48 protein-coding genes and 2 other annotated features (1 of these 50 running past the window's edge) are annotated in these 57671 nt (G+C 50.7%); of the genes, 3 read left to right on the plus strand and 45 right to left on the minus strand.

Features of this window, described 5'->3' with window-relative positions:
• Nucleotides 1–93: 93 nt before the first annotated feature.
• From smpB to pheS, 9 genes are all read right to left on the minus strand, one after another.
• The gene (gene smpB / locus GPK83_RS08650) at nt 94–564 is read right to left on the minus strand and encodes an SsrA-binding protein SmpB (RefSeq protein WP_015554767.1); all 471 of its coding nucleotides are present in this window, start codon (nt 562–564) and stop codon (nt 94–96) included.
• A gap of 137 nt (nt 565–701) precedes the next feature.
• A complete protein-coding gene (locus GPK83_RS08655; RefSeq protein ID WP_215704565.1) occupies nt 702–3032 on the minus strand; it encodes an RNB domain-containing ribonuclease in 2331 nt (776 codons plus the stop codon).
• A gap of 229 nt (nt 3033–3261) precedes the next feature.
• Nucleotides 3262–3495, minus strand: coding sequence for a preprotein translocase subunit SecG (gene secG, locus GPK83_RS08660; RefSeq protein WP_021906090.1), 234 nt, complete (start codon nt 3493–3495; stop codon nt 3262–3264).
• Between the two features lie 225 nt (nt 3496–3720).
• Nucleotides 3721–4218 (minus strand): hypothetical protein, encoded by a 498-nt coding sequence (locus tag GPK83_RS08665; RefSeq protein ID WP_215704566.1) that lies wholly within the window; start codon nt 4216–4218, stop codon nt 3721–3723.
• A gap of 135 nt (nt 4219–4353) precedes the next feature.
• Entirely contained in the window at nt 4354–4545 is a 192-nt protein-coding gene (locus GPK83_RS08670; RefSeq protein ID WP_015554769.1) for a hypothetical protein, read from the minus strand.
• Between the two features lie 16 nt (nt 4546–4561).
• Complete coding sequence (locus GPK83_RS08675; protein ID WP_215704567.1) at nt 4562–5338, minus strand: A24 family peptidase; 777 nt, start codon at nt 5336–5338, stop codon at nt 4562–4564.
• A 42-nt stretch (nt 5339–5380) separates the two neighbouring features.
• Nucleotides 5381–5716: a GSPII_E N-terminal domain-containing protein gene (locus tag GPK83_RS08680; protein WP_015554771.1), complete on the minus strand. Its 336-nt coding sequence runs from the start codon at nt 5714–5716 to the stop codon at nt 5381–5383.
• A 230-nt stretch (nt 5717–5946) separates the two neighbouring features.
• Nucleotides 5947–8361, minus strand: coding sequence for a phenylalanine--tRNA ligase subunit beta (pheT, locus tag GPK83_RS08685; RefSeq protein ID WP_215704568.1), 2415 nt, complete (start codon nt 8359–8361; stop codon nt 5947–5949).
• An 18-nt stretch (nt 8362–8379) separates the two neighbouring features.
• Nucleotides 8380–9402: a phenylalanine--tRNA ligase subunit alpha gene (gene pheS, locus GPK83_RS08690; protein WP_215704569.1), complete on the minus strand. Its 1023-nt coding sequence runs from the start codon at nt 9400–9402 to the stop codon at nt 8380–8382.
• Between the two features lie 229 nt (nt 9403–9631).
• Nucleotides 9632–9859, minus strand: a binding site (T-box leader).
• Between the two features lie 414 nt (nt 9860–10273).
• On the opposite strand from pheS, the gene GPK83_RS08695 reads away from it, so the two are divergent.
• Nucleotides 10274–10738: a methylglyoxal synthase gene (locus GPK83_RS08695; protein WP_117469810.1), complete on the plus strand. Its 465-nt coding sequence runs from the start codon at nt 10274–10276 to the stop codon at nt 10736–10738.
• A 295-nt stretch (nt 10739–11033) separates the two neighbouring features.
• Here the strand turns inward: GPK83_RS08695 and GPK83_RS08700 are convergent, their stop codons facing one another.
• From GPK83_RS08700 to GPK83_RS08710, 3 genes are all read right to left on the minus strand, one after another.
• Nucleotides 11034–11510, minus strand: a complete 477-nt coding sequence (locus tag GPK83_RS08700) for a DUF523 domain-containing protein (protein ID WP_117515606.1) — start codon at nt 11508–11510, stop codon at nt 11034–11036.
• Between the two features lie 249 nt (nt 11511–11759).
• The gene (typA, locus tag GPK83_RS08705) at nt 11760–13601 is read right to left on the minus strand and encodes a translational GTPase TypA (RefSeq protein WP_015554775.1); all 1842 of its coding nucleotides are present in this window, start codon (nt 13599–13601) and stop codon (nt 11760–11762) included.
• 347 nt (nt 13602–13948) lie between these two features.
• Nucleotides 13949–14602 (minus strand): YigZ family protein, encoded by a 654-nt coding sequence (locus GPK83_RS08710; protein ID WP_215704570.1) that lies wholly within the window; start codon nt 14600–14602, stop codon nt 13949–13951.
• Nucleotides 14603–14905: 303 nt separating this feature from the next.
• Here GPK83_RS08710 and GPK83_RS08715 point away from each other — a divergent pair, with 303 nt between their 5' ends.
• Complete coding sequence (locus GPK83_RS08715) at nt 14906–17599, plus strand: transglycosylase domain-containing protein (RefSeq protein ID WP_215704571.1); 2694 nt, start codon at nt 14906–14908, stop codon at nt 17597–17599.
• A gap of 237 nt (nt 17600–17836) precedes the next feature.
• Here the strand turns inward: GPK83_RS08715 and GPK83_RS08720 are convergent, their stop codons facing one another.
• From GPK83_RS08720 to GPK83_RS08845, 26 genes are all read right to left on the minus strand, one after another.
• Nucleotides 17837–18805 carry an electron transfer flavoprotein subunit alpha/FixB family protein gene (locus GPK83_RS08720; protein ID WP_117469815.1) on the minus strand — a complete coding sequence of 323 codons (969 nt, stop codon included), beginning with the start codon at nt 18803–18805 and terminating at the stop codon, nt 17837–17839.
• An 84-nt stretch (nt 18806–18889) separates the two neighbouring features.
• Nucleotides 18890–19666 carry an electron transfer flavoprotein subunit beta/FixA family protein gene (locus GPK83_RS08725; protein ID WP_117469816.1) on the minus strand — a complete coding sequence of 259 codons (777 nt, stop codon included), beginning with the start codon at nt 19664–19666 and terminating at the stop codon, nt 18890–18892.
• A gap of 137 nt (nt 19667–19803) precedes the next feature.
• A complete protein-coding gene (locus tag GPK83_RS08730; protein WP_015554780.1) occupies nt 19804–20940 on the minus strand; it encodes an acyl-CoA dehydrogenase family protein in 1137 nt (378 codons plus the stop codon).
• A gap of 209 nt (nt 20941–21149) precedes the next feature.
• Entirely contained in the window at nt 21150–22586 is a 1437-nt protein-coding gene (locus tag GPK83_RS08735) for an FAD-binding oxidoreductase (protein WP_015554781.1), read from the minus strand.
• Nucleotides 22587–23001: 415 nt separating this feature from the next.
• Nucleotides 23002–23670, minus strand: a complete 669-nt coding sequence (locus GPK83_RS08740; RefSeq protein ID WP_015554782.1) for a GntR family transcriptional regulator — start codon at nt 23668–23670, stop codon at nt 23002–23004.
• A gap of 241 nt (nt 23671–23911) precedes the next feature.
• Nucleotides 23912–24517 carry a bifunctional phosphoserine phosphatase/homoserine phosphotransferase ThrH gene (thrH, locus tag GPK83_RS08745; protein ID WP_015554783.1) on the minus strand — a complete coding sequence of 202 codons (606 nt, stop codon included), beginning with the start codon at nt 24515–24517 and terminating at the stop codon, nt 23912–23914.
• 176 nt (nt 24518–24693) lie between these two features.
• Nucleotides 24694–25911, minus strand: coding sequence for a hydantoinase/carbamoylase family amidase (locus tag GPK83_RS08750; RefSeq protein WP_015554784.1), 1218 nt, complete (start codon nt 25909–25911; stop codon nt 24694–24696).
• 268 nt (nt 25912–26179) lie between these two features.
• Nucleotides 26180–27352 carry a PucR family transcriptional regulator ligand-binding domain-containing protein gene (locus GPK83_RS08755; RefSeq protein WP_117469818.1) on the minus strand — a complete coding sequence of 391 codons (1173 nt, stop codon included), beginning with the start codon at nt 27350–27352 and terminating at the stop codon, nt 26180–26182.
• A gap of 506 nt (nt 27353–27858) precedes the next feature.
• Entirely contained in the window at nt 27859–28215 is a 357-nt protein-coding gene (locus tag GPK83_RS08760; protein ID WP_015554806.1) for a SpoVA/SpoVAEb family sporulation membrane protein, read from the minus strand.
• Nucleotides 28216–28342: 127 nt separating this feature from the next.
• On the minus strand, nt 28343–29401 hold the full coding sequence (locus tag GPK83_RS08765) for a stage V sporulation protein AD (RefSeq protein ID WP_117469819.1): 1059 nt from the start codon (nt 29399–29401) through the stop codon (nt 28343–28345).
• A gap of 289 nt (nt 29402–29690) precedes the next feature.
• Entirely contained in the window at nt 29691–31097 is a 1407-nt protein-coding gene (locus GPK83_RS08770) for an ATP-binding protein (protein WP_117469820.1), read from the minus strand.
• A 90-nt stretch (nt 31098–31187) separates the two neighbouring features.
• Nucleotides 31188–31631, minus strand: coding sequence for a SpoVA/SpoVAEb family sporulation membrane protein (locus tag GPK83_RS08775; protein WP_015554808.1), 444 nt, complete (start codon nt 31629–31631; stop codon nt 31188–31190).
• 149 nt (nt 31632–31780) lie between these two features.
• Nucleotides 31781–32203, minus strand: a complete 423-nt coding sequence (locus GPK83_RS08780) for a stage V sporulation protein AB (RefSeq protein ID WP_015554809.1) — start codon at nt 32201–32203, stop codon at nt 31781–31783.
• Nucleotides 32193–32825 (minus strand): stage V sporulation protein AA, encoded by a 633-nt coding sequence (locus GPK83_RS08785; protein ID WP_117469821.1) that lies wholly within the window; start codon nt 32823–32825, stop codon nt 32193–32195. The genes GPK83_RS08780 and GPK83_RS08785 overlap by 11 nt, the downstream gene beginning before the upstream one ends.
• Nucleotides 32822–33046 (minus strand): hypothetical protein, encoded by a 225-nt coding sequence (locus GPK83_RS08790; RefSeq protein WP_015554811.1) that lies wholly within the window; start codon nt 33044–33046, stop codon nt 32822–32824. Before GPK83_RS08790 ends, GPK83_RS08785 begins: the two co-directional genes overlap by 4 nt.
• A 104-nt stretch (nt 33047–33150) precedes the next feature.
• On the minus strand, nt 33151–33870 hold the full coding sequence (locus tag GPK83_RS08795) for a SigB/SigF/SigG family RNA polymerase sigma factor (protein ID WP_117469822.1): 720 nt from the start codon (nt 33868–33870) through the stop codon (nt 33151–33153).
• Nucleotides 33871–33874: 4 nt separating this feature from the next.
• Nucleotides 33875–34387: an anti-sigma F factor gene (gene spoIIAB / locus GPK83_RS08800; protein WP_345941790.1), complete on the minus strand. Its 513-nt coding sequence runs from the start codon at nt 34385–34387 to the stop codon at nt 33875–33877.
• 2 nt (nt 34388–34389) lie between these two features.
• Nucleotides 34390–34731 (minus strand): anti-sigma factor antagonist, encoded by a 342-nt coding sequence (locus GPK83_RS08805; RefSeq protein WP_117469823.1) that lies wholly within the window; start codon nt 34729–34731, stop codon nt 34390–34392.
• Between the two features lie 259 nt (nt 34732–34990).
• A complete protein-coding gene (locus GPK83_RS08810) occupies nt 34991–36295 on the minus strand; it encodes a tetratricopeptide repeat protein (protein WP_117469824.1) in 1305 nt (434 codons plus the stop codon).
• 3 nt (nt 36296–36298) lie between these two features.
• Nucleotides 36299–36442 (minus strand): hypothetical protein, encoded by a 144-nt coding sequence (locus GPK83_RS08815; RefSeq protein ID WP_015554816.1) that lies wholly within the window; start codon nt 36440–36442, stop codon nt 36299–36301.
• Between the two features lie 141 nt (nt 36443–36583).
• Nucleotides 36584–37939, minus strand: coding sequence for a folylpolyglutamate synthase/dihydrofolate synthase family protein (locus GPK83_RS08820; RefSeq protein WP_117552179.1), 1356 nt, complete (start codon nt 37937–37939; stop codon nt 36584–36586).
• A gap of 352 nt (nt 37940–38291) precedes the next feature.
• Entirely contained in the window at nt 38292–40943 is a 2652-nt protein-coding gene (locus GPK83_RS08825) for a valine--tRNA ligase (RefSeq protein WP_015554817.1), read from the minus strand.
• A 128-nt stretch (nt 40944–41071) separates the two neighbouring features.
• Nucleotides 41072–41281: a DUF6472 family protein gene (locus GPK83_RS08830; protein WP_117471860.1), complete on the minus strand. Its 210-nt coding sequence runs from the start codon at nt 41279–41281 to the stop codon at nt 41072–41074.
• A gap of 124 nt (nt 41282–41405) precedes the next feature.
• Nucleotides 41406–41640, minus strand: a binding site (T-box leader).
• Between the two features lie 114 nt (nt 41641–41754).
• Entirely contained in the window at nt 41755–42564 is an 810-nt protein-coding gene (locus GPK83_RS08835) for a hypothetical protein (protein WP_015554821.1), read from the minus strand.
• Complete coding sequence (locus GPK83_RS08840; protein WP_215704572.1) at nt 42561–43787, minus strand: DUF5716 family protein; 1227 nt, start codon at nt 43785–43787, stop codon at nt 42561–42563. Before GPK83_RS08840 ends, GPK83_RS08835 begins: the two co-directional genes overlap by 4 nt.
• A 13-nt stretch (nt 43788–43800) precedes the next feature.
• Entirely contained in the window at nt 43801–47373 is a 3573-nt protein-coding gene (locus tag GPK83_RS08845; protein WP_215704573.1) for a DUF5717 family protein, read from the minus strand.
• 388 nt (nt 47374–47761) lie between these two features.
• On the opposite strand from GPK83_RS08845, the gene GPK83_RS08850 reads away from it, so the two are divergent.
• Nucleotides 47762–48283 carry a DUF4364 family protein gene (locus GPK83_RS08850; RefSeq protein ID WP_015554826.1) on the plus strand — a complete coding sequence of 174 codons (522 nt, stop codon included), beginning with the start codon at nt 47762–47764 and terminating at the stop codon, nt 48281–48283.
• A 111-nt stretch (nt 48284–48394) separates the two neighbouring features.
• On the opposite strand, the gene yihA is transcribed toward GPK83_RS08850, so the two are convergent.
• The 7 genes from yihA to GPK83_RS08885 all read right to left on the minus strand — a co-directional run.
• On the minus strand, nt 48395–49075 hold the full coding sequence (yihA, locus tag GPK83_RS08855) for a ribosome biogenesis GTP-binding protein YihA/YsxC (RefSeq protein ID WP_117469830.1): 681 nt from the start codon (nt 49073–49075) through the stop codon (nt 48395–48397).
• Between the two features lie 229 nt (nt 49076–49304).
• On the minus strand, nt 49305–51617 hold the full coding sequence (lon, locus tag GPK83_RS08860; RefSeq protein ID WP_215704574.1) for an endopeptidase La: 2313 nt from the start codon (nt 51615–51617) through the stop codon (nt 49305–49307).
• Nucleotides 51618–51790: 173 nt separating this feature from the next.
• Nucleotides 51791–53092, minus strand: coding sequence for an ATP-dependent Clp protease ATP-binding subunit ClpX (gene clpX, locus GPK83_RS08865; RefSeq protein ID WP_117469831.1), 1302 nt, complete (start codon nt 53090–53092; stop codon nt 51791–51793).
• A gap of 75 nt (nt 53093–53167) precedes the next feature.
• On the minus strand, nt 53168–53749 hold the full coding sequence (clpP, locus tag GPK83_RS08870) for an ATP-dependent Clp endopeptidase proteolytic subunit ClpP (RefSeq protein WP_015554830.1): 582 nt from the start codon (nt 53747–53749) through the stop codon (nt 53168–53170).
• Nucleotides 53750–54159: 410 nt separating this feature from the next.
• A complete protein-coding gene (gene tig / locus GPK83_RS08875) occupies nt 54160–55449 on the minus strand; it encodes a trigger factor (RefSeq protein ID WP_117469832.1) in 1290 nt (429 codons plus the stop codon).
• A gap of 404 nt (nt 55450–55853) precedes the next feature.
• Nucleotides 55854–56402: a DJ-1 family glyoxalase III gene (locus GPK83_RS08880; protein ID WP_215704575.1), complete on the minus strand. Its 549-nt coding sequence runs from the start codon at nt 56400–56402 to the stop codon at nt 55854–55856.
• Between the two features lie 52 nt (nt 56403–56454).
• Nucleotides 56455–57671 carry the 3' portion of a DUF975 family protein gene (locus tag GPK83_RS08885; RefSeq protein ID WP_117471850.1) on the minus strand. Its footprint extends 76 nt past the window's final position, so 1217 of the gene's 1293 nt are visible here — the last part of the coding sequence; its start codon lies off the right edge, out of view; its stop codon occupies nt 56455–56457.

Below are 57671 nucleotides of genomic sequence, written 5' to 3' on the forward strand. Positions count from 1 at the left end.
CATATACCAACGCCCCTTTTCTTTTAATTTTACCAGAAAAGGGGCATGTTCACAATTTATTTACTCATGCGTTTTTCGTGGTATAGATCCGCTCTAGTACAGGTTTTTCACCTTGAATTCCTTCTCCAGCTCTCTTCTCTGATCCTTCTTTGCGATATCAGCGCGCTTATCGTAGAGCTTCTTACCTCTTGCGAGACCAATCTCCACTTTTACGAGACTTCCCTTAAAGTATACCTGGAGCGGCACTAAGGTATAACCTTTTTCCTGGATCTTTCCCTTTAATTTGTTGATCTCGTAGCGGTGCATCAGGAGTTTTCTCTCGCGGAGCGGGTCCTTGTTGAAGATATTTCCCTTCTCATACGGGCTGATGTGCATGCCGTAGATCATGACCTCGTCGTTTGTGATCCGCACGAAGGATTCCTTGATGCTGCACTTGCCCATACGCATAGACTTTACTTCCGTTCCCGCAAGGGCAATACCGCACTCGAACTTATCGTCGATAAAGAAGTCGAAATACGCTTTTTTATTGTTCGCGATCAGCTTAAAGCCGCTGCTCTTTGCCATAATCCTATCCTCTTTTCTGTTCCAGCCGGGAACTCATCCGACCGGAACTTATCTCTATATTATAATACCATTTCACTGCAAAGCAATGTTTTCCGGGAAATTTTCGCCGCCACTCCGTCGTGTCCGAATCATTTCGCCTAATCAAATTTTCTTACCGGCAGAAAATCTATGGTCTTCAAATATCTGTCCACAGAGACCACCTGGATCTTCACCGTCTGTCCCAGCTTATATTTCTTTCTCGTCCGCTCTCCCACTAACTCATAGTGTTCCTCATCGAACACATAGTAATCGCCATCCAGGTTCGCAAGGCGTACCATGCCTTCCACAGTGTTCGGGAGTTCCACGTAGAAACCGTAGTTGCTGATTCCAGAGATCACACCGGTGAATTCCTCGCCGATATGGTGTTCCATGAACTGGACCTTCTTCGCCTTGTCGGTCTCCCGCTCCGCCTCGTCCGCAAGGCGTTCCCTGGATGATGTCCAGACCGCAACCTCCGGCAGGATCTTCTCGTAGTGGGCCACGCGCTTCTTCGTGAGCTCACCGTGAAGGTTCTCCTTGATGATCCGGTGGATCTGAAGATCCGGGTATCTGCGGATTGGGGAGGTGAAGTGGGTATAATAGTTCGCCGCAAGACCGAAATGTCCCATGCAGTCCGTCGTGTACTTCGCCTGTTTCATGGAGCGGAGCGCCAGTCTCGCGAGAAGCGCCTCCTCCGGGGATCCGGCTGCCTTTGCAAGAAGCTTCTGCATCTCCTTCGGGTGAAGCTCTCCGTTCTGGAGACGGATCGAGTAACCGAAATTGTTGATCAGGATTCCGAAGCGCTTGATCTTCTCCCCATCCGGCTTCTCATGGCTGCGGTACAGGAACGGCGCCTGCTGCCAGTAATAATCTTCCGCCACGGTCTCGTTGGCCGCCAGCATGCAGTCCTCGATCAGCATCGTCGCCGCGTTCCGCTCGTATGGCTTGATCTCCACCGGGCGTCCCTTTGCGTCCAGGATGATCTTGCACTCCGGGAAATCGAAGTCCACAGCACCTCTCGCCATGCGCTTTTCTCTTAAGACGCGAGCGGTCTCGTCCAGAAGCAGGAACATCGGGACGAAATCCTCGTACTCTTCCAGGCACTTTTTCGCGAATTCAGCTTTCTCTTTCGCTGCGTCTTTCTTTTTCTCGAGATCATCTGCCTGTACATTTTTCAGACTCCGTTTCGATTTTTTCTGTTCATCATTCTCAAAACGCTCGTCCTGGTTCCGTCCATTTGTCTCTTCTAACTCAGCGTCCTCCCCGCTATTCTTTCCATTCTTCGCTTCCAGGATCGCATTCACCGCCGTGTACGTCATTCTCCGGTCAATGTTCACCACAGACTCGCAGATCTTATGCCCCACAATAATACCCTTTTCATCGATATCCATAAGACAGCTCATCGCCAGCCTGTCACATCCTGCATTCAGGGAACAGATTCCGTTGGAAAGTCTGTGGGGCAGCATCGGGATCACGCGGTCCACAAGGTACACGCTGGTTCCCCGCTTGTACGCCTCCTCATCAAGAGGACTCTTCTCCTTTACATAATGGCTCACATCCGCGATGTGAACGCCGAGATGGTAGATCGTCTCCCCGTTTATCGTCTCCTTCGACACGCTGACTGCATCGTCCAGATCCTTCGCATCCTCTCCGTCGATGGTCACCATCGGCACATTTCGAAGATCCACTCTTCCGTTCTTCTCGATCTCCTCCGCTACATATTCTGGCGAGAGCGCCTCCGGAACATGGGAGACCTCCTCCATCACCTCTTCCGGGAACTCCTCCGGCAGCCTGTAGGCCCGGACGATGGACAGGATATCCACTCCTGGATCATTGATATGACCCAGAATTTCCTTTACATGGCCTTCCGGATTTTTATTTTTCGCCGCGTAAGTATCCAGCTTTACCACAACTTTGTGCCCGGATACCGCGCCATTTTCCTTTCCCTGGGGGATAAAGATATCCATGGTGATCCGCGGGTTGTCCGGGATCACGAAACCGAAATTCTTGTTTTTCTCGAAGGTTCCGATCAGGGTCTCGTTGGCATGCTTCAATACCTTTAAGACTCTCGCCTCCGTCCGGCCGCCTCTTCCGTTCTCATTGATGACGACCTGGACCGTATCCCCGTCCATGGCATCCCCGGTATCATCCGGCGGGATAAAGAGATCATCCTCCCTGCCCTCGATAGTCACAAAGCCGAAGCCCCGGTGATGAGCCGCAAAAACTCCCGTCTGGGCGAAGACCTCGGATCTCGCATATTTTCCCTTTTTCGAGATTCCAACCTTTCCAGACGCCACCAACTCATTTAAAACTTCTTCCAGCTCGCCGCGCTGCTCCTTTGTGACACCAAGAAGCATCGCCAGCTCTTTTAATTTCATCGGAACATATGTCGCGTCCTTCATCAGGTCCAGCAGCATATTTTTCCGCTCTTCCATTAACTTTTCTTCCATTCTTCTCCTTAAATAATATCCGGTAAAATCCAAACAATCTAAAAGTTCCCAGCGCAGTATTCACACCGGGCAGCCGCAAATGATCAAATTAATAAGATTCTGCAGACCATATTATAAATAATAAAGAGCGCGCCCTTTTGTCACCCGGAATCTTCATCGAAATTTCCTGTTAAACAAAAAACACTCCTGCACGGAAGTTATCGCTGCAAGAGTGTTCGTCATCTTAGAATTAAATTACCTTTAAATTTAATACCAGGGCAAGTACAAAAATCAGGATTGCCGCAATTTTTGTAAACTTTTCAAGGTTGCCTTCCATAGAACGGCCTTTATTTTTTCCCCAGTAGCTCTCAGCTACACCACTGATCGCGCCAAGTCCGGAAGTCTTTCCTTCCTGCATTAACACGATCACTGTCATTGCGATACATAAGATAACGAATACGATCGTCAGAATAATTCTAATCACCGACTACACCTCCTGTCCACAGATAAAGTCATCATAACATAAAAACTCAGGGCTGTCAATCTCCAGCTTGCGGCGCTGAAATCTCAGACAGCACGCGGGCAGTTACTGACATTGCCCGTGTACAGTAACTACGGACTTACTGTCTGCCGCGCTCGAAAGCGCATGGGGACGGTACGAAGCAGGCAGGCAGAAGAATGCCTGCCTGCTTCAGAAGTTTTTTACGGATCACTGGAGCTTTTTCCAGTCGATCCAGTCGCCGTAATAGACGGTCTGGTCTTCCCCGTTTTTCGTCCATATCTTGTATGGGTAGGAGCTCCCCGATAAGTCTGCGCTGAAACTGAGCGTTTTATCCGCATTGTTTTCGTTTCCGGAAGATAGGATATTAGACATGGACTCCTCTCCCGGCACTGCCGCCAGATTTACAGCAGGCACACTCCTGTTTCCGGCCATGATCCCGGTATTTCCCAGCCAGTCCCTGCTGATCGTCGGACCGCCGTCCTGTTTTTCCGTCTTTCCGCGGCGGTCAATATTTCCCACAAAGTAACAATCCTGAAATTCCAGTTTCTTGTTTCCTGTGACACATCCGATCAGACCGCCGTTCACCCCGTCCTCTGTTTCGATCCGGATCCCGTCGATAGAAAAGGTATTTCCGTGGTAATCCAACGCAAACTGTGGATCCACCGGCACAAAACAGCCAGCTTTCGCACTTTTCTGCTCTTCCATAATATCAAAAAATGTATTGAGATAAAAAATGAGTGATGCTCGGTCTTTCAACCTGGCATCACTCGTTTTTCGTTGTTTCTTACCAACCCCGTTTGACAGATACCGTAAAATAGTTAAGTTTTTGGTTTAACTGTTTTACGAACACCCGGCATTGCAACGGATCATTTTTTGAGCCAGAAGATCCCGGATCGTCTCCGCGCAGAGTCTGGCATCCGGTTTCGCTCCTTCTTCGATCCGTTCTGAAATACACTCCTTCAGCACGCCTTTTTCCATATACGCGATCTTGATCCGGTAATTTCCAATCTCAATTCCCAAACAATTTTTCATCTTGAAGTTCTCCATTTCAGAACAGGCCAGTATACCAGCCGGTCAATTTTTCTCCGTATAATATCATTATAAAACAGGCCGCCGCGATCGCAGGGCCAAAAGGAACACGTTTTTCTTTCCGGAAAGACGCGAACACCAGACCGAAGAGACAGCTTAAGATCAGGTAAAACAGGATCTCCCAGGCCGAGCTCAGGTAAAGTCCTGTCATAAAAAACAATTTGATATCGCCCCCGCCAAGGCTTTCCTTCCCTGTGAGCTTGTCAAAGACCAGAGATACGAGAAGCATCCCCCCGCCGAGGATCAATCCAAGGAAGAGACCTCCAAAGATTCTCTGGATCGGGTCCGGGAGAAACAGGGCGGTCGCTAAAAATATCACACAGCCCGCAATCTGCAGGCGGTCGGGGATGATCCATCCATGAAGATCGGTCAGGCTGAGGATCATAAGGACTACTGTCAGAAGAATTCCCCTGAGACTCATCACAGACATGTCATAGCGATACACGATCATACAACAGGCAATTCCCGATACCAGTTCCACAAAAAAGGCTTCTGCCGGTATCTTTGCCCTGCAGTAGCGGCAGTGTCCTTTTAAAAGGAGCCAGGAAAACAGCGGGATCAAGTCCAGCACTCCCAGGACATGCCCGCAGTGGTCACAGTGGGACCGCCCGGCAACCACTGACTCTCCGGAAAGAAGCCGTCCCGCCGCGCAGTCCGCAAAGCTTCCGAGACAGCAGCCCAGGATGAATGTGATCGTTAGGATGTATATTGTAATTTCCGGGCTGATGTGCAGCATATTGATACTCCTTTATCTTTTTGCTAAGGATCCTTTGTAGTCCTATTTTCGAGGGCCGAATGGGTTCTGTCCCTGGATCTTTCCTACGTTTCCATCCTCGTCGTAGTACGGGGCTGTCTGGATAATATTTTCGCCAGGCTTTGGTACATATCTGGACATTTCCGGCGTGATATCCACCTTCGAGAGATCGATATATTCGATGCCAAGCTGGATCCGCAGTGTATCGATCAGCTGTTTTTCCGTTATATAGTTATGTTTGACCAGAGTCGTTCCCAGTCGTTCTTTTTCCTGTGCCTGATATTTTAATGCCTCGCCGAGCTGCTCCTCCGTGATCAGCCCAGCCTCAAGAAGCATATCCCCTAAACGTTTTGTATGCATAATTTGTCACCTCTGCAAGGATTCGGTCATATCTGACTGCCAATTTTCTGAACAGACATGTTCTTTTGTATTGTACCATAGGGAAACGTTCTTTTGTAATTTTTCTGGCGAACGTCTGATTTTTATCTTCCAGCCTTTTTGTTTAAGCGAAAAAAGCAGTCATCCGGTGCAGGTTCATGCCTGCATCAGATGACCGTTTTTTCAAACATTTGATCAATATTCCATTGATCCTACCGGATATCAGCGCCAAGACGGAACTTCAGATTTCCGAGGATCTTCTTAACGAATCTCTCAATATCCTTCGGGTCAAGCGCCTTGTCCTCCGGAACAAAGGTAATCTTGAATGCCATGCTCTTCTTGCCCTTGCCGAGCTGTTCGCCGCGATAGATATCGAAGAGTTCCACCTCGCCGACCTGCTTGCAGGCCTTTTTGATCTCATCGATCAGGCTGCCGCAGCTTGTCTCCTCATCAACAACCATGGCAAGGTCACGGGTGACCTCATCGTACTCGGAGATCGGTTTGTAGCGGAGACCTTCCGGCATGTGCGCGGAAAGCGCAGCGAAGTCGATCTCACCGAGATAGATCTGGTTGTTTGCCTTGCTGTCCTTCGGGAGCTTTAACTCTCCTGCGACACTGTTTGCAAGTTTACCGAAGGAGCCGACGCGCTCACCATCGCAGAGAACATATGCGGAGATTCCCGGATGGAGATACGGGACATCCTCCGCTCTCTCATAGTCGAAGCTTACACCGAAGGAAGCCGCAAGCTCTTCCATCGTCCCCTTCAGGGTAAAGAAGTCTTCTGCCTCACCGAATGCCGCGAATCCAACATGCGGGATCTCGTTCGGGAGTTCTGTGAGCGGAAGTGCCTTCGGATAGTATACATTCGCGTACTCGAAGAATCGTCCGGCTGCATTGCCCTTCTTCACATTCTCAACCACCGTATTCAACATGGACGGAGCCAGTGTTGTGCGCATGATGGAAAGGTTTGTGGTGATCGGGTTCAACAGGCGGATCACATTGCGTTCTTTCGCATCCCCGGCGATATGAAGCGCGTCAAGATCAGCGTCAGAATAGAATGCCAGTGTGGACACCTCAAAGTAACCCTGAGATACCATTACCTGTTTTAATTTTGTTCTTCTCTTCTGTACAGGGTTTAATCCGCCGTTTGTAACTGCGGAATCCTTTAAGAATGTCGGAACAATGTGCTCGTAGCCGTACTCACGGATCACTTCTTCGGCGAGATCCGGCTCACCGACTTCGATATCTTCACGATAGCGCGGCGCTGTCACTGTGAGGACATCACCGTCACGCTCAACCTCAAAGCAGAGTCTGCGGAGAATATCAAGAACATTCTCTGACGGGACCTCAATTCCGAGGATCTTATTGATGCCGCTTAAGGTTGCGGTAAATTTCTTTCCTTCTCTCGGTGCGCCTGCGCTCACATCGAAGGCACTTGCTGTGATCTCGCCGCAACCGAGTTCCTCGATCAGGTGAAGGGCACGTGCCATACCGATCTCAACGGTATACTCTGCGATACCTTTCTCGTAATGGCTGGACGCATCCGTGTTCTGTCCGAGGCTTCTCGCGGTCTTACGGATGTTGTCACGCATGAATTTTGCGGACTCAAAGAGAAGCTGTGTGGTGTTCTCTGTGATCTCACTGTTCATGCCGCCCATGATACCCGCAAGGGCTACCGGTTTGCTGCCGTCGCAGATCACAAGGTTGTTCTCGTTTAACTTAAACTCTTTTCCATCAAGTGTCTGGATCATCTCGCCGTTCTCCGCGCGGCGGACGATGATCTGGCTGCTCTCCAATGTGTTCATATCAAAGGCATGCATCGGCTGTCCGATCTCAAGCATAACATAGTTTGTGATATCGACCACGTTGCTGATGCTTCTTAAACCGCAGAGAGCCAGCTGACGACGCATCCATCTCGGGGACTGGCCCGGAGTAATGTTTCTGACACCATGGCCCAAGTAGCGCGGGCAGAGATCCTGTGCTTCTACTTTGATGTCAAGGTTTTCATATTTATAATCGCTCTCCTTGTAGTCCAGAGCCGGCATCTTAAGCGGCTTGTCCAGTACCGCAGCGACCTCTCGTGCGATACCTAATACTGACTGGCAGTCCGCGCGGTTTGCTGTTACAGAGATGTCAAAGATATAATCGTCTAATCCGACCACCTTCGCAATATCTGTTCCCGGAACCGTATCCTTCGGAAGATCTAAGAGACCATAAACCTCAGAGCCCGGATACAGGTCATCGTTCAGGCCAAGTTCCTCGCCGGAGCAGAGCATACCGTTGGACTCAATGCCGCGCATCGGTTTTGCCTTGATCCTGATACCGCCCGGAAGAGAGGAATTGTCAAGAGCCGCCGGTGTGTGCATGCCTGCGTAGACATTTGGAGCGCCTGTGACGATCTGAATGTCGTTTCCATACTCGCCGCAGTCTACTTTACATGTGTAAAGATGTGTTCCCTCCACCGGGGTACATTCTTTTACAACACCGACAACGACACGGTCGATCTCAGCGGAGAGATCGATCAGTTCCTCTACCTCAAATCCACAGCCAAAAAGCTTATCCTCTAACTCCTGTGCTGTCACATCAATGTCAACATATTCTTTCAGCCAACTAAATGGTACTTTCATGATCTTCTCCCTCCCTTATTAGCCTTTGAACTGCTTCAGGAAACGAAGATCATTCTCATAAAGCAGGTTGATGTTGTTAATACCGTATTTTAACATGGCAATACGCTCGATACCGATACCAAAAGCAAGACCGGAATACTCATTCGGGTCGATTCCGCAGTTTTCTAGTACCTTATGGTGTACGATACCGCCGCCGAGAACCTCGATCCAGCCGGTGTGCTTGCAGAGCGGGCAGCCTTTTCCGCCGCACTCGAAGCAGCTGACATCGACCTCAACACTCGGCTCCGTGAATGGGAAATAGCTCGGACGGAGACGTGTCTTAACTTCGCTTCCGAAGATCGCCTGTACAAACTTGTCCAGCATACCCTGAAGGTCGCAGAGGGTGATCTTTTTATCCACAACAAGACCTTCCATCTGATGGAACATCGGGGAGTGAGTCGCGTCGCTGTCGGAACGGAATACGCGTCCCGGTGCCAGCATCTTGATCGGCGGCTTCTTCGCATCCATGACACGGATCTGTCCCGGACTTGTATGTGTGCGGAGTAAAATATCCTCAGCCACATAGAAGGTATCCTGCATGTCTCTCGCCGGATGGTTCTTAGCTACATTCAATCTTGTAAAGTTGTGATCATCATCCTCGATCTCCGGACCGTCATAGATCTCAAAGCCCATTCCTGCAAAGACATCAATCATCTCGTTCTCTGTAACGGTAAGCGGATGAAGTCCTCCTGCCGGGCGCATCTTTGCCGGCATGGTGATGTCGACCTGCTCGCTCTTATTGCGGGCCGCAAGTTCTAACTCATCCATCCTGTTTTTCATTTCCTGATAGCGCGCTTCTACCTGATTCTTAAATTCGTTGATCGTCTTTCCAACATTCGGGCGCTCCTCCTTCGGAACACTTCCAAGACCTTTCATCAGGTCCGCGATACTGCCTTTCTTTCCAAGGAAATTCTGCCAGAACTCAGCAAGCTGTTCCTTGGAGTCTACATGGCCGAGAGCAGCTTCCATCTGCTCTTTCAGTGCCTTGATCTTCTCTTCCATAGTCCACCTCATTCTTTCGGTATGGTTTGATTTCTCTATCAGTGCGGCGGTCAGGCTTTTCTACATATCCATATCTTCTTGTTTTCACTTTCACGAAAACAAGAAGCACGGGGCGTTCCCCGTATGATGATTTTCCCTGAAAAAGGCTTATGCAAGCAAGCTTGCAACACCTTTCCCAGGAAAAATCATCGCATGACTGAACTGTTTACATAAAAAAAGCCCCGTCCCGCCTTGGGACGAAGCTGACTCTCCGTGGTACCACCCAGATTCCGCATGATTTATATGCGGCACTCTAACGTCTGTAACGGGACTTCCCGTCCTGCACTACTGGAATTACTTTCGCACAGGCTGCTCAAGAGTGAATTTACAAAAGTTTCCTTCGGAAGGTCTTTCAGCCGGTGAACCTTCTCTCTGTCATACCGGAATTTCCTTGTACTGTCTCTGTCATTGCGTTTTACACATTGACGATGGTAGCACAATCCGTAATATTTGTCAAGTACGGGCAGTCCGTCGGAATGGGATCCATGTTTTAACCGTTACTGTTTACGCCTTGCGCAAACAGTAACTGATTTTGCCGATGCTTCGCATTCCAAATCGGCAAAATCCACTACCACCACTGTACTGTACGGAATTTTCAGTTCAGAAAATTCCTACCCGTGTACAGTAACTTTTAACCTTCCTTATTAATTTTCCGTTTATATCTGTGAATTTATTTCGAAACATTGCCCGCATTTCTTGACACAATTCCCGTTTTATGGCATTATCACCTTGTGGCAGCAAATTATCTGCATATTATCTTTTATTTCATCCATTCGCATTCGCAATATGCAGGTCTTTTCGAGACAACACCTGTCAAAAAGGAGGAATTTCTATGGATTTTCTGACACTGACCATCGGTAAACAGAAAAACATCGCTCTGATCGCCCATGACAGTAAGAAGCATGAGATGATCGAATGGTGCGAGGCAAATAAAGAGATCTTAAAGGGACATTTCCTGTGCGGCACAGGAACTACCGCGAGAATGATCACCGAAGCCACCGGTCTCCCGGTAAAGGGCTATAACAGCGGTCCTCTCGGCGGTGACCAGCAGATCGGCGCGAAGATCGTGGAGGGGCGCATCGACTTCGTTGTTTTCTTCTCCGATCCCCTGACTGCCCAGCCCCACGATCCGGACGTGAAGGCGCTTCTTCGTATCGCCCAGGTCTACGACATCCCGATCGCAAATAATAAGGCAACGGCAGATTTCATGATCTCCTCCCCGCTTATGAACGAGACATATGACCACCGGGTCATTAATTTCCATGAGGCGATCGCGGACAGGGCGAAGACGCTGTAAGATTATTGATTTCAACCAGGCGGCACAGATATCAGAAAAAGCAGAAAAACATTCAATGTGGATGTTCTTCTGCTTTTCTTACTTGCCAGTATTTAAATATACACAGATCTAAGAAATAATTCTATATTTGTAACTGTTCAGTACCTTCACAGTTACATGCAAAAATCCATTCCAAATCGGCTACGCCGATGGGATTTTTGCCTTTTAGCCTAGGTTTTCTTACGGTCAGCGCAGCAAGTGCGCAGAGCTACTGAACAGTTACCTATATTTTTCTTATTTTTAAACCTCTAAACCATCAAGTGAGCTCTCCGCTGTTGATCACTGCTTCCAGTTCTTTCAGACGGCTCTCCCCGTACACTTTCAGTCCATACCCGGCAAGCAGGGCCGCAGTCTTTCCCATTCCCTCGCGGAGTTTATGGGAAAAGGTTCCGTCATAGATGCCGTTTGAGCCGCATGACGGGCTTCTTTCTTTTAAAATCGCGATGGTGCAGTCATATTTTTTCGCCTCCCGGAGCGCGAAGTCGGCGCCGAGGAGGAATTCTGCCGTGACGTCCTCGCCTTCCGTGTTCATGACCGCTTCGTCCGGCATATGGATCTCGGAGGCCGCCCGCGGGGTCGGAAGTCCGCCCGCCTGTTCCGGGCAGACCGGATGGAACTTTGCCTTTCCTTCCATTTTTTTCATAAAATTGAGCACATCCTGATTGCGGTTGTTCGAGCCGTCCCACTTGCAGTTTTCGCCGATGAGACAGGCACTGATCAATATCTGAAGCATAATTCTCCCTCTTTCAATGCACGCCGGACAGAGTTCCAGGCTCCTGCATCAACACATTCTGTTGCTCAGATGGCAGGAATCATCACACAGGTTTCTTATTTCTCTCAATCCGGCTGTATGATAAAAGCAGGATCGTCCCACACTTTTTCATGCGGAAGCGATCCTGCTTTCTTTCTATCCTTTCATAAGATCACGCTGCGTCTTCGTGATCCTATCTTCGTACGTTTCCGCGCAGATGGTGATCAATGATTACATCTGGCTCTTCTTGCTGATCATTGCTCTCTTTCTGAGAGTCGGATCAAGGATCTTCTTTCTGATACGGAGGCTTGTCGGTGTGATCTCAAGAAGCTCGTCTGTATCGATGAAGTCCAGGCACTGCTCCAGGCTCATGATCTTCGGCGGAACGAGCTTTAATGCCTCATCGGCACTGGAGGAACGTGTATTTGTTAACTTCTTTGTCTTGCAGACATTGATCTCGATATCCTCCGCCTTCGGGCTCTGTCCGACGATCATACCGGAGTAAACCTTTACGCCCGGTCCGATGAACAGGGTACCTCTCTCCTGGGCGTTGAACAGACCGTAGGTGATGGACTCACCGGCCTCGAACGCGATCAGGGATCCTGTCTTTCTGTAGCTTAACTCACCCTTGAACGGAGCGTATCCGTCAAAACTTGTGTTCAAGATACCGTTACCCTTTGTATCTGTCATGAACTCACCGCGGTAACCGATGAGACCTCTGGACGGGATGGAGAACTCAAGTCTTGTGTAGCCGCCGTTTGTCGGACTCATTCCCTGAAGTTCACCCTTTCTGCTTGTAAGCTTCTGGATGACAGCTCCGGTAAACTCATCCGGAACATCAACGTAAGCGAGCTCCATCGGCTCTAACTTTCTGTTTCTCTCGTCGTATTTGTAGATAACCTCTGCCTTGCTGACTGCGAACTCAAAACCCTCACGGCGCATATTCTCGATCAGGACGGACAGGTGAAGCTCACCACGGCCGGATACCTTGAAGCAGTCTGCGGACTCTGTCTCTTCTACACGGAGGCTGACGTCTGTGTTTAATTCACGGAACAGGCGGTCGCGGAGGTGACGGGAAGTGATGAACTTACCTTCCTGGCCTGCCAGCGGGCTGTCGTTTACCATGAAGTTCATGGAGATCGTCGGCTCGGAGATCTTCTGGAACGGAATCGCCTCCGGCTTTTCCGGGGAGCAGAGAGTATCACCGATATGGATATCCGGGATACCGGAGATCGCTACGATCTCACCGATGGTCGCGTTCTGTACTTCGACTCTCTTTAAGCCGTCGAATACATAGAGCTTACCGATCTTAACCTTCTTCATCTTGTCCGGATCATGATGGTTTACGATCACGCAGTCCTGATTTAACTTTAAGGAACCGCTGTCGATCTTACCGATACCGATACGGCCTACGAACTCGTTGTAGTCGATGGTGCTGATAAGGACCTGGGTCTCAGCCTCCGGATCACCTTCCGGCTCCGGGATATAGTTGATAATGGTTTCGAATAACGGACTCATATCCACTTCAGGATCATCTAATTCTTTCTTTGCGAAACCTGCACGGGCAGACGCGTAAACGAACGGACAGTCAAGCTGCTCATCAGATGCGTCGAGATCCATGAATAATTCAAGAGTCTCGTCGATCACTGCATCCGGTCTTGCCTCCGGGCGGTCGATCTTGTTGATGCAGACGATAACTCTTAAGTCAAGGTCAAGTGCTTTCTGGAGAACGAACTTCGTCTGCGGCATCGGTCCCTCGAAAGCGTCGACAACAAGGACAACACCGTCTACCATCTTAAGGACACGCTCAACCTCGCCGCCAAAGTCCGCATGACCTGGGGTGTCGATGATATTGATCTTCACACCCTTGTAGAATACGGCTGTATTCTTGGAGAGGATTGTGATTCCTCTTTCTCTCTCGATGTCATTGGAGTCCATGACACGCTCTTCTACTTCCTGGTTTGCACGGAATACGCCGCTCTGCTTTAATAACTGGTCTACCAGGGTCGTTTTACCGTGGTCAACGTGGGCGATGATCGCAATATTTCTGATATCTTCGCGTTTGATCTTCATAATCAATCCTCTTTCTTCATCTATAACTGTCCTCTCACCGATCATTTCCCGACCCGTTTTGCACAGTCATCTTACATTGTATACACTACATTTCCTAATTTTTGCATTACCGACTCAAAATTATAGCATTCATGAAATCAAAATGCAATATATAATCTTTCAAAATTCGGGGCAGATCTGCCTTTTCTGTGTGTTTTTTTCTGTCCAATCGGCAGTTAGTTTTCTCTCACCCATTCGAAATGTCAGAACCCCCGTTTATACTGGCTTGCTGCGGCATTCAAGGATCAGCCTGATATCCCCTTCAAGACATAACTTCTGTATGTGCAGACTGATGCCCCGGCCGGCAGTTAAAACAGAATCACTTCCTTATTAAGTGTGCCGTACCACACCTCATCGCCCTTCCCGATCTTCGCGCCGCCGCTTGTCCCCTCGGTGATCTTCTTTTCCAGGCCATCGTACTCTGCCACCGGGACGAGAACGGAAAACTCCACCTTATCCGTGTACACGCTGTCCAACACCGTCATATTTTCCTGTCCCAAAATGTACTGGATCTTTCCGATACCTGTGTAGTCCGTCATGATCTTCATCTCAAAGGCGCGCTTCTTCTCAACGATCTCGGAAGCCGCAAGTCCCTCCTTCACAGCTCCGGAATAAGCCCGCACAAGACCGCCTGTTCCAAGCAGGGTCCCGCCGAAATATCTCGTCACGACGACACAGACGTTGTGGACATCCTCGCCTAAAAGCACGTCAAGCATCGGCCGTCCCGCCGTCTGGGCCGGTTCCCCATCATCGCTGCATCTTGTGAGCTCGTGGTTCATGCCGATGGTAAAGGCCTGGCAGTTGTGGCGGGCGTCCCAGTATTTCTTTTTGATCTCGGCGATAAACGCCGCTGCCTCCTCCTCGGACTCCACCGATTTCAGGTTCGCGATAAAGCGGGATTTCTTCACTTCGATCTCCGCTGTGCCGCCTTTGTATAAAATTTTCACGCTGTTAAGAGCCATATCTTCTCTCCTTCATATCCCGTCCAAACCTGCTGTCCGTCCCGTATATTTTTCCGTTATTTCCGGTTTCCGGGCAGAACCGAACAGGCAGCCCTCATAATTCCGCATTGCGGAAAGTTATCCCTGTCATTCATATTTTTGTCATGTTTTTGACGAGTCCGACCACAAAATGTAATTTTTCCTTCATATTTTCCCACTTTGCGGTCAAAAATATCATAATACAAACCAAACTTTTCCACAATAACTATTTATAAATGAATGAAACTTTGCTATAATTAGGGAATGATAAAGGAGGCATCCTGAATGAATTATGGAAAAAACGAGGTGGAAAAGACACTCCGCAAGACAAATTCCAGATCACAGAAGATCACCTCACATCTGGTGCTTCTTCTCACAAAGATCATCCTGATCCTGGTTCTGTTTGCAGCGGTGCTTGGAATCAGCTTCGGCTACGGAATCTTCAAGGGCGTTATCGACGCGGCCCCGGAGATCGATGTAGCGAGCATCGAGCCAAGCGGTTATGCCACCATGGTCTATGACAGTAAGGGAAACCTCACGGAAACGCTCGTAAAATCAGGAGCGAACCGTCTTGAGGCATCCTACGAGGAACTTCCCCAGTGCCTGATCGACGCTTTCGTCGCGATTGAGGATTCCAGGTTCTGGTCCCACAAAGGCGTTGATGTCCGTTCCATGGTCCGTGCGGCCGTCGGAATCATTACCGGTGACTCCAGTGCCGGCGGCGGAAGTACCCTGACCCAGCAGCTCATTAAAAACAATATCTTTGAAGGCGGCAATGAGGACACCTTCGGGGAGAAACTTGAGCGAAAGATCCAGGAGCAGTATCTGGCGATCCGGTTAGAGAAGATCATGGATAAAAAGATCATCCTCAAAAACTACTTAAACACCATTAACCTCGGAAACAACACTCTGGGCGTAAAGGCGGCGGCTCTCCGTTACTTTGATAAGGATGTTTCGGACCTTACACTCTCCGAAGCGACCGTCATCGCCGGAATCACCCAGAACCCGTCGAGATTCAACCCGCTCTCCGAAAACGGAAGAAAGCGCAACGAAGAAAAGCGCCGCGTTATTCTCCAATATATGTACGAGCAGGGAATGATCTCGAAGGACGATCAGGAAGAGGCTCTCGCTGATGACGTTTACTCCCGGATCAAAAACGTGGATATCGTCACAAAAGAGACCCAGACGCCGTACTCCTACTTTACCGACGAGCTGATCGATCAGGTATTAAAAGCCCTGCAGGACAAGAAAGGCTACACGGAGACGCAGGCCTACAATCTCCTCTTCTCCGGCGGTCTTGAGATCCACACCACCCAGGATCCGGATATCCAGTCCGTGGTGGATGAAGAGATCAGCAGACCGGAAAACTACGACGTTGTCTACTACTCGATCGACTACCGTCTGTCGATCCAGCATCCGGACCAGACAACGACGAACTATTCCGATGAGACATTAAAAACATATTTCCGCAAGGAACTCGGCGAGACAAACTTCGACGGTCTCTTCTCCTCAAAGGAGAAGGCGGATGAGGCCATCGCGAAATACAAAGCTGCAGTGACAAAAGACGGGGATACGGTTCTCGGCGAATCTGTCCACTATGTACTTCAGCCTCAGGCGTCCTTCGTCCTCATCGACCAGTCCAGCGGCTATGTGAAGGCGCTCAGCGGCGGCCGCGGCCAGAAAGAGGTCAGCCGTTCCTTAAACCGTGCCACAAACACCCTGCGCCAGCCTGGTTCCACCTTCAAGGTCATCACATCCTTCGCCCCGGCGATCGATACCTGCGGTGCTACCCTGGGAAGTGTCTACTACGACGGCCCGTACACCATGGACACAAAGACGTTCCGGAACTGGTACAGCAGCAAGGGCTACATGGGCTACAGCACGATCCGTGACGGTATCGTCTACTCCATGAACATTGTTGCCGTCCGCTGCATGATCGAGACTGTGACACCGCAGCTCGGCGTGGAATACGCGAGAAACTTAGGGATCACTTCCTTAACAGATACGGACTACAACGCTTCCACCGCTCTCGGCGGTATCACAAAGGGCGTTTCAAACCTGGAGCTCACCAATGCCTTTGCGGCCATCGCAAACGGCGGTATCTACACGAAACCAGTGTTCTTCACCCAGATCCTGGACCACAACGGAAAAGTGCTTCTGGAAAATGCGCCGGAGACAAAGCGCGTACTTAAGGACTCCACCGCATTCCTTCTCACGGACGCGATGTCCCAGTCCATGGAAAGCAGCCGCATGTTCGCGTCCTCCGGAGTCAGCTTGAACTCCACAAGTGCAGTGGCAAATATTCCGGGAATGTCCAACGCCGGTAAGTCCGGTACCACAACAAACAATAACGATATCTGGTTTGTCGGATTTACCCCGTACTACACGGCGGGAATCTGGTCCGGATGTGACGATAACCAGAAGATCTCAGCCATCGGAAGCAGTACTTCCTACCACAAGAAGATCTGGAAAGCAATCATGACAAAGATCCATGAGGGGCTTGCGGACACCGGTTTCCCGGTTCCGTCCTCCGTCACAACTGCCCAGATCTGCCGGAAATCCGGAAAGCTTGCGATCCCTGGTGTCTGCGAGAATGATCCAAGAGGAAACGCCGTTTACACCGAGTACTTCGCAAAGGGAACTGTTCCAACAGAGGTCTGCGACCATCATGTACAGCTGACCGTGTGCAGCGAGTCCGGCGGACTTGCAACAGAATACTGCCCGGAGAAGAATACAAGGACCTTCATGGTGATTCCGGACGGCGAATCCGGCGGAACGGATGATTCTAAGTACCGTTCTCCGGGAACCTGCACGATCCACAGCTCGACCTCCGTTGTTCTTCCGAGCGAAGAAGACACTGAGAACATGGGTTCCACAAAGGTCGAGACTATTCCGGAAACCGTTCCGGAGACCACAAAAGCAGCGCCGAAATCGCCGCTTGACCAGGTATATATTCCTGTGGGACCTGGATATAACTAATCCTAAGTAAAGCAATACGCCGGATAGATTGAGTTCTATCTGGCGTATTGTTATAGAATTTTATAAGATTCCAGACACTGCCTGCGGCGAATTTATAGTCGATAAAATTCTCTGTTGATTCGCAAATAGTAGTAAGCTGCCAAGCACCGCTCAGAAAGTTATACTGCTGAAAAATCCCCCAGCTTTAATACCGGGGGACTCTCTCTATTTACATCATGGCTTTTGTAAATACGACCTTTATTCCGCTTTTCTTTTCTTCATCTCTTCGATCATCACCGGAAGAATCTTTGTGACATCCCCGACGATTCCCGCATCTGCCACATCAAAGATGGACGCATCCTCATCCTTATTGATGGCTACGATATAGCCGGAACCGATCATGCCGGATACATGCTGGGTGGCGCCGGAGATTCCACATGCGATGTAGAGCTTCGGAGCGACGATCTTGCCGGACTGCCCGACCTGGTGGGCTCTGGATACCCAGCCTTCCTCGATTGCAGGTCTGGTGGCTCCCACAACACCTCCCATGACCTCCGCGAGCTCTTCCACAAGGGCAAAATTCTCCTTGTTGCCCATTCCTCTTCCGCCGGATACGATGATCTGTGCTTCCTCGAGGTTGACGGTCTCTGCGATCTCTTTTACTGTCTCAACGACCTTTGTGCGGACTGTGTCTGCGGAGGCGTCCTCAGCGATGACTTCGCCGGTTCTGCTCTCGTCTAATTTTTTTGCGAAAGAACCGGAACGTACGGTCGCAACATGCGGAAGGTTCTCTCCCATCTTCATGTCATTCAGTACATTTCCGTTGTAAGAAAGGGATGTGTAAACGCCGTCTGCAGTGATCCCTGTCACATCTGTCACACAGCCGGACTCAAAGACTGCGGAGACTGCCGGGGCGATCATCTTTCCCTCCGGGGTTCCTGCCATATAGACTGCCTTCGGCTGATATTTCTCCGCAAGTTTTACGAGGATCTGTGCCTTCTCCTCAGCCTGAAGTCCTTCCTCACCTGCCACGAGGACCTTGGAAGCTCCTGCTGTGATCACGGTCTTTGTATCAGTGTCCTTTCCAAATACAACAGCGATCACTTCCTCGCCGTTTGCCTTTGCAAGCTCTGCGGCCTTGCTGACTGTCTCAAGTGCTGCACCGACCGGTGCACCGTCTGCGCTCTGGGCGTAGACCATGATATTCTTTCCATCTGTATATTTCATCGTCTCAATTTCCTTCCATGCTTAATTCCGGCTGACATTCACGTTTTGTGCGGGCCAAAGCCGGTTCTGCCGATCCAGCATTCATCAGATTGCTTTTGCTTCGCTCATCATGGCGAGCGCCTGGCTTACCGCCTCCGCCGGATCTTCTGCCTTGATCTTCACACCTGCGGCTCTCTTTGCCGGTGCGTAGACCCTGAGGACCTCGACCTGTGCAGCTCCTGCCTCTTCTGCGGCGAGCTCCTCGATCGGTTTCTTTCTCGCTGCCATCTTGCTCTTGATCGTCGGATAGCGCGGGTCATACTCCGGCTTATTGACAGCCACAACGCACGGAAGCCCTGACTCGATCATGCAGTAACCTTCCTCCGTCTCCTGCTTTACTGTCACTTTTCCCTCTCCTGCTGTGATATCAACGGCATCTGCTGTTACCGGAGCGGAAAGCTCCTTCGCCAGGATCGTTCCCACCTGTCCGGAAGCGAAATCTGTGGTCTCTTTGCCGCAGAACACGATGTCAAATTTCTTTCCTGTCCTCTCCTCGATGGCTTCCTTCGCAGCCTTCAGTTCCTTTGCGATGATCTCCGGATCAGCGCTCTGGTAAGCGTCATTTGCCGCAAGGTACGCGTAGTCAGCGCCCACTGCCAGGCAGTTCTTTAAGGAGTTCTTAACGCTCTCATCGCCGATGGAAAGAACGGTCACCTCTCCTCCTGCCGCCTCTTTTAAGCGGACTGCCATCTCCAGCGCATATGTATCAAATGCGTTTACTACCGGTGTCACACCGTCAAGAGCCGGTGCCCCTGTCTTCGGATCCAGGGAGATCTCAACGGAATCGTCCGGAACCTGCTTTACACATACTAAAATTTCCATGTTTTCCTCCAAAATTCGTCCGGTTCCGGCAGAACCAGTTCTTCACGGATACTGCCGGACCGGTGTAATATCTCGAAATTTTGCGGCTTTCACAGCCGTTTCTCCGCCATTCATTTGCCTTTACGCGCAAATTGCTTTTACTTTCCTATCACGTTGTTTGCCACAACAATTCTCTGTACCTCATTGGTTCCCTCAAAGATCTGGAAGATCTTCGCATCTCTAAGAAGCTTCTCGACCGGGTACTCTCTGCTGTAGCCGTAACCGCCGAACATCTGGATCGCCTCAGAAGCAACCTCCATTGCGATATCGGACGCATAGCATTTCGCGATAGCGGATTCCTTCGTGTACGGAAGTCCCATATCCATCTTTGTTAAAGCATGGGCAACCATCTGACGGGCCGTCTCTGTCTTGATCTCCATGTCGGCTACCTTGAACTGTAATGCCTGGTTCTTGATGATCGGTTTGCCGAACTGGATCCTCTCCTTGCCGTATGCGACTGCCTCGTTGATGCCTCTCTGGGCGATACCTGTGGCAACGCAGCCCATCCATGCGCGGGCCTGGTCGAGAGTCTTCATGGCGATTCCGAAGCCCTTTCCTTCCTCTCCGATGAGGTTCGCTGCCGGGATCCTGCAGTCCTCGAATACAACGTCACAGGTATTGGAGGTACGGATACCCATCTTGTTTTCCTCATGTCCTGTGGAGAGACCCGGAGTTCCGGCATCTACCAGGAACATGGAGATTCCCTTTACCCCTTTGGATTTATCGGTCATGGCTGTCACGCAGTAGAAGGAAGCGACACCGCCGTTCGTGATGAAGCATTTTCTGCCGTTTAATACATACTCATCTCCGTCTTTCACCGCTGTGGTCTTGCCTGCGCTGGCATCGGAGCCTGCACCCGGCTCTGTCAGACAGAACGCACCGAAGCCTCCGTCGAGGATCAGATCGCAGACATGCTGCTTCTGCTCGTCGCTGCCCGCGATGAGGACCGGCTTCATGCCGAGGCCGCTGGCGGAGATCGTTGTGGCAAAGCCTGCGTCCGCGATCGCCATCTGCTCGATAAGGGCAGCTACATCCACACGGGAAAGGCCCGGGCCGCCGAACTCTTCCGGAACCTCGAGAGCCTGATAGCCCTGCTCGACCGCTTTATCATAAATTGCCTTCGGCCATTCGCCGGAAACATCGTATTCCTTGCACTGCTCTGCAACTTCTTTGTCACAGAAATTTTTAACGTCCTGCAGGAGATCCTGCGCCTCTTCAGAAATTAAGTATGCCATAATGAAATTCCTTTGCTGCTATGTCTTCTGCGGCCGCCCTGGAAAATATGCGGGCTTGCCGGACAGCAGCTTTCCTTTCTTTTTTATTTGCGCCGGCCGGTTCACGGGGGAAATTGCCGGCCGGCAGACAGTGTCAACAAATATATTGGTGTACGGCAGCCGTCTCACGGGGGAGAAAAGGGACTGCTGCCGGGGCTAAACAGAATACTTTACGCCTCTTCCTTCGGATCATAGCAGATCTTGCCCGGGTTTAAGATCATCTTCGGGTCGAAGGTCTCCTTGATGCCGCGCATCAGGCGCATGTTCACCGGACCTGCGAACTCTGCAAGATAGCCTTTCTTTCCAAAGCCGATTCCGTGCTCACCGGAGATCAGACCGCCCAGCTCTGCTGCCTTCCTATAGATGTCTGCCATGAACTCGGAAACCTGTTTCTTGAAGGTCTCCTCGTCCATATCGTTCGCGCATGTATAGATATGTAAGTTACCGTCACCCGCATGTCCGAAGCTCTTGACCTCGAAGTCATATTTCTCGGACGCTCCCTTGACGTATGTCAGGTATTTCGCGATCTGGTTGACCGGAACGACGACGTCGCACTCATCGAGGAGCTTTGTCTCCGCCTCGATGGCCTCAAGGAAGGAGCTTCTCGCTGCCCATGCGTCTTTCTTCTTCGCCGGGGTATCAGCAACGAGAACATCCACAGCGCCCGCGTCGAGAACAACCTCAGCCGCCTGCTCTGTGAGCTCCTCCAGCTGTTCCATGTTGTCGCCGTCGAATGTCACAAGAAGGTAAGCGCCGATGTCAACACCCTCGACCTGCTTCGGGAATACGCTCTTTCCAAGGTAGCGCTCGGAAGCGAGAACGATCTCTTTCTCCATGAATTCCAGTGCCTGCGGCTGGAAGTGGTTCATGAAGAATTTCGGAACCGTCGCAATACAGTCTTCCAGGTTCTCATACGGGATGATCAGGCTGATGGTCTCCTTCGGTGCCGGGATGAGCTTTAAGGTGAGCTCTGTGATGATACCTAAGGTCCCCTCGGAACCGATCATTAAGTTTAATAGGCTGTATCCGGTGCTTGTTTTGGAGACTGTAGCGCCCAGCTTAACGATCTCGCCGGTCGGAAGGACAACGGTCATGGCGCGCACATAATCTCTTGTGCATCCATATTTGACGGCGCGCATGCCGCCTGCGTTCGTGGAAACATTTCCGCCGAGAGTCGCAAACTTTTCACCCGGATCCGGCGGATATAAGAGACCCTGCTTCTGTGCGTCCTCAGCGAGGTCATTTAACAGAACGCCCGGCTCCAAGCGGACTACGAAGTTCTCGAGATCATAGTCCAGGATCTTGTTCATCTTGCTCATGTCGATCATGACACCGCCGTCTACTGCAACAGCCGCGCCTGTAAGACCGGTTCCTGCTCCCCTCGGGATCACCGGGATGGAATTCTCATAACAGACCTTTACGATGGCCGCGATATCCTCTGTGGTCGTCGCCTCGATCACGACCTCCGGCGCGCCCTTTCCGTAGATCGGCATCTCGTCGTGGAAATAGTCACTGTTGATCTCTTCGCCCGCGTATACTTTTCCCGGAACGATCGCTTTGAACTGCTCCAGGATCTCAGGCGTTACCTCATTATACTTCTTTGCCATGTTTGCTTTCTCCTATTCTCATATATTGCCGCCACCCATATGACACATGTGCGGTTTTGTGTGATGCAATTGATTCTCTTTTATATTGGTAGTACCAATTATGATATATTTTAAACACCATGCACATTTGTTTGTTTATTGCGCACAATATTGATTGTTTTCTCTTTATTGGTAGAACCAATTCGTTCTAAAAAATAACTGCTATCAATAAGCAGTGTATTTTTTCCAATACAAGGATATCGCTGTCCCGGAATTTTGTCAAGACTTTTTGTTTTTCTTTGCGCAAATTTCGCACAGATTGTCTGATTTTTGTCAGGCTTGTTAGAATTATATCATAGTCATGGTTCCCGCTCTTTTCCCTGACTCTCAAAGCACTGGCTTATCGAAATAATCAGTCGGAACTCTGTCATGATTTTTATAAGTACTGGTAAATATAGTGGAAATGAAGCTTCAGTCCCTCTCTCGCCTTCTCGATATTTCCCTCCGCGAAACCTTCTGCCAGTGTCCTGTGGGCGCGGCTTAAGAACTGCTCGCTGTGCATACCCTCGATGATCTTTCCACGCATCTTCGGGATATACTCGTCCATGATCTTGTTGAGGGCCTTATAGTTTGCCAGCATACAGAAGTTTCCGGATGCCTCGATGAGAAGGTAGTGGATCGCCTTATCCCAGCGGACACGCTCCTCCTCCGTCTCCGCCCGCTCCAGATTGTCGAGATAGGACATCATCTTCTGGCGCTGCTCCTCCGTCGCCTGTTTCACCCCTGTCTCAATGGCCCCCCACTCCAGGGTAGAACGGAATTCCGTGATCTTATTCACGTCGATCTTCTTTAAAATATACATGAACGACAACATCTCCGCCAGAATCTCGTCAAAATTTCCGGAGACATAGTTTCCCGCACCTTGCTGGCTCTCCAGAACTCCCATGTTTTCCAGGATCCGGAGTCCCTCTCTCGCGGAATTCCGGCTGATCTCCAGCTTCTGGGCAAGTTCCCGCTCCGGGAGAAGCTTCTCACCCGCCTGGATCTCCCCGCTTCCGATTCCATGTTTTACATATTCAATGACTTTCTCGTAGGATTTCTCCATTTTTGATTCAGCAGTCCTTTCTTTTAACCAGAACTCCTGTACTTTCTACCCTGTTAGACTGATACACCGTTCAAACAGATCTAGCATCTCTCAGCAGACCGTACATTCATTCAAATAGAAAAGCACAGCCGCTGCCCCTTGAAACAGAGCTGACGTTCCATCTCCGCATCCATAACAAACTGCAGTCCGGCTGTGTTCTTAAATGTCTTTTTTGTGCGGAATCTTTTCCATAAGATTCCTGCTATTCTTCCATTGCCTTTTTGATCGCCTCAAAGAGCTCATCATACGTCTCGAACGCTGTGATCTCCGGATGATCTTTCTTGATCTGCTCCGTGCTGCGGAACAGGAATCCCGCCTTGCTCGCCTCTATCATTCCGAGATCATTGTAGCTGTCCCCGCTGGCGATCGTCTCAAAGCCGATGGACTGAAGTGCCTTCACCGTCGTATACTTGGACTTCTCGATCCGCATCTTAAATCCCGTGATCTCCCCGTCCGGAGCGACCTCCAGGGAATTGCAGAAGATCGTCGGCCAGCCAAGCTTCTTCATCAGAGGCTTCGCAAACTGCGTAAACGTATCACTGATAATGATGACCTGACCAAGCTCACGAAGCTTATCCAGGAACTCCTTCGCACCCGGAAGCGGATCGATCTTCTCGATGGTCTCCTGGATCTCCTTCAGTCCCAGTCCATGTTCCTTCAGGATCCCGATTCTCCAACGCATCAGCTTATCATAATCCGGCTCGTCCCTTGTCGTCCTCTTAAGCTCCGGAATCCCGCTGGCCTCCGCAAACGCGATCCAGATCTCCGGCACTAAAACTCCCTCTAAGTCAAGGCATGTGATATACATAACGGTTTCCTCCTCATTCCCGTGCTTTATTGTCATAATGAAAATATTATAACATTATCAACCTGAAAAATCTATAAATGCTTTAATTGCCCATAAAAATATGCTGCCCGCTGAATTTCCCAGCCAGACAGCATATCATTAAATTTATAGTCTTTTCAAAAAGATATTCCTGCCGGTTATTTCGCCGTCTCTTCCTTCAAATACTCATACATCACCCGCGCCCCATCACAGATACTCGTAATCTCCGCATGCTCCGAAGGATTGTGAGACACACCGCCCCGGCACGGAATAAATACCATACCGGAATCACAAATCTCCGCAAAAGACATGGCATCATGCCCCGCACCGCTGGGCATTCTCCGGCTGGAGATTCCAAGCCGCTTCGCCGCCTGCTCCAGACCGTCTTCCACTGACTCACTCATACTGATCGGAGGAATGCTGTTGATTTTCTCCGCCACATACTCGACACCGCGCTTCTTGCAGCTCTCCCGCACCGCTGCCTTAAACGCCCGCTCCATACGGTCGAGACTATCCTGATCGATTCCGCGCATATCCACGCCGAGCTCCACCCGGCCCGGAATCACATTCAGGACATTCGGATGATTCTGCACAACGCCCACCGTCGCCACCGACTGGTACGCGGATTCCCACTTTCCGATCTTCTCCATCTCCAGAATGATCTCCGCGGCCGCACAGAGCGCGTCGCTTCTCATATCCATCGGCGTCGCACCAGAATGCTCTGCCATACCACGAAGATACACCCGATACCTCACCGGCCCCGCGATCGTCCCGACAATACCGACCTGCGTCTTACATTCCTCAAGCACCTTTCCCTGCTCAATATGTAACTCCAGATATCTCCGAAGTCCCGATATCTTCTTCGGATGAAGCGTCAACCCCCGGCGCTCAAAAATACTCTCCAAAGACTCCCCGTCCTTCGACATCAGATGTCCGATATCCTGCTTATAGACCTCATGTGTAATTAGTCCACTACCGATCGTACAGCACCCAAAATTACTGGACTCCTCACACCGGAACGCCCCGACCCGAAGCGGGATCCTGATTCCATCCTCCTTCGCCCAGCGCATCACCATAAGCCCAGCCATCACGCCAGCCACACCATCATACCGTCCACCCTCGATCACAGAATCCAGATGCGACCCGATCAGCGTATACCCGTCCTCGTCTGTATTCGTCACATAAGTATTCCCAACCTCGTCCGTAATCACAGAAGCCCCGAGCTCCCTTCCAAGCCCCTTAAAGACCTCATGCATCGTGTCCTCCGTTTCCGAATACCCCAGCCGCGTCACGCCGCCCTGCGACGTACTTCCGATATCATAAAAACTCTGAAATAACCTTTCACAATACTGAACATCCTCGATCCGACGCTCCATAACAAGTACCTCCTGAGTTCCCCTAAGTATTTTCCAATCTATCTCATCTTCATTGCATATTTACTTTATCTCTATTTCGCAACAAGAAATAATTCTGACAATACCATTATAATCCATAAGAACTCAGAATTATATGTTCTCCCAGCCAAACTGAAACGCGCCTTTTTGTACGTACGGACAAAAACAGTCTCCCTGGCATGCCAGTACACAGCGGGGGTGAGGCTTCGGGCACGGATGCGCCTGAAGCCTCACCCCCGCGTACCCCTCGTCACTCCTTCATCCGCCAAGCCAAAACTCCCATATACAACTTAAAACCATCCTCCGGCCTTTTAATATCCAACCCCGTAACCGCCTGAATCCTCCCCAGCCGATACTTCACCGTATTCCTATGCGTATGCAGCACCCCAGCCGTCTCATCCAGACTCCCCGAACACATAAAATACGTCCACAGAGTCTCTAAAAACTCCCGACTCTCCACCGGTGCCAAAATCCTCTCAAATACATCCCTTTTCCCCGCTGAAAAAAGATCCTGCAACACACAGTACATCTCAACCTTTTCATATACGCAGACACAATTCTCAGGCTGAAGCTTTCTCATGACCCTAATTGCCTTAAACGCATCACTGTATGTATCGCGAATCCCGGCGAGTCCAGTCCGGACCGGACCGACAGAACAGACAAACTTATCCGTTCCCGCATTCCACAGAGAACATATTCTCTCCTCTTCAAAAAAATCCACAAGCGTCTCCCGAAGCCTGCACTCATCCTCTCCCTCAGTCAGAATCAGATACCCCTTCTCCAACGGAACCATCACACACTCCCTGATCCCAGCAGTCTCTCTCATCCTCTCCAACAAAGTCCGCCCCAGAAACCTGATCCCCTTCCAATCCTGCTCATCCGGCACATACCGCTTTCTGAAATTGATCACCACCGCCGAAAACCAGTCATGCTCCACGTCCATCCCAAAAAGCCGTCCCCGTTCCTCCATCAGGATCTCATCACTGTAATTCTCGTAAAGAATATCCTTCACATACTTCTCCAGAATCTCCGAGTTTCCCTCCTCCTCAAAGATCAGATTCATCACATTCACAATAATATCAATATAAGCCAGCTCCCCCGGAATCTCCAAAACCGGCAGTCCCACCTCATCCGCCGCTCTCTTCACACTCTCCGCGACAGTCTTCACATACTGCCCCGTCTTCACCGCAATACAGCAGCACGTATCCGCCAGATCCCGGATCAAGGCACACTGATCTTCCTCACTCTTCCGCACCGAATAAAAACTCGTGATCAGAAAATCATTTCCCTTGAGCCACCTCTTGATCTCCGGGACCTCCATCACCGTCACATGCTCCACTTTCCTAAAAAGTCCCTCTTCCCCCGCCACCACGCGGACACCCCGCATAACCGAAAGCTTCAGGACATCACTTACCTTTGCCACAAAAGTCCTTATCTCCTTTACAAATCATTACACTTTTCCATTCAAGGAACAATTGTTAATTACGTTATCTCCTAAGCGGAAATCATAACTTACGTTATAGACCCTAATACACATAACTATTTTACCACATTCTACGATTATTCTCAATCTATCCTTGCCTTAATGCCACTCCACTCCACAAGCCCCGTCATACTGTCTATCTCGTTGCCTCTCGTCTTCCTGTTCCATCACCTTACAAATAATCGTATCAATCTGCACCGAATCAGCATGTTTTTTACACCCTTCAAATTTAATCATCCCTATTTTTCAAATAATGTTTTTACATATAAATTCTCACCATAACAATACCGTTTAAAAAATTCCAAATATTTTTTACTCTTCCACAAACTCCCGCGTCTTTTTGTCCCTCCGAGACAAAAACAGCCCACACAGGCATGCCAGTACACAGCGGGGGTGAGGCTTCGGGCACGGGCGCGCGCCCGAAGCCTCACCCCCGCGTACTCCTGTCACTCCTTCATCCCCGGCCTGAAGATAATCGCACCCAGATATCCAAACACCAACGCCCCACTGATCCCCACAGCACTGGCTGTAAATCCCCCTTTAAAGATTCCAAGCACTCCATCCTCCGCCATCGCCTTCACAACCCCTTTCCAAAGTGTATTTCCAAATCCAAGCAGCGGCACAGTCGCTCCTGCCCCGGCCCACTCGGCAAACGGCTCATACACTCCCAAAAATCCAAGGACACTCCCGCTGACCACTAACAGCACCATGATCCTCCCCGGCATCATCTTTGTCTTATCCATCAGGATCTGCACCAGCATGCAGATCAGACCACCCACAAGAAAAGCTCTGATATATTCCATAGCCATACTCACTCCACTTCTCATTCCTAAGATTTATATTTTCACACTCTGTATGATCCACGTCCGTCTTCCCTTAACATTTTTTTCCAACAGATTGTTCCTCCTTCGAAAATCCCCGGCTAAGTTCTTACAGAAAATCCGGCGTCTCCAGCACCACCCCATGCGCGATCCCCGGCACACTCTTCCCCTCATTAAAGCTCACCGTAGAAAGCAGAGCCCCCGTCGGCAGAAACAGCACCCTTTTCCACTCCCCATTCCTGATCTTCGGCAAAACAAACCCGCAAAGCACCGCCGCTGAACACCCGCATCCGCTTCCCCCGGCATGGGTATCCTGCTCCTCCGGCGAAAACATCTCGATCCCGCAGTCCATATACCGGCTCTCGATCCGGTATCCTGCCTTCATAAGATAATCCAGCAGAAGTCTCCGTCCCACTGTCCCCAGATCCCCGGTGATGATCTTATCATAATGTGTCTCGTCCACCCCGAGATCCCTGAAATTTTGCAGGATCGTATCAAGCGCCGCCATCGCCATCGCAGCCCCCATATTCATGGAGTCATGAAAATCCATATCCACGATCTTTCCCGTCGTCACCGCCGTGATCTTCGCAAGCGGCGCTTCCTTCCCCCGGCAATCCCCGGAGGACACGATCACCGCTCCGCACCCAGTCACCGTCCATGTAGCCGAATACGGCCTCTGATTCCCATATTCCAACGGAAAACGGAACTGCTTCTCCGCCGAAGCGAAATGGCTGGAAGCGCCTACAAGAACATGATCCGCAAATCCACCCTCCACGCACATGGCGCCCAGCCCCAGACCTTCCCCCATGGTGGAGCATGCTCCGTAAAGCCCGAACATTGGGATCTCCAGATTTATATTTCCAAAAGAAGTGGCGATGAGCTGTGCCAGAAGATCCCCCGCAAACGAATACCTGATTTCTTCCTTCGAAAGCCCGCTCTTCTCGATCACAAGACCTGCAGTCCTGCTCTGAAGCTCACTCTCCGCCTCCTCCCAGCTTTTCTTTCCCAGCATGGGATCCAGCTCCACCCGGTCAAAAAAAACGCCAAGAGGCCCGTCTCCTTCCTTCTTTCCCACCGTCGACGCAGCCGCCATGATCAGCGGCGGATTTTCAAACACCACACTGGCACGCCCGCGCTGCTTTCTTAACGTTCCTGTTTTCTCATCCATTTTTCTATCCACTCCCATCTTTATTTTGGTCTCAATTCACCTATCAGTTACATCCATACATATCGTACTTTTTGAACAAAAACGACTCCAATCGTACTAAATAAATATACCTTAACACTCCAGTACCCCGTGCAGTCATTCGCAACAGGCTTCATCCTCACATAGGTACACCAAAATAAGGTCTCCATGCAAATAGAATCCCCAAAATAAACAAAAAGATGCAGGAATCCGAAGTTCACCTCGAATTTCCGCATCTTTTCCCACGACACACATTCTATAAATTTTTCACTCACATCGCCTGAAGCAGCCCCAAAATCACCGAGTACACCGCCTCATTCTTTTTCACCACAAATGCCAGCTCCTCCTTTGCCTGGTTCAGCCGGTGAAACAGCCGCCTTACACTCCGGTTCCCAGACCGCAGATATCCCGTCTCATCATAAAAATATCTCTCATCCAGCAAAACGACCAGCCGCTCCACATCCTCGCTGCTCCCGGCATTCTCCTCAAAATACCGATATCCCAGCGCCAGATACCCTTTTAAAAGCTTCTCTGCTTCCTCCTCATCATTCCCGTACCCAGCCGAGACATGGGGATACATCCGTCTCCCCTTTCCTCTGGTCAGGCGCATCATATTCTGGATAAAAACAGACAGCTCTGCGTTCGTCCGGATCCGGTTCGTCATCCGGAATGTCTGCACACCCGGCACAGATTTCCACACCATCTCAGCGCTCTCCCCCAGCTCATCCGGCGAGATCACATCCTCGCAGTCCCCGGAAAAGATCACCGGCCGCCGGGTACTGATCCCAGCCAGCAGTTCCCTCGCCCCAGGCTCAAGAAGATGTGCCTCATCCACCAGAACCGCGGAACACTCTTCCAGACCGCACTCCGCCCCAATTTCGGAATCTGGCAGATACTCCACCCGCCGAAGTCTCTCATGAAGCCGCTTCCAGTCCTTCTTGCTCTCCCCGCAGTGGATCATGCAGACCCTCTGCTTCCCGGAAAGCTTCATAGCGATATCGTAGAGCAGCAGCGTCTTTCCCGTCCCCGGAAGTCCCGTAAACCAGTACGCCCCGGTCCGCTCCGCCCGGATTTTCTTTAAGATCTGGCGTTCAATATCCCGCTGCTGGGCAGTCAGGAAATATTCCTTGTTCAGGAATCGCTCCGGCTCTGTGAGAGGCGAGATCAGATACAGTTCCGCCTGAAACAGCTCCTCCACATCGCCCTCATAGTCCTTTCCGCCATCCCTCAGATCCGCGCAGAGCTGTTCCCAGTCCGCGTCCACGATCCGGTCGTGGTTCGTAAGGCGGACAAGCCGGTTCTGGCTGCTGATATATGTATAGGACCGGATCGTCTTTCCCTGCACCGCGAGATAATATCGGTTCTGTATCAACTGTTTCCGCAGTGCCTCATCGGAGACTGCTCCGCTCTTCAGCTCCACATTCACGATCTGGTCCTCCCTGATCTGCAGAAGGTCAAACTCCTTTCCCAGTCTCGGAATCTGAAACGAGTAAAAGAACCAAAGCGCATACACCTCGTCCATATGCGTCTCCAATTCCCTCACAAAGGCCTTCATGCTGTCAAGCTCCCACTCCCGCATCTTCAAAAAGTACCCGCGCCCCGACATCTGTCTCTCCAGCTTCTGGACGCAGGAAATATTCTGATTTCTTGTGAGCGTATAGATCGATACTGATTTCACGTTTTCCTCCGCTTATTCCATGCTGACGCTGTTCATATGCTCCACAGCCGCCGCATCTTCTCTCTCCATTATACGTTCCTGCCGGTTCGTTTACAAGTATCTCCAGAAATACTTCACCATCCCCAGCACCCAGCTCGCAAGGATCCCGTAGAGGATCACCGGTCCCGCGATCGTAAAGATCTTGCAGCCGATCCCGAAGACATGGCCCTCCGCCTTGTACTCGATTGCCGGGGACACCACGGAATTCGCAAATCCTGTGATGGGAACCAGGGCCCCGGCTCCACCGAATTTTACGATCTTCTGGTACACATGAAACCCCGTCAGGATCACGCTGAGGCCGATGAGACTCAATGTCGTCCACGCCGCCGCGCTCTCCTTCTCGATCCCGAAGGACATGTAGACGGATGTGAATACCTGTCCCAGCATGCAGATCAGTCCGCCAACGAGAAACGCCCGCCAGAGGTTCTTCCAGGTGTTGTGGACCGGTGTCACCTGCTTCACATATTTTCCGTACTCTTTCTTATCGATCTCCATAAATTCCTCCATGTATACTTTCAAATTGAACGTTCGTGAGACTTGGCGCGTGATTCTGGTCAGCGAAGCTGACAGATTCCTATCAGAATCACTGCGCATCCTCGCGGAGCGTTTATCTCAGTCGGAGATCAGACTCCCACTGAGATAAATCATCCGAATCCCCGCAGAAAATACACTGCCGATCCAAATGCCTTTCCCGCAGCCACCGCCAGGATCACATACTGCAGCCCCACCGCCAGCCCGATCCGGCGGTTCAGGATCGGCAGTGCCTTTAGCGTTTCCGCCAAAGACATCACAAGGCATCCCACGAAAATTCCGACAGCCGTCCCACACACTGCGAGCACAAACTTTCCAGGGAACGGAAACGCCACGCTGTAGAAGTCCGCCAGATTCCCCCATGTTCCCCCGAGGATCAGAAGCGTCTCATAGAGGATCACATGCTCCGCTGTGTGGGTCACACCGATGAGTCTCGGAAACACGCCGATGATGGCGAGGAAGGCAAAGATTCCGGCAGCGATCACTGCCCCGGCACCGAGGCCTGCAAAGGCCAGAATCCCAAGCTTAAGATACATCGACCCCTGACTCCTTTCTCCCGCCATTTTTGATCAACGTCTTATTTAAGTTCTCCTCGTAGAGCCGCATCTCCACCTCTATGGGCGTAGGGTCCACCGTGATCTTCCAGGAGGCGAAATGGTTGAAGAACAATAAAATCCCCAGGGCCAGTCCCACGGAGTAGGACGCCTCCAGGATCGTCGGTCCGTCCGCCCGGGTCCCGATGATCATCTCATAGAACTTCGCGAACACATCCGTCACGTTTGCGTCGTTGTTGAATGTCATGATGGCAAACGCCGCCCCGAAAAACGCCACCGCGGACACCATGGCCGTCTTCATCCACTCCCATACCAGACTTTCCTTCTTCCCTGCCCGGTATGTGACCACGAAATCCGATTCCCCGAGATTGTCCACCTGGATATTCTGGCCGGTCTTCTCGATCTTTTCCACGAGTTCCATGACATTTCCAACAAACGCTGCCTCTTTTCCCTTCCCGGAAAATGAGGTGATTTTCACGGCTTTCGCCTTCGCCTCCGCAGCCCTGTCGCTGCTGTGGACATCGGCGATCATTCCGAGGTACACTTCCGGCTCATAAACTTCCTTCACCTGGGGAAGCTTTAAGTAGATCGTCGTGCTGCTCATGCGCTCCACGGCTTTCTGTCCATATCCCCAATGGTCTTTAAAACCCCTGTGACAGTGCCTCGGCAGACTTCCATTTCCGTCCCCGGCACCATCACGAATGTCCCCGACTGCTCCGCTTTCTTTGCCGGGACCGCCACGAGAAAATACCAGAACACAAACACCAGTACTGCCAGCGCCAGCACCGCAAAAATGATCTCCACGTAGTCCTTTAACGGTTTCATAATATTCCACCTTCTCATCCTGTTTATCGCATTGCTTTACGCAAATAGGATGTTCCGAATCAATGGACATTATACATAACCATGGGCAGAATCATTTTCATCTTTTATGAAGTCAGTCTCTCCCTCATCTCCCTCAAGATCTTCTTCTCCAGCCGCGACACCTGCACCTGGGAGATTCCAAGCCGCCCTGCGATCACGGTCTGGGTCATATTTTCAAAATACCGCATTTTTATGATCTGCTGTTCCTTCTCCCCGAGACCGGATAAAAGCTCCGCCAGCACGATCCGGTCCAGGACCCTGTCATTCTCCGATGTCTTTTCCGCGATCTTATCCGCCAGACAGCCTCCGGATTCATCCCCGGCATCGAAGGGCTCGTAGATGGATCCGACTCTCGCCCCAGCTTCCATGGATGCCGCAACCTCCTCACGGCTGGCTCCCACCGACCTTGCAAGCTCCTCCACTGTCGGCTCCCGCCCGAGGTCCGCCTCCAGCTTTTCTCTCGCCGCCCCGACTTTTCCCGCCAGTTCCTTTAGCGGCCTGCTGACCTTGATCATCCCGTCATCCCGGAGAAATCTCCTGATCTCCCCGGTGATCATGGGAACGGCATAGGTGGAAAACCGGACGCCCAATTCTGTGTCGAAATGGTCGATGGCCTTTATAAGACCGATGTTCCCGATCTGGAACAGGTCATCCGGTTCCGGTCCTCTCCCGATAAATCTCCGGACGATACTCCAGACAAGGCCCGCGTTCTCCATGACGAGGCGGTCCCTCGCCTCTTTATCCCCTGCGTGTGAACGTTTTAAGAGTTCCGCAGTGTCCGCCATCCCGTCACCTGCCGATCTTCTTTTTCATGGTGACGGAGGTTCCCTTTCCCGGTGCGGAGACCACCTCCACCCGGTCCATGAAGGCCTCCATGAAGGAGAATCCCATGCCGGACCTCCCGTCCTCCGGACATGTGGTGAACATGGGTTCCATGGCCTGCTCCACGTCGCGGATCCCGACGCCCTCATCCCGCACCGTCACAGAAAGCAGCTGTTCCTTTTCCCATGCCGTCGCCGAAAGATAGATCTTTCCTTCCTGTCCCCGGTATCCGTGGATCACCGCGTTCGTCACTGCCTCCGACACGGCGGTCTTGATATCGTCCAGTTCCTCCAGCGTCGGGTCCAGACGGCTCGCGAAAACGGCTGCCACGACTCTCGCGAACTCCTCGTTCTCTGACCGGCTCTCCATAATAAGTTCCATAGTCTCACACTCCGGCATTCCTACATTTTTCCCGTTCTCTCCAGTCTGCTCTGCCTGTACTTTCTGCGTTTCCTGTACGGTCTGTCCTGTCTCTTCCATCCCTATACCTCCCTGCTGTAGATTGCTTCTTCTTTTGACTCATACTGATGCATCAGCCCCAGAATTCCCGCAACCTTTAAAACCCGCATCACCTGCGGGCAGGCACCGTAAAAACCGGTATGGCCTGCTTTCATCTGCTTGTAGCGGTTTAAGAGGACGCCGATGCCGGAGCTGTCCATGAACCGGGTACGCGTAAAATCGAAAATGATTCTGGAGACATAATTTTCCGCCATCAGAAGGTCCGTCTCATATCTCAGATTCCGGCAGTTGTGATGGTCGAACTCCTTCGGCAGGTGAATGATGAGTGTGGGGCCTTTTGCCTCGTATACGAATGAATCTTCCATAAATTTTTCCTCCCATTTCAAAATTTTGCAGCCAAATTCAGCCCACAGCCTGTATCCCAATGCGAGGCTGATTTTCACAAATTTTTCTTACCTCAAAACAGCTTTCTAAATCCATTCTCCTGTAGTTTTCTAGTCTGAAACAACAAAAAAGAGACCTCACAGTATTTTCTTCTGTAAAGTCTCTTTTAAGTTTTTTTGAAGTAAGTTTTATCAACGAACCTCTATACACTCTCTGTGAAACAGAAACCAGAATTGCTCCTTAGTATCCTCTCTCTTCCTTCGCCTTCTCCGCAAACTCCGAATCCGCAAAGTTCATGATGACCTGTCCGAACATCTGGTTCGCGTTGTCGGTATCGCCCTTTGCCTTGTATACCATTCCCATGTTGTAGATGACTTCCGGGTTCTTATCGTTGAATTCCATATATCTCTCATAATAGCGGAGCGCTGAGTCGTAGTCCCCGACAGAGTTTGACTGGGCTGCTGCCGCCATAAGGACTGTCGGGGCGTTGGCATCCATGTCCGCCTTGATTTCATTTAAGATCGCCACAGAGCTGTCATCCGTGATCTTCGACTGATCCATATCCACATAAGTCAGAACCGCCGTGTTCGTATCCCCTTTGCGGTACGCGTCCAGGATCTTTGCGAGCGCCGCGTACTGGTTCACCGTGCTTCCGGAATCGCCCTTTAAGTCATTTAACTGGCCTTCCGCGTCCTCCTTCTGCTTCTGGTAATCCTCAACCTGGAGCTTCAACTTGTCCGTCTCCTGGTTCGCGATATTTAACTTATCCGTGTAGGACTGCATCTCCTGATTATGTTCATAGTTTAACGTTCGCTCCCTCGCCGGCATGATGAGGAACACGACCATGACCGCACCCAGGACAAGACCAATACCGATGTTGATGATGGACTGCCAGCCCGTGTTCTCCTTGTAGGTCGGAGGCAGAATAACGTCATCGTCCTGCATCTCCCTGTGGGAAAACGCGTTCTTCATCTTCCGTTTCTCGACCTCCGCCTTGCCGGTCCGGCTCTTTACGTATTCCATGTACCGGGTGGCTTTCTCGTTATTGTTATCGATCTGAAGTACCTTGAACAGGGATTTTCCGGCTTTCGTGTAGTCCCCGTGCTCCATGTAGAGAAGCGCCAGAAGCAGATGCGCTTTCACGAAATTCGGCTTCTCGTCGACAATCCTCTTAAGCTGCAGGACCGCCAGATCATCACTGTCATTCTGGGCATAGAATAATGCCTGATTGAACTTCTTTACCATCTGGCTTGCGATCTCAAGCTGTCCCGGCTTTCTCTGGACCTCATCGAGGTAATAGTCTGCCCGGTTTCCGTCCGGCTGGAGATTGATGCTGATGACCCACTGGATCAGCGCATCTGACGTCTCACCCATCTCGTAAAAGATCAGTCCAAGAAGGTTTCTGGCATCTGTGTGGTATTTATTAAACTGCAGGGCGCGTTTTAAGAATCTCGCCGCCCCGGAAAGGTTTCTCTCCTTTGCCATTTCCAGACCGCGGTTGTAGTAGCTGTTGGCCGCGTACTGGATCTTCTGCATCTCATCCATATATTACTTTTCCTTTTTGATATCCTTCATGATGTCCATCATAATATCTGCCATATCTGTGAGATCGCTTTTTACGATGGCGTCGCTGACCGCCTCCACCTCAAGACTCGGCTTGAAGCGCTCGATCTCTTCCTCAAAGTTGATCATTTTTCTTCCTCCTTTGGTGTCCCGGCAGCAGCATACTGTCACCGGAACTCACCGCATGTCAATCTGCACCTGAAAATGCTCTGTTGATCAGTTCTGCGGTTCCCTGTTCTGCTTTATTTGCCGCATACCGGAACGGTCCGGTTAACTTGTGCTTTTGCTGATCTGTTCCTTTACTTCCCCCGCAAGATACAGTGACCCCGCGATAAGCGAAAGATCCCGTTCCCCATGCAGGCCAAGCAATTCCTTCACGGCATGTTTCACATCCCGGCTCACCCGGTACTCCGTCTCTTCTCCATATTCCGCCCGCAACTTTTCTGCCGCCGCTTCCAAATCCTCCACGGAGAGGGTCCGGTGTGACTCCATTTTCGATAAGATCCACAGATCCGGTTTCAGCCGCTCTGCAATCTCACGCAGCATCCGTTGATGATCCTTGTCCGCGGAGACCGCAAACAGGATCCGCACATGATCCGGCTTCCGAAGTTCCTTTAATCTGCAGGCCGCGTCGAGAAATGCCCGGATCCCATCCGCATTGTGGGCCCCGTCGAGGTAGACACCAGTGCTGATCTCCTCCATTCTTGCAGGCCATTTTGCCTTTTTTACTCCCTCTGCCGCCTGTCCAGGCGCCACCGGAAGTCCGGAAACCTCCAATGCCCGGATCGCCAGAGCTGCGTTCATGAGCTGGTAGGGAGCTGCAAATGGGATCTCAAACAAAATCTCTTCACCACGATAGGAAAAGCTCATTTCCTGATGTCCTGCCACGCCCGGATCCGGAGATTTTACGAGACAAGGCCGGATCCCGCGACAGACTTCATCCGGCGTCACTGGAAATCCTTCAGATTTCATCTCCTTTGCTTTCGCAAAGATCACCGCCGCTGCTTCCGATGAACTGTCATCATACACCACAGGACGCCGGGACTTTATGATCCCCGCTTTATGTGCCGCGATCTCCGGGATCGTGGATCCTAAAAACGCTGTATGATCGATGCTGATGGACGTGATGACGGAGACAAGCGGATTTTCCACAACATTCGTCACATCGTAAGTTCCGCCCATTCCTGTCTCTAACACGAGCACCCTCACACCCGCGTTCCGGAATATGCAGAGTCCCATGTAAAATAAAAATTCAAAATAGGTGGGATGGGGCTCTCCTCTCCTTTCCCATATCCTGCAGGCATGCTGTACCTCCAGGAATGCCCTGATAAATTCCGGCTCCGGGACCATCTCCCCATTTATAAGGAACCGCTCCCGGATATCCACAAGATGGGGGGACAAGAATGACCCACAGGGAATTTTTGCTTCCCGGATCATGGAAGTAAGGAATGCGCAGACGGAACCTTTTCCGTTGGTTCCCGCCACATGGATCACTTGAAATTTCCGGTCCGGTTCTCCAAGAATACCAAGAAATTCCCGTACTTTTAAAAGACTGCTCTTTTTTCTCGCATATCCCGGGATCGCCTCGATCTGATCCCAGACTTCCTGCATCGTTATGTACTCCAAGAAATCGCCTCCTGTTGTGACCTGCAATCGGAACGCTGTCTGGCGTTATTCTCGGTACAGAAAATATATGCCGTAAACGGCAGCGTTTCTTTCACTTATGATACCTGTTTATGGTATTTTTTGCAACCAGAACATGTCGGAAAGATTCGACAGGATTGCTGTATCCTACGGTATTTTGTGAACGAAAAAATGCTGTATGATACAGTGGCGGCAGCAGTCTGCTCCTCCCATAAAATGAACAGCCACAGGCCATAAAACCTGCGGCTGCCCTGACAGCAGGTCATGTTCCACCCGCTGTCCTTTCCTGCTGAAACCATTCAGCACTTTCATGCCATGGTCATATTTTCATCGATTACTTACCAAGCTGAGCCAGACGAGTCTTTACCTGCTCCATCATCTCGGTGTACTTCTGGAGTTTTGCCTTCTCCTCATCGATCTTCGCCTGCGGTGCCTTGCTTACGAACTTTTCGTTTGCAAGCATTCCGTTTACGCGGGCAAGCTCTTTTGTGAGGCGCTCTTCTTCCTTCTTTAAGCGCTCGGTCTCCTTCTCGATGTCGACAAGCTCAGCGAACGGCATATAGATCGCTGCCTTCGGGATCACTGCGGATACAGCGTCCTCACCGATTCCTGTCTTATCCTTCTGGATCACTACCTCACTGGCGGAAGCAAGGGTACTGAAGAATACACGGCTGTTCTCGAAGATATCCGTGAGATCGGCATCCTCAGTCACAACAAATACTTTTGCCTTTCTGCTCGGCGGAACGTTCATGGATGTGCGCACATTACGGATCGCGCGGACAGCCTCTTTGATGACCTCTACCGCGTGCTCGTCTGCCGCGAAGTTCCACTCTTCCTTATATACCGGCCAGGAGGAGATCATGATGGACGGCTCCTCATCCTGTAAATTGCAGAAGATCTCTTCTGTGATAAACGGCATGAACGGATGTAAGAGCTTTAAGGAATTGATCAGAACCGTCTTTAAGGTCCAGATCGCAGCCGCCTTCGTCCGGTCCTCATCGTTCCAGAGACGCGGTTTTACCATCTCGATATACCAGTCACAGAATTCCTCCCATACGAAGTCGTAGACCTTCTGGAGAGCGATTCCAAGCTCGTACTTGTCCATGTTTTCCGTTACTTCCTTCGCGAGGTCATTGACCTTGGAGAGGATCCATTTATCTGCTGCCGTGAGGTCTGTAAGCTTTGCCTCGCCTGCCGGCGCTTTCTCGATATTCATCATGATGAAACGGCTCGCGTTCCATACCTTGTTTGCGAAGTTTCTGCTGGCCTCGACTCTCTCCCAGTAGAAACGCATATCGTTGCCCGGTGCATTTCCTGTCATAAGTGTCATACGGAGAGCATCCGCGCCGTACTTGTCGATCACCTCTAACGGATCAATACCGTTTCCTAAGGACTTACTCATCTTGCGTCCCTGAGAATCGCGGACAAGACCATGGATCAGGACAGTGTTGAACGGGCACTCGCCTGTCTGCTCAAGTCCCGAGAATACCATACGGATAACCCAGAAGAAGATGATATCGTATCCGGTAACGAGAACGTCGGTCGGATAGAAGTACTTCATCTCATCGGTTTCCTTCGGCCAGCCCAGTGTAGAGAACGGCCATAACGCGGAGGAGAACCAGGTATCAAGGGTGTCCTCATCCTGCTTTAAATGTGTGCAGCCGCACTTCGGGCACTTCTCCGGCATCATCTTCGCAACCGTCATCTCACCGCACTCTTCACAGTAGTAAGCCGGGATCCTGTGTCCCCACCAGAGCTGTCTGGAGATACACCAGTCGCGGATCCCCTCAAGCCAGTGGAGATATGTCTTACCGAAGCTCTCCGGAACGAATCTTAATTTGCCGCTCTTTAATGCCTCGATGGCCGGTTTTGCCATCTCATCCATCTTTACGAACCACTGCGGTTTTACCATCGGCTCTACGGTTGTGCCGCAGCGGTCATGGGTACCAACGTTGTGGCTGTGCGGAACGATTTTCACGAGAAGGCCCATTTCCTTTAAGTCCTCGACCATGGCTTTTCTCGCCTCGTAGCGGTCCATGCCGAAGTACTTGCCCGGAACATTGATGGTCGCGTCATCGTTCATGATGCAGATCTCTTCCAGATTGTGGCGTTTTCCGACCTCGAAGTCGTTCGGGTCGTGGGCCGGTGTGATCTTTACGCAGCCGGTTCCGAATTCCTTGTCAACATACTCGTCGGCGATCACCGGGATCTCGCGGTCTGTGAGTGGAAGCTTTAACATCTTTCCGATGATGTCTTTGTAACGCTCGTCCTCCGGGTTTACAGCAACGGCTGTATCGCCGAGCAGTGTCTCCGGTCTCGTTGTGGCGATCTCGACAAATCTTCCCTCTTCGCCCACGATCGGGTAGTTGATGTGCCAGAAGAAGCCGTCCTGCTCCTTGTGCTCTACCTCAGCATCGGAGATGGATGTCTTGCAGACCGGACACCAGTTGATGATCCTGGATCCCTTGTAGATATATCCTTTTTCATAAAGGCGTGTAAATACTTCTAAAACAGCCTCAGAACAGCCTGCGTCCATGGTGAAACGCTCTCTGTCCCAGTCAGCGGAGGAGCCGAGCTTGTGGAGCTGTTTGATGATCCTTGTGCCGTACTCATCTTTCCATTTCCAGGCCTCTTTTAAAAATCCCTCACGTCCAAGGTCATTCTTGTTGATGCCCTCTTTTTTTAACTTGTCGATGACCTTGACCTCGGTAGCGATCGCCGCATGGTCTGTTCCCGGCTGCCAGAGTGCCTCATAACCCTGCATTCTCTTGTAACGGATCAGGATATCCTGCATCGTATTGTCGAGGGCATGTCCCATATGGAGCTGTCCTGTAATATTCGGCGGCGGCATTACGATCGTAAACGGCTTTTTGCCCTCGCGTCTTCCTCTCTCCGCGTCAGCGTGGAAATATTTGTTGTCCAGCCATTTCTGGTACAGACGGTCCTCAATGTCCGCCGGATTGTAGGTCTTTTCCAGTTCTTTCATGGTCTTCTCCTTAAAACTTTATCAACATGTTTCTTTTTTGTAACTGCAAAAATGTGGAGCAGTTACTGCTTTTCAATTTACTTTTTTATTATCAGCGCAAAATGCGCAGACTCACAAAATCATCTCGTTTACATCTGTTTTCTTACAACAGCGTACTCATCATCTGCCTGGTAAAAACCGCAGGAAAAGTCACTTCCGCGGAGGAACGCGGACATCTCGTCCTCGTCGAGATCTGCCTCACAGACATAATATCCATACTCGTCATCATATGTGTAAAAGGCGCAGGTCTCGCAGTTCGTGATCCGTACTTTTTTCTGTTTTGCATCTTTTTTTACCATCATGTACTCCTCTCGAAAGGCTGCTGCTGTGCGCCTGCCGGGCACTCCCTCAGCTGCTGCCAACATTCGTAATCCGGGCTATCGCCCTGCTTACTCATATAAGAAAAGCCCTCTGCACTCTCATGCAAAGGGCGAATCACCGCGTTACCACCTTTATTTACTGTCCGGATCCAGAACGATCCTCCAAACAGCATCTCTTCGTTCTTAACGAGGTCTCTCCCCGGGAACAGCTACTTTTTATTTCACCATTCCGGCTCCGAAGCTACCTTCCATTTTTGCATTTCCGGACCGACTTCCAGCCTATGATCAGTCCTCTCTGAAGGTGCAGAAAATGTACTCCTCTTCTTCCCAGCCTTTCTTATATTCCATGGAGCAGGTCTCTTTATCAGCCGCCTGTTCCATATCACGGTCATTTGATTTTTCCGGCCGCTCTTACATAATATAGTAGAATCCTGATAAAATGTCAAGGGAAACTACAGCATTCTCCTGTATTCCATCTTCCACTGATTCAGGATATCCCCCGCCGCTGCGATCCGGCCAGCCGGGTCTTTCTCGAATACGGCGGCAAGCTTCAGCGTCTCCGGCGCCTTCTCTGACTCTTCTCTCGCCTCTTCCACTTCTTTATTCCAGACTTCCTTATCATCCTCCCCGATCATCTCCCGGAATTTATCCTTAAGCGAAAGCTCCGGATTCAGTATCGTGAGGAAGTACATGCGTTTCACATACTCCGCCTCCGGCTTCGCATTCCAGGCATTCTCGTAGGCGTGCATAGCTTTCTGGTAACAGAAGAGTTTCGCGTAGCAGGCCGCGATATTGTTCCAGACTTTTCCCCGGAAATCCCCGGAGAGATGGCGTCCGGCCCCATCTAAGATCTGCTCGTAGATCGTGACCGCTTTTCCGAAAAGATCCAGACCATAGAAATAATCTGCGCGGCGCTTCTCGTACTCTTCCTCTGAGAGTTTTTTCAGTCCGTTCACGGTCTGTCGGTAAGCCGCCTGCTCCTTTGGGGTATAGTAATTACATTCCTTGAGGATCAGGTACAGAATCTCCTCCGTCGCCCCGTGGCTGTCCAACCATTTTTCCACCCGTTCCGCGAGAAACGGCATCCGAAGCTCACTTCTTAAAAACTCAGTCAGGCGTTTATCAATAAATCCCTCCAGCACCAGCAGCGGATTGTTGTAGATCACATAGCAGAGCTCCTGGGAGGAGTAGAGATGGATCCCAAGATCCTCGATATAAAGCGGAACCGTTACCGGTTCCTGTCTGCAGAGAATCAGGCTCATAATGTCACCTCCTGACGGACCACCGCGTCCGTTTTCGGGAACAGTTCCCCAAATCCCTGGTCCGTGAGCTTGACCACCATGGTCTTCTCATCTAAAAATCCCACAGCCACCCGGATCTTCGTCGTTTTGTTCGGGCGGTCCGGAAATCCCTCCAGGGGGATCTTCACGGTCCGTTTTTTCTTCGGCTCCTGCTGCGGTGTGATCGTAAAGCAGATCTCCTTCTCCCCGTCCGGGATCACTTCCACCACACTTCTCGCCTCGTACCAGCTCTCACCGGCGGATGCCAGACTGATCTCCGTCTTTGTATCCCGCTTCATAACCTCCAGAGAGACCGTGGACTTTAATTTTCCCTCGCAGAGACATACAAAGGATCCGGAACCGCTCTCGTTTAAGTAATCCTCAGCCTTCATGGCCGCACCTTTTGCGAAGATAGCTGTCTCCACGAAGACTCTTCTCCGGTTACAGATCTGCTTCATAAATTCCGGCGCCCAGTCGGTTCTCGCGAAACCTTTTCCCGTCAGGAAGATCGAGGAAAAGATCTTTTTCTGTAAAAACCGCTCTCCGCAGGCGCACAGGATCTTGTCTGCCATCTTTGCCCCGGAGCCTGTATCGAGAACGCTGAGGCTGAAACCCTCTTCCAGCTCCTCATGCTCCGCGATGGCTGTCATCTGGCGCGGTCCTCTCGTGACCTTCAGTTCATAGTAACGCAGGTCCTCATCGGATAAGGAAAACATGCCAACCTGACCGCCCCAGACATCTCTTCTCTGGTTCAGCACATAGTAGACGAAGCATTCCGTGTGGCTTGCGATATGGACATTTCCTCTCGGGATCCCAAGAGCTTCCACGCTGGCCGTAAGTCCCTCCAAAAGCTTCATCTCCAAATTTTTGAGGCTGATGACCAGCTCATCGATCCTCTGTCCTGCATACTCCGCACGCACCATGGCGAGGATGCTGCCTAAAAATCTCTGCAGCAGTTCCATTCCACCGTACTTTACGCCTCCAATGGTGGATGTTCCTTCTTTTGCTGCCAGGCTTAGGAGCTTATCAACGATGACGCCCTCGCCCACCAGCGTATATTTATATGCATCTTCCCCCACATACCACTCTTCCGCGGATTTTTTTCTGCAGATGACGGTCGGGAGCATCCACGCCTCCTCACGGCCCAGAACAGCCGCCTGAGTGTAGGTATCACAGAGGTCGATGCCAACGATCAGTTTCTCCATTTATTTGTCCTCATTATGCCAGACGGAACAGCTTTTTCGCGATCTGACTGTCCGTCACGTATTCTGTCATGCTTTCTTTTAATTTCCGGTCATCCTTCATTCCGAGATAGAGGTTCATGGCATTTAAAGCCGTGAAGCGGTTTCCTTTATCCCCCGTTGCCGGTTCGCTGCAGGTCACTTCGCCCTCCGCCTTTTTCACCAGTCTTCCGTCCTCATTCTCCCAGATCTCGTACTCCATGATCTCACCGTCAAACAGGAGTTTCTGGCGCACATAGATCCCTTTATAGACCATGTTCATCTCTTCCTCATGGAACTCTTCTTCGTCCGGCAGGATCCGGATCTTTAAGATCGGTCTTCCGTCCGGTCGTCCATGGTACTCGATGATCTCCTTATCCATGACCTCGCCCGGCATATCCACATATTTTGCAAGATCCTTGTACCACGCGAATACCATACCTCTGGCGGAAAGGATATCCATCATCCGGGATAGCAGGGCCTTCTGCTCCTCAGTGATCTGTGCCAGAGTCGAATAAAATTTCGCCAGCGCCAGAAGATAGATCTCCGGCACCTTCCGAAGCTCCATACCGTGGATCGCGCCTTCCAGATACGCGAATACCTTATCCCCCGGGACTGTGTCACGCAGGAAGTATTCCGTACACTTCACTGTAAAGTACGCCTTCACGATCACATCACTGGTCTCTTTTCTCGACGCGTAAAGGTCAAATACCGTGTCCATATGCTTCTCACAGCCGGAGAAAAGGCACTGGGCCAGCAGGCGCTCCTCAAGGTCATATGTCTCCACATGGGTCTTCACTGCTTCCGCAAGGATCCTGAACATAGATTCCCCGCTGCCGTTATAATGCTCGCAGAGATAATCCAGGATCACGCTGTCCCCGTGTCCGTCCGAAAATACACGCCCTGCAAGGTGGAGGAGCAGGTCATCCTCCTCGAACATCCGGTCTAAGATCAGCTGGGATACCAGAGCCGCGAGACGTTTCACACGGATCTGCTCCTCGCCGAACTCCTTTATCATCTCGTATGCCTGAACCATGTAATTCTGGACAATCAGTGTCTCGCAGACATCCACACGTTCCGGTCTGGAGAGTGTCCTCTTGTCAAGTTTTAAGAGGTACGCTCCACCCTCCGCATCCATAGCCTCATCGTCCCCCAGGAGCGCCGCACGGTAGTAGGAAATGATCCTCGTCAGCATTTTCTGCTGGTAGGCCGGCTTCACCGGGAGTGTATCCAGAACAGTCTCGATCCCGGTCACATCTTCCTTCTCAAGGTCCTTTTTCTCCATGATCTCCAGACACGCCTTCATCTTTAACATCGGGTGGTCCGGGTACATCTCAAAGCATTTTTCTTCCAGTTCCTTCTCATCGAGAACCGGTTCCTTCGTATATTCCACGTCCATGTACCTGTTTCCGAAGGTATCCTGGAACATGATCACGCTGTCTTCAAAGAACAACGGCACATAGGCGGTCTGATTCTGCAGCGGGTAGGCATCCTCACCGGTCAGGATCTCGTTGGAAACGATCACATACTTCATCGCCGCATCCTTCACCTGGATCCGGTTTGCCTTTAAGATACCGGGCAGCACCCGGGCCACCTGATTATCGATCATATCGCGGTAAATGATATGTTTGTAGATCACCGCAAGTCTCCTGTTGATCCGGGACTCGAAAAGCTGCTCCATGGCAAACTTTTCCATCTCCCGCTCGTACTTTTTATAGAGCGGATCGTCCTGCGGAATATAGGCCGCCACATTGGCATAGAGGGCTGCACGGCTCTTCTGGTCCAGATGGGCGCACTCATAGGAGAAGTACAGCAGTACCTGGCGCGGCATCATCTTCTCATAATCATCCGGCAACGCGTAGAGGAAATATTCGTAGATCCTCGTGAGGCTGATCTCCTCATTGATTCCCTTCTCATACCAGGAGAAGCTCTCTTTTCCGCGGACATTTCCCTTAATTAACAGACAGCACACCGCCGTCAGCATGTCCTTCGTCGGGTATTTCTCGTAGAGCTTTGCAAGCAGGCGGTAATACAGGCGGTGGAAGAACTTCGCTCCCGGCGCCAGCGCGCAGATCCGCTCCGCCAGCTCCTGCCCCACGAGGCCATTCATGACTCCGTAGTAGAGGGCATGGATCTCAAAGGCATCCATCGTCTTTAAGAGTTCCGGATTCTTCCCGAAGAGACGCACCGTCTCAATATAGAGGAACGGGCTGCGGCAGCCATTCTTATACTGCATCTTAAAGCTCTCCGCGAGGGCTTCCTCCTCCTCGTACATCTCCGGCAGCATCTTTAACTGCAAAAGCTGCAGATAGAACCGGCCGTTGACGTCCTCCAGCTTTTTCCTGAACAGGCGGACCACAGCGTCCTTCTTCTCCTCGTCCGGTTCCAGACGGTACTGCAGGTACTGGTAATAACAATAGAGTGTTCCGATCCGGTCTCTGAGGGCAGAAACGGTATCCCACGCATCGTCCAGACATAAAGCCGCCTGATCCGGTCTCTCCGCGTCCAGATAAGTCTCCGCCTGCAGGAGGGACAGGATCACAGAACCGCCGTTTGCGCCGCGAATGGCATCCAGCTCGTTCTGGATCTTTCCGAGGACAGCTTTTTTCTCGTAGAGACCGCTCTCGTAGGCCTCACGGAGTTTCATGTACCGGCAGACACCGGCTTTGCTGATCTCGCCCTCAGCGCGCTTTCGATCCGGCTCCTCTCCCATAGCCTCGATCCGGATCACGGTGTCACCGTGGACGGTAAGAAGGCGGATCGCACCGAGGTTCTTTCCCTTGTGCATCCTCTCCGGGTGGATCCTGAATCGCAGATCCAGACGGTCCTCTTCGAAATCCGCCTGAGTGATGACCTTCTTCGGGATCTCGATGAAATCGCCGTCAGCGCGGACTTCCATGTAGAGATAGCCCCAGGTATTTTTCCGCAGGACGACCTTGTCATTCACGATATCCTTCGGCTTGTCATAGATCTTCTTTGCCGTAGATAAGGTCAGCTCGATGGGTTCCTTCACTCCTGTCGCCAGAAAGAATTCCTCCAGGGCATTCTGGCGGTTTCCGTGTCCCCTTAAGCCTTCATAGATCGTGCGGATCCGCAGATCCTTAAACAGCGGCGCTTCCGTAAAATCCCGGTACTCCATGAGGCGCAGCGCCAGTTCCATATCCTTTTTCGCCAGCTCCACAAAATCATCCATAGATTTTAAAGTGGACAGGACACGGACAGACTCAATCATTTCCACACGAAAAAGAAAAGGAACCTCCAGTTCTCCGCTGTTTGTGACAAGCGTGAAGTTTCCCTTGATCAGGTCTCCGTTCTCGCACCAGGAGGTGTCGACTTCGTAGACAATATGGTTTCTTAAGCCTCCGAAGGCGTTCTTTAAGATCTTCACGCGGCTGTGGCTTGAGTAGGCAAGGCCTTTGATATATAAATTGTTCTCACTTGCTAAGTATAGCTCTCTTTTATAAACCGTATCGCTCCCCAGAGTCTCCTCGATCTTCACAGGATCCAGAAACAGCTTCGGCATCTCCGCGTCCACGATTCCTCTGGAAAGGCGCATGATCCGTTCTCTCATATATTTTTCACCTTATATTTATAATCCGATTATGTACGAAGGCTGCAGGTTCCGCCAACGCTTCCGATTCCGCATTGTCAGAACCAGCTGCCGGCCTGAACTTTATTATGGTCATCGCAGGCATATGCTCAGACCTGCTGATTTATTACGTGGTATCATCATAGCACATTTCCTGATCAAATTCACTACAAATTTCGACCTTTTTCATACGATGGAGGAAAAAGGGCTTGAATACCGCTGTGGAAACCTGTAAAATAGATGTATTCGCAGTGATTAAAAGGAGCTTCCCGTCTTCTGCCTGTAAGACCGGTTCCGCCTGATCACTGGATTCCGTGTAACTGTATTTTTCACCGTTACCAACGATTTTTTGCCAAAGGAGCCCCTGCGTATGTTATCTGATCCGATCACGCTCTACAAATTAATGATCCTCTACATGCTGGACCACGTCAATTTTCCACTGACAAACTCCCAGCTCACGGATTTCTTTCTGGATCACGAATATACGACATACTTTACGCTCCAGCAGGCGTTAAACGAACTGAAAGAAGCGGGGCTGATCCGGATGGAATCCACCCACAACTCCTCCCGCTATGAGATCACCAAAGAGGGCGATGACACTCTCTCCTTCTTCGGAAACAATATCTCCCCGGCGATCATCGAGGATATCGACAGCTATTTAAAGGAGAACAAATTCCGCTTAAGAAACGAGGTCGGCGTCATCTCCGATTTCTATAAATCCACAAATCAGGACTATATCGTCCACTGTGAAGTCCGGGAAGGCAAATCTGTCCTCATCGGCTTCGACCTCTCCGTCCCCGACAAGGATCAGGCTGAGACTATGGCCAGCCACTGGAAGGAGCGGAGTCAGGATATCTACGCTTATGTGATGAAGACCTTGATGAAAGGTTAAGATATGCGTTTTGAAGTCTGCCTCCGGCAAATTTTCTGAATTGTACGCGAAAACGGCACCTGCCGCAGGGAAATTTCTGCGGCGGATGCCGTTTTTCAGTACTTCTAAAATTTAAAGGTTCTGCTGCGCCTCTTTCGCCGCCTTCTTCGCCGCCCACTCCGCAGCTTTCTCTGCCTGGATCTCCTCCTCGGCGGTCAGAAGATCTTCTCCTGCTGCCATCTTGTCAATAAGATTCCAGATGTCCTCCCGGCCCTGTTTTGTCTCGGCGGAGAACGGGATCAGGATATCCTGTTTTTCCATGCCGAGACCGGTGCGGATGAGTTTTACCTGCTTCTGGATCTGGCTGCGCTTGATCTTGTCAAGCTTTGTGGCAATGATGACCGGACGGAATCCGTTGTAAACGACCCAGTCGTACATGGTCTTGTCGTTGGCGGACGGCTCGTGACGGATGTCCACAAGAAGGAAAACGCACTTTAACATCTGGGATTTGTGGAGATAATTCTCGATCATCCTGCCCCATTTTACCTTCTCAGACTGCGGGACCTTCGCGTAACCGTAGCCGGGGAGATCTACGTAGTAGAGAGCTCCGTTGATATTATAAAAGTTGATCGTCTGGGTCTTTCCCGGCTGGGAGGACGTTCTCGCCAGCGCCTTCCGGTTCATGAGCGCGTTGATCAGGGAAGATTTTCCCACATTTGATTTTCCCGCGAAGGCGAACTCCGGCAGCGTGTTCTCCGGCAGCGTGCTCGTCACACCGCAGACGGTCTCAAGTTCCACATTTCTGATTACCATATATTTCTCCTTGTATGTAACACTTCAGCACTTTCCTTGTCACACGCAAAAATCCATTTCAGAATGACTTTGTCGCTGGGATTTCTGCCTGCCAAACTATGCTTTCTTACAGTCGGCGCGGCACATGCGCAGACCCTCAGAACCGTTACCCTTGTTTTTACATACCAGAGTCAACAGCCCTCCAACAGGCAGGACCTGTCAGAAAGCCGCCAACCTTTGTATCCTGGCATTACACGAACGCCTCGCGTACTACGTCATCCATAGTCTTCACAAACACGATCTCCATGCCTTTCGTGATCTCCTTCGAGATCTCTGCCATATCCGGACGGTTCTTATCCGGCACGAGAACCTTCTTCATATGTGCCATTCTTGCTGCCAATGTCTTTTCCTTTAAACCGCCGATCGGCAGTACCCGGCCTCTCAATGTGATCTCACCGGTCATGGCAACGCTTGCGCAAACCTTCTTTCCGGTCACCGCGGAGAGCATGGCTGTTGCCATCGTAATGCCCGCAGACGGACCATCTTTCGGCACGGCACCCTCCGGGATATGTAAATGCAGGTCATGTTCCTTAAAATACCTGCTCTCCACACCGTACCGGTCTGCCACGGAACGAACGTAAGTCAGCGCGATCTGCGCGGATTCCTTCATGACATCACCCATCTGTCCTGTCATCTGAAGCTTTCCATCACCCGGCATTACATTCACTTCGATCTGAAGTGTGTCGCCGCCGACGCTTGTCCACGCAAGACCTCTTACGATTCCGACCTCGTCCTCCTCATTGGCATTTTCGAAGGTGATCTTCTCTTTTCCGAGATACTTCTGAAGATTTCCCTCTGTGATATGCACAGTTTTTTTCTTCTTTTCCAGAAACTCCCTCGCCGCTTTTCTGCAGATCTCACCGATCCGGCGCTCCAGATTTCTCACACCGGCCTCTCTCGTATAGTTGTGGATGATCTTCTCCAATACCTTATCGCTGAAGGAAAGCATCTCCTCCGTAAGGCCGTTTCTCTCTAACTGTTTCGGAATGAGATACTTCTTTGCGATATGGAACTTCTCGTTCTCTGTATAGCTGGATACCTCGATAACCTCCATACGGTCAAGGAGCGGTCTCGGGATTGTCGACGCATCATTTGCCGTCGCGATAAAGAGAACGCCTGAGAGATCCAGCGGGATCTCCAGATAGTGGTCGCGGAACTTCACGTTCTGCTCCCCATCAAGGACCTCCAAAAGTGCTGAGGAGACATCTCCCCGATAGTCGGCAGAGACCTTATCGATCTCATCTAAAAGCATTAACGGGTTTGACACGCCTGCCTGACGCATTGCATCGGCGATACGGCCCGGCATCGCTCCCACGTATGTCTTTCTGTGTCCGCGTATCTCCGCCTCGTCGTGAGTGCCGCCAAGGCTGATCCGGACATACTTCTTTCCGAGGGCGCGGGCAACCGATCTCGCGATGGAGGTCTTACCTGTTCCGGGCGGTCCCACAAGGCAGAGGATCGGGCTTGTGCCTTTCTTTGTGAGAGCACGGACCGCAAGGAATTCCAGTACACGGTCCTTAACCTTCTCCAGACCATAATGGTCCTCCTCAAGAATCTCTTTCGCGTGAACGATATCCTGATTATCCCTTGAGACCTTCTTCCACGGCATCTCCAGCACCGTTTCTATATAAGTGCGGAGAACATTCGCCTCCTGACTTCCTCCCGGCATGCCCTTGAAACGCTGGATCTCTTTTTTGATCTTTTCCTTCGTTTCCTTGTCCGCGTTCAGCTTTTCCAGCTGTTCCATATATCCATCGGCATCTTCCGTCCCACTGTCATCTCCCAGTTCCTCACGGATCACTTTTAATTCTTCCCTTAAAATATAATCCCTCTGGTTCTTATCAATGTGCTCCTTCACTTTTCCCTGATAATCCCGCTTGATCATAAGGATCTCGAGTTCCCGCATCAGGTAGTACACGATCCGGTCATACAGATGGCTCCAGTAATCACACTCCAGCATCTCCTGCTTCACAGCAAAATCCCACGGAAATTCATTTGCTGTCTGGGTCAGAAGCTGCTCCAGATCCGTGATCACAAGAAGACTTCCGATAAAATCTTTCACAGCCTTCGGATTCGCGTTTCCGAATTCCTCTAATTTTTCCTTAACGATCCGGCTCATGGCTTCCTTCACAGTGTCGGTAAGCTGTTCTTCCTGCATCGGTGCTTCCTCGACCTCAGCTTCCAGATACGGTCCCTCCTCAAACAGAGTGAGAAGCGCCGCTCTCTTTTCGCCTTCCACCATCACACGGATGATACCGCCCGGCATTTTCACGAGCTGTTTGATCCGGGAGATCGTTCCCATCTGATACAGATCCGCGACCGCAGGTGTTTCCTGCTCCGGATGACGCTGGGTCACGAGATATACCTTCTGGTTTCCCATCATAGCTGTCTCAATGGCGCGGATCGATTTTTCCCGGCTGATGTCGAAATGCTGTACCATTCCCGGAAGGATCGTGAGTCCGCGGAGTGCCACCGCCGGCATCGTAATTTTCTTATCTTCCATTATTTCTCCTATGAACGCAACTGCCCGGCTTCTTTCCGATGCCTGTCAGCAGTTACGGGCAAATTTCTGTTGTGTAAAAAGGCTGCCGTGACATTTCTGTGCGCAGCAGCCCCTCTTATCTGCGGGATACGGGTCCTGCAGGTACAATTTTTCTCATACGGGAACGCCGTCCGTTACGCGATCTCCCCGTTACTCTCTTTTCTGGATCTTCCGGCCAATGCTTTTTTCGGCACCGTCACGTCGCGGTAAACGACTTCCGGTTTTTCCTTTCCGTCCACCGCGTCCTTCGTCACGGTGCAGATTCCCACGTTGGAATCAGACGGAACCTCGTACATCGTATCCATCATGACGGATTCCATGATCGCGCGGAGTCCTCTGGCACCTGTCTTTCTCTCAACCGCCATATGGGCGATCTCGTGGACGGCATCCGGAGTAAACTCCAGCTTCACATCATCCAGCTCGAATAACTTCTGGTACTGCTTTACGAGGGCATTCTTCGGCTCTGTGAGGATCCGCACAAGGGCATCCTCATCCAGAAGGTCTAAGGATACCATAACCGGAACTCTTCCCACAAACTCCGGGATCAGGCCGAATTTCGTGAGATCCTGCGGCATCGCCTGCTTTAACAGCTTGCTGATATCCGTATTTTTCTTATCCACGATCTTCGCGCCGAAACCGATGGAACTTGTCTCCAGTCTGGATTCGATGATCCGCTCCAGACCGTCGAAAGCACCTCCGCAGATGAACAGGATGTTTGTCGTATCGATCTGGATCAGCTCCTGCTGCGGATGCTTTCTGCCGCCCTGAGGCGGAACGCTTGCAACAGTACCTTCCAGAATCTTTAACAGCGCCTGCTGGACGCCCTCGCCGGAAACATCACGGGTAATGGACACATTCTCGGATTTTTTTGTGATCTTATCGATCTCATCGATGTAAATAATACCGTACTCCGCACGGCTCACATCATTATCTGCTGCCTGGATCAATTTTAAGAGGATGTTCTCCACGTCCTCGCCGACATAACCGGCCTCAGTCAGCGTCGTTGCATCTGCGATTGCAAACGGAACACCTAAAAGCTTCGCAAGTGTCTGCGCAAGATAAGTCTTGCCGGAGCCGGTCGGACCGAGCATCAGGATGTTGCTCTTCTGAAGATCAACATCACTTTCCATCTTCGATGTGATTCTCTTATAATGATTGTAAACAGCCACGGAAAGAACTTTCTTCGCCTCATCCTGTCCGATCACATAGTCGTCCAGAAATTCTTTGATCTCCTTCGGTTTTAAGAGGTTGATTCCGGAGAAATCCGGTCTCTCCTCCTCCTCGTTTCCGAGTTCTTCCTCAAGGATCTCACTGCAGAGTTCGATACACTCGTCACAGATATAGACGCCGTTGGTACCGGCGATCATTTTTCTGACCTGATCCTGATTCTTTCCGCAGAAGGAACATCTGATCTTTTCCTCTGGTCTTACTGGCATGTTCGCACCTCAATTCTAAATTCTTTATGTCTCGCTGCGCTCCGGCACTGTTTTCCGCCTTCGCGCCGTCCGGTCCTAGTGGCCGGAGATCACGCGGTCGATCAGACCGTATGCGGCAGCTTCCTCGGCTGTCATGTAGTTGTCTCTCTCTGTGTCGCGGGCAATCACGTCGAGCGGCTGTCCGGTGTTTGCAGCCAGGATCTTGTTGAGCTTCTCTTTTGTCTTTAAGATCTGCTCTGCAACGATCTTGATCTCTGTCGCCTGTCCCTGGGCTCCACCGGACGGCTGATGGATCATGACCTCAGCATTCGGAAGTGCGAAGCGTTTGCCCTTCGCGCCGCTGGAGAGAAGGAACGCGCCCATACTTGCAGCCATACCGATACAGGTGGTGCACACGTCACATTTAATGTAATTCATCGTATCATAGATCGCCATACCGGCCGTTACAGAACCACCCGGGCTGTTGATGTAAAGGTTGATGTCCTTATTCGGATCCTCGGACTCCAGGAAAAGAAGCTGTGCAACAACAAGGCTTGCTGTCACGTCGTTTACTTCCTCCCCGAGGAAAATGATACGGTCTTTTAATAATCTGGAATAGATATCGTAGGAACGCTCTCCTCTGCTTGTAGATTCAAGCACGTAAGGTACTAAGCTCATATTTTTTCCTCCATCTTTTCTTTTATATCTGTTACCAAAGTATTCCTTTTTATGCATTTTCTGGGTTACTGTACACGGGTAGGAATTTTCTGAACTGAAAATTCCGTACAATACAGTGGCGGTAGTGGATTTTGCCGATTCGGAATGCGAAGCATCGGCAAAATCAGTTACTGTTTGCGCAAGGCGTGAACAGTAACTTTTCCGGTGAATCTGTCGCCTGTGTCTGGGACCGGCCCGGCAGAAATCCACCTTTTTCCACATATTTTGGAACTATCCCTGTATAACCGATTAGGGATTGCCGCAGAAAAACTCTCCGCAGCAACCCCCTCTGTATGTGGTTTCTGTTCCTCTGTCGGACCATTTCCCACCATGTTTTCCGTGCAGATTAGTCATAAAGTATGTTGCTTTACTTAGTCAACGAACTTAGCCTCAGCTACAAGGAAGTCGATTGCTTTCTGAACTGCAAGATCTTCCTTTAACTGTGCCATCTGCTCTTCGCCGAACATACCCTTGATCTGTTCTTTATCCATCTTGAAATCCTCAGCCATCTTGTCGAACTGCTCTTCAACCGCTGCGTCGTCAGCCTGGATGTTCTCAGCCTTTACAACTGCCTCAAGAACGAGTCTTGTCTGGATTCTCTTGATCGCCTGCGGCTTCATCTGCTCGCCGATCTTCTCAGCTGTCATGCCTGTGATCTCAACGTACTGCTTGAAGGAAATTCCCTGGCTCTCAAGTCTGCGCGCATAGTCGTTCACCATGCCGTTTACCTGCTCCTCAACCATCTGATCCGGAATCTCCATTGTTGCGTTCTCAATCACCTTAGCAACGACCTTGTCCTCGTCTGCTGTCTTAGCTGCTTCAATCTTCTCAGCCTGTAACTTCTCTGTAAGGTCTTTCTTGTACTCTTCCATTGTATCGAAATCAGATACCTCGCTTGCGAAATCATCGTTAGCTTCCGGAAGCTCTTTTCTCTGGATCTCTTTTACTTTTACTTTGAATACAGCCGGTTTGTTCTTTAACTCTTCTACATGGTACTCAGCCGGGAATGTTACGTTTACTTCGCACTCTTCGCCAGTTGTCTTACCGATTAACTGCTCCTCGAAGTTATCGATAAATGTGTGGGAACCGATCGTAAGCGGATAATCCTCAGCCTTTCCGCCCTCAAATCTCTTTCCGTCTACGGAACCGTCGAAATCGATCGTTACCTGATCTCCATCCTCGATACCTCTGTCCTCAACAGTGATGAGGCGGGAGTTTTTCTCTCTTGCGCGCTTGATCTCTGTCTCGATATCTTCCTCTGTAACCTCAGATTTTGTCTTCTGGACTTCTACGCCCTTGTACTCGCCAAGAGTAACTTCCGGCTTAACAGCTACAACTGCTGTGTAAACGAAAGCTTTGCCTTCCTCGATCTCCTCAATGGAAATAGACGGACGGGAAACGATCTCAAGACCGCTCTCTTTTGCAGCGTCCGGATAGCTTGCGTCGATCACTTCATCAACAGCATCCTCGTAGAATACGCCAACACCGTACATTTTCTTGATCATGTTGAACGGAGCTTTTCCTTTTCTGAAGCCCGGGATATTGAATTTACCCTTATTCTTATTATAGGAGTGCTGTACAGCCTCCTCAAACTTTTCTGCCGGCACTTCGATTGTAAGTTTTGCCGTATTCTTCTCTAAATTCTCCACCTGTACGCTCATTTTATGAGTTCCTCCTTAAATATATCGATAGCGGGGAATAGAAATTTCCCGCCCGTATAATCTCGTAACTGCCGCTTTTTGGCGTTACACGTTTTCCGGCATTATGACCGCCGCTCAGCGAAAAATCCGCCCGCAGGCATCACTTCTCCGTCACGCGCACATAGCACCGCTTGGAATTATAACATAAGACGTTTGAAAAGACCAGACCTAAATTGTAAAAATTCCAGAAAAACACAGGGGTTTTACGGTTTTCCTTAATTTTTTCCAGGCGCAGACTGCCGTATCTGCCGTATCTGCTGTTCCTGACATTCTTTCAGCGGCCTGCCGCGCCAAAAAGGAATGCCCTGGTGCACCGGGCATTCCAAAACTTTCTGATGAATACCTGTATTTACACAAACATACGGCTATTTTATGTATTGGATCGCTGCCTTGATCCTTTCAGCCTCTTCTTCGCTGACCAGGAGTTTGATAAGCTCTAAACCAAGGTCGATTGCCCAGCCCATACCGCGCCCGGTGCTGATCAGGCGGTCTGTGATGATGCCGTCACCTCTGCAGTCCGCGCCCTCCATCTTCGTCTCAAAGCCCGGATAGCATGTGGCGCGGTGGCCTTTCACGAGGCCAAGCTCCCCTAAGATACTCGGTGCCGCGCAGATCGCAGCCAGGCGTTTTCCTGCTACCGCATGGGCTTTTAACATCTCTGCAAGTCCCTCATGCGCCTTCAGATTGTTCGTTCCGGCAAGTCCGCCCGGAAGGAACAATACGTCAGCATCGTCCGTGATTTCCTCGAACAGGCTGTCCGCCTCGATCTTAAATCCATGGGAACCTGTCACCATCTTTCTTCCCATGATGGATACAAGCTTCACATCCACCTTCGCTCTTCTCAAGCAATCACACACAGCCAGGCATTCTACCTCTTCCATTCCGTCTGCAACAAACGCGTATACTTTTGCCATTTAAAACTTCTCACCTTTCTTTGCCAATCTGCCTCCGGAAGTTTTCTAGAGGTTACTGCTCGCTTTTCTCATCATCCGTATACGAATAAAATTTTCCATTCAGATAATATCCGCGTCCCGGTCCACCTTCCGATTTTTTCACATCCGTTCCGCGGTCATTTGCAGCGGCCTGCCCTGAAACAGACGGATTGATGGTCTGCTCCGGTCCGTTGTACTTATATGTCTCCTTCGGCACATCACTCCAGCTGTCCGGAGCGCTGTTCTGGTTCTGTCCATTTCCATTTCCATAGAAACCATAACCACCGTAATTTCCACTTTCACCGACATCTCTCACACTGTCCGGCTCCACATACTGACCACCGTAACGCGCGTTATTCTGTACAAACGGTTCCCCTCCGAATCCATTCAGGCGTCCCGAATATGGTCCGCGAAGCACTGCGTAAAGCTCCGCAAAGGTTGCATCCACATATGGCTGAACGAAGAAGGTTCCGATACCGCAGAGCAGGGTTCCTAAAAGCTGCCATCCCAGGAAGGAAAGGCCGAGTACAAAGGCGTTCCATTTCTGTCCATCCATCATCTCTTTCGAGAGTCTTAAAACTTCCATCGTCTTCATATCCGGGTTTTCAGCAAGAATATATGGAACCATCAGATAGCAGTACTGGAAATAAACAGAAACAAAAGCTCCTATCGTAGCGCATATCATTACTGCCCAAAATACACTACCGATCCATTCAACACCATTAAACAAGATCACAAGAAATCCCAACAGACTGGCCAGGATCACAACACTCTCTGTGATCAGTCCCCGAAGGAACTGGGTCCCCACAAGCTTTAAATATCCGTTGGAAAATCCCCAGAAAAGTTTTCCAATGCCCGCCGACTGTCCCGTCACGCGGCTCTCCATATAAAATCTGTTTCGTCCGATCTCAAACAATGGCTGTACAAAAATTCCGATCACGACGGAAATGATCACAATAACGATCACAGCCCCCGCAAAAAGCCGGTAAAACAGGTTGCTCGCAACCATAGATCCGGCATTTCCGGCTCCCGGTCCGTAGGCATCACCAAGTCCCGGGACAAGCTCGATCCCGCTGGCAAGACCACTCCCAGTATTTCCGCTAAGACTTCCATCTCCTCCCAGTTCGCCAGGGATGAGACTACTCTGATCGGTCTGACTGTTTCCTGATTCATTCTGCTCCAGATAACTTGTAATCCTCTGGGTATTCGCGTTCGATCCGCCAAATCCACTGAGGATCGCAAAGATCAGGC

It is taken from the genome of Clostridium sp. MCC328 (assembly GCF_018785465.1).
Classification (GTDB): Bacteria; Bacillota; Clostridia; order Lachnospirales; family Lachnospiraceae; genus Pilosibacter; species Pilosibacter fragilis.

What these genes read in the sequence shown, in the direction of transcription:
- smpB (WP_015554767.1), bottom strand. Translation starts at nt 564, where the DNA reads ATGGCAAAGAGCAGCGGCTTTAAGCTGATCGCGAACAATAAAAAAGCG.
- GPK83_RS08655 (WP_215704565.1), bottom strand. Translation starts at nt 3,032, where the DNA reads ATGGAAGAAAAGTTAATGGAAGAGCGGAAAAATATGCTGCTGGACCTG.
- GPK83_RS08665 (WP_215704566.1), bottom strand. Translation starts at nt 4,218, where the DNA reads ATGGAAGAGCAGAAAAGTGCGAAAGCTGGCTGTTTTGTGCCGGTGGAT.
- GPK83_RS08670 (WP_015554769.1), bottom strand. Translation starts at nt 4,545, where the DNA reads ATGAAAAATTGTTTGGGAATTGAGATTGGAAATTACCGGATCAAGATC.
- GPK83_RS08675 (WP_215704567.1), bottom strand. Translation starts at nt 5,338, where the DNA reads ATGCTGCACATCAGCCCGGAAATTACAATATACATCCTAACGATCACA.
- GPK83_RS08680 (WP_015554771.1), bottom strand. Translation starts at nt 5,716, where the DNA reads ATGCATACAAAACGTTTAGGGGATATGCTTCTTGAGGCTGGGCTGATC.
- pheT (WP_215704568.1), bottom strand. Translation starts at nt 8,361, where the DNA reads ATGAAAGTACCATTTAGTTGGCTGAAAGAATATGTTGACATTGATGTG.
- pheS (WP_215704569.1), bottom strand. Translation starts at nt 9,402, where the DNA reads ATGGAAGAGAAGATCAAGGCACTGAAAGAGCAGATGGAAGCTGCTCTC.
- GPK83_RS08695 (WP_117469810.1), top strand. Translation starts at nt 10,274, where the DNA reads ATGGATTTTCTGACACTGACCATCGGTAAACAGAAAAACATCGCTCTG.
- GPK83_RS08700 (WP_117515606.1), bottom strand. Translation starts at nt 11,510, where the DNA reads ATGCTTCAGATATTGATCAGTGCCTGTCTCATCGGCGAAAACTGCAAG.
- typA (WP_015554775.1), bottom strand. Translation starts at nt 13,601, where the DNA reads ATGAAGATCAAACGCGAAGATATCAGAAATATTGCGATCATCGCCCAC.
- GPK83_RS08710 (WP_215704570.1), bottom strand. Translation starts at nt 14,602, where the DNA reads ATGGCTCTTAACAGCGTGAAAATTTTATACAAAGGCGGCACAGCGGAG.
- GPK83_RS08715 (WP_215704571.1), top strand. Translation starts at nt 14,906, where the DNA reads ATGAATTATGGAAAAAACGAGGTGGAAAAGACACTCCGCAAGACAAAT.
- GPK83_RS08720 (WP_117469815.1), bottom strand. Translation starts at nt 18,805, where the DNA reads ATGAAATATACAGATGGAAAGAATATCATGGTCTACGCCCAGAGCGCA.
- GPK83_RS08725 (WP_117469816.1), bottom strand. Translation starts at nt 19,666, where the DNA reads ATGGAAATTTTAGTATGTGTAAAGCAGGTTCCGGACGATTCCGTTGAG.
- GPK83_RS08730 (WP_015554780.1), bottom strand. Translation starts at nt 20,940, where the DNA reads ATGGCATACTTAATTTCTGAAGAGGCGCAGGATCTCCTGCAGGACGTT.
- GPK83_RS08735 (WP_015554781.1), bottom strand. Translation starts at nt 22,586, where the DNA reads ATGGCAAAGAAGTATAATGAGGTAACGCCTGAGATCCTGGAGCAGTTC.
- GPK83_RS08740 (WP_015554782.1), bottom strand. Translation starts at nt 23,670, where the DNA reads ATGGAGAAATCCTACGAGAAAGTCATTGAATATGTAAAACATGGAATC.
- thrH (WP_015554783.1), bottom strand. Translation starts at nt 24,517, where the DNA reads ATGTATATCACATGCCTTGACTTAGAGGGAGTTTTAGTGCCGGAGATC.
- GPK83_RS08750 (WP_015554784.1), bottom strand. Translation starts at nt 25,911, where the DNA reads ATGGAGCGTCGGATCGAGGATGTTCAGTATTGTGAAAGGTTATTTCAG.
- GPK83_RS08760 (WP_015554806.1), bottom strand. Translation starts at nt 28,215, where the DNA reads ATGGAATATATCAGAGCTTTTCTTGTGGGTGGTCTGATCTGCATGCTG.
- GPK83_RS08765 (WP_117469819.1), bottom strand. Translation starts at nt 29,401, where the DNA reads ATGGATGAGAAAACAGGAACGTTAAGAAAGCAGCGCGGGCGTGCCAGT.
- GPK83_RS08775 (WP_015554808.1), bottom strand. Translation starts at nt 31,631, where the DNA reads ATGGAGATCGATAAGAAAGAGTACGGAAAATATGTGAAGCAGGTGACA.
- GPK83_RS08780 (WP_015554809.1), bottom strand. Translation starts at nt 32,203, where the DNA reads ATGTATCTTAAGCTTGGGATTCTGGCCTTTGCAGGCCTCGGTGCCGGG.
- GPK83_RS08785 (WP_117469821.1), bottom strand. Translation starts at nt 32,825, where the DNA reads ATGAGCAGCACGACGATCTACTTAAAGCTTCCCCAGGTGAAGGAAGTT.
- GPK83_RS08790 (WP_015554811.1), bottom strand. Translation starts at nt 33,046, where the DNA reads ATGAAACCGTTAAAGGACTACGTGGAGATCATTTTTGCGGTGCTGGCG.
- GPK83_RS08795 (WP_117469822.1), bottom strand. Translation starts at nt 33,870, where the DNA reads ATGGCGGACACTGCGGAACTCTTAAAACGTTCACACGCAGGGGATAAA.
- spoIIAB (WP_345941790.1), bottom strand. Translation starts at nt 34,387, where the DNA reads ATGGAAGAGACAGGACAGACCGTACAGGAAACGCAGAAAGTACAGGCA.
- GPK83_RS08805 (WP_117469823.1), bottom strand. Translation starts at nt 34,731, where the DNA reads ATGGAAGATTCATTCGTATACGAGGCAAAAGGCCCCACACTCATCATT.
- GPK83_RS08810 (WP_117469824.1), bottom strand. Translation starts at nt 36,295, where the DNA reads ATGGATGAGATGCAGAAGATCCAGTACGCGGCCAACAGCTACTACAAC.
- GPK83_RS08815 (WP_015554816.1), bottom strand. Translation starts at nt 36,442, where the DNA reads ATGATCAACTTTGAGGAAGAGATCGAGCGCTTCAAGCCGAGTCTTGAG.
- GPK83_RS08825 (WP_015554817.1), bottom strand. Translation starts at nt 40,943, where the DNA reads ATGAAAGAACTGGAAAAGACCTACAATCCGGCGGACATTGAGGACCGT.
- GPK83_RS08830 (WP_117471860.1), bottom strand. Translation starts at nt 41,281, where the DNA reads ATGGTAAAAAAAGATGCAAAACAGAAAAAAGTACGGATCACGAACTGC.
- GPK83_RS08835 (WP_015554821.1), bottom strand. Translation starts at nt 42,564, where the DNA reads ATGAGCCTGATTCTCTGCAGACAGGAACCGGTAACGGTTCCGCTTTAT.
- GPK83_RS08840 (WP_215704572.1), bottom strand. Translation starts at nt 43,787, where the DNA reads ATGGAGAAACTGATCGTTGGCATCGACCTCTGTGATACCTACACTCAG.
- GPK83_RS08845 (WP_215704573.1), bottom strand. Translation starts at nt 47,373, where the DNA reads ATGAGAGAACGGATCATGCGCCTTTCCAGAGGAATCGTGGACGCGGAG.
- GPK83_RS08850 (WP_015554826.1), top strand. Translation starts at nt 47,762, where the DNA reads ATGTTATCTGATCCGATCACGCTCTACAAATTAATGATCCTCTACATG.
- yihA (WP_117469830.1), bottom strand. Translation starts at nt 49,075, where the DNA reads ATGGTAATCAGAAATGTGGAACTTGAGACCGTCTGCGGTGTGACGAGC.
- lon (WP_215704574.1), bottom strand. Translation starts at nt 51,617, where the DNA reads ATGGAAGATAAGAAAATTACGATGCCGGCGGTGGCACTCCGCGGACTC.
- clpX (WP_117469831.1), bottom strand. Translation starts at nt 53,092, where the DNA reads ATGCCAGTAAGACCAGAGGAAAAGATCAGATGTTCCTTCTGCGGAAAG.
- clpP (WP_015554830.1), bottom strand. Translation starts at nt 53,749, where the DNA reads ATGAGCTTAGTACCTTACGTGCTTGAATCTACAAGCAGAGGAGAGCGT.
- tig (WP_117469832.1), bottom strand. Translation starts at nt 55,449, where the DNA reads ATGAGCGTACAGGTGGAGAATTTAGAGAAGAATACGGCAAAACTTACA.
- GPK83_RS08880 (WP_215704575.1), bottom strand. Translation starts at nt 56,402, where the DNA reads ATGGCAAAAGTATACGCGTTTGTTGCAGACGGAATGGAAGAGGTAGAA.